Source organism: Streptococcus sp. HMSC10E12 (assembly GCF_001807855.1).
GTDB lineage: Bacteria > Bacillota > Bacilli > Lactobacillales > Streptococcaceae > Streptococcus > Streptococcus salivarius.
In genome coordinates this window covers 1-57,671 of sequence record NZ_KV791109.1, presented here as the reverse complement: position 1 = coordinate 57,671, position 57,671 = coordinate 1, and the positions used below count along the sequence as shown (strand labels likewise).

The following is a 57,671-nucleotide window of genomic DNA, read 5'->3' as shown; positions in this document are numbered from 1 at the left end:
TTAGTCAATGGGATGTGTTTAAGTCCCCAAAAGCCAGATTTCAGCAACACTTTGAACATACCAGCTACATTTCCTTCTGTATCTTGCCTAAACTTTTCATCTCTGATTTCCGTAAGACCTTTAAATTCATGAGAAATACTACTAGCAATAGATGAACGCATCGACTCTTTGATATTGTCTACGGTGTCAAATCGTCCTCTTATATTTGCATTGTGTCTATCGTCAAAAATGATTTTATTGATTTGACCTTTGCTGAAGTTTCTTAAGGCAATAGCTACAACATAAGGAAGTGCGATCCCCAATGTAACTAGTGGGTGTGTCAGAATATCAAAGACAATACCTTTTAGAGTGGTGATAAGTACGATATAAGCCAATGCACCTATCAATTTAAAGTAATTAACTGACATCGTAAATTTATTTTTTCGATTAGCTAATAACAAACCAATACATACATAAACTACTAGTAATACCAGGGCGACAATATGAATCGTCTTTGTTGAAACATTGAGAATATTGTTTGCTAATAACAGAACTGAAGTAGCTGTTATAAATATGATTTCAAGGAAATAAATACTTTCAGCACACCATTTCATCAGTAACATGAACATTAATTTATTATTTTTCAAAAAGACCCCTTCTTTCTATTTATATGGTCTTGATTTCATAAGTCCATAATTATATAAAATATCAGTCCTCATATAAGCAACAACTTCCTTCCTAGTTTGTTTTAAAGTACTTCTAAATTATAGGAAAACAAATATCTATTTGTAACCCAGTGACACCTCCTAAAAAAACACAACTCTTGTGAGCTGTGTTTTTAGGGAATGATGAATTTAGAATAGGGAAAAGGAATTTTAAGAAGTGGGTGCTATCTTAGTACTCTTTACTACGTTTAGAGAAACCAAGCATGCCAAGTGCAGTAGTCAAAATAACTGCACCTGCAGTAGCAATGGCTGATGTTGATTTTTCACCAGTGTTAGGAAGAACTTTGATAGCTTGTTGTTGGACAGGCACTTCTTCTACTGGAGTTACTGGGGTAGAAGTAGGTCCGCCAGACTCTCCTACTGGTGCTGCTGGTGGTGTATCGAATGAAACAAGATTTGATTTATAGGCATTACCAAAATCAATCTGATAGAAATCATTTTCTACAGTAGTACCTGCAGGGACTTGCAATGTAGCAGGGAGATTAACTGTTACATTATTATTTTTTAGAATGTAGTCTTGGTAATAATCTACTGGATTTTTGGCTACCCAGAGATAGAATTCACCAGTTGGGTTAAGACCAGATTCATTTAGGATCTTGTTGATGGCATCAGTACGCCCTTCATCTGAAAGTACGTGATACATATCAAAAAGGTCTTTGACATCTTTGTTCTTGCTATCGACAATAGTAATAGCATCTTCATCTACTGTGAAGGCACCATCTTGCACGTCATCAAGGAGTGCAAATTTAAGTGCTTGTTTAGATGCAGCCATTTCTTTGTATGGGCTATAGTCAGTCGTCAAATGGAAGGTTACTTTATCATCGTCAGTAGTCTTACCGTCGATGTCATTTCCTTTTGAATCTGTAACAGACATATGTGGTTTTGGAGCCGTTGGTGTTTTGTTAGTTACAGTATTAGAAAAGGTCTCATAACCGTTGCGACCAGATTTATAAGTATTATCATAGAAGCCGTTGTCATCAGAGGCTACAAACTTGATAGTAGGTGCTTCAAGAGTTTTACCTTCATATTTAGCTGTAAATGTGTAGGTCTTAGAAGCATCATCATAGTCAACGTTCCAACCTTTAGCCTCATTTTCAGCTTTGTTGGCTTCGATGTTAGGAACTTCTCCAAATTCAAGAGGATCACGTGTTGTCACAGTGTCGCCAACTTTTGCATTGGCAAAGATATTTCCATTATTCAAAACATAGGTGTGTTCATCATTTTTAGGAATCATCTTACCATTAACATTTTCACCGTCGCTGTTGAGGACAGTTTTAGTTACAGTTGGTTGATAATTCATACTGTAGTCATGGTAGCTTACAGATGGAATTTCTGGTTTAACAGGTTCATTAACCTTTTTAACTGTAGCTGATGGCACCACGTTTGGATTAGTGAATTCAAGACTCAACTGGCCATGCGTATTGATAATCCAGTTATCATCAATGTTAAGAATTGGGATAATACCAGTAGTCTCGCCTGGTTTCAAGACATAGGACTTGTTAAGTGCAATACTACGGTTGATATCTTCCGCAAAGCTTGAGTTACCATCGTGGTTTACTGAGTAAATTTCTTCGCCATCAGTATAAACGTGGTAGTTAAGATTTTGGTTAACACCAGTATTAGGACGGTTACTTGTATAAGCATAGTTCCACAAATCGAGACTATTAAGTGTTACGGTTGTCGAACCGTCTCCGTTAGCAACAGACGTGAAATTAACCTTACCATTAAGGGTACCTGTACCCAAAACGCCCAAGCTATCATTAGCTGAGTCATTCATATCGTGCGTGAATGAGAAGGTTCCGTCTGGATTAACACTACCATTTTGAACAGAGTTACCATAAGTCAACTGGTCAACATTTTGTGTTGTTACTCGTCCGTCAACATTAACGTTAGCATTATCCTTCATAGCAGCATAATCTTTGTTAAATTTGTCGATGGTTTCTTTGTTTGACGCAATCTGCTTATTAACCTGCTCAGTATAGGTGTTGTAATCACCTACATTATTACCATCTCCACTTGAGATTTCAGTAGCTTCAGCTTTAATAAGTCCATTACTGTCTTTAACGGCTTTATCTACTTGAGTTTCAAGTGTGTCGTGAGCTTTGTCAGCTGCATCATAGGCTGATTGGCGTCCAGATGCGTCCTGAGTAGCTTGTTTGATTGTAGCTACTTGTTCATTTTGGTCGGCCTTGATTTCAGCTTGCTTTGTTGCGAGATCTTCACTTGTAGTTGGTGTCCCTTTATCTTGCGTAGCATCTTGTGTTACTTTAACACCACTGTCTTTTGCAGTAGCAACCGCATCTGTGACAGCTGTGTTGTCTATAGTTACCTTTTCAGCTTCAGTAGATGTATTAGCCTTTTCAGCGTAAGCGTTATTATCATTACTACTTACTGGTTGTATAGTAGCTACTTCTGCTACTGTTTCAGTAGGTTGTGAATCAGTAGTGTTTGTTGCAGTCGCTGTGGTTGTTGGAGTAGAGACATCTGAAGTTGCAACAGCTGTAGCTTGTGACATAAGGCTGTCTGCGTTTGCTTGTGAGGTAGCCACTGGTTCTGAATTTACAGGAGCTTCAGTTACTTCATCTGCGGATGCTTGAGAAGTTCCTCCAACGATTGCTGCAGCACCGAGTGCAAGTACACCTACTGCTCCATAGACCTTATTTTTACGAATAGAGCCATGTCCTTTCGTGTTATTTGAGTCTTTAAACATTTAAAATAATCACCTTTCTTAGTTTAAGTACCATTTATCTTGTTTCACAGCTGTACGTTGAAGACCAAGTGCTGCCAAAATCAAGAATCCAAAGGTAACGAGTTTTGTTCCAGCTTCCCCTGTTTCAGGAAGTGTTACCATTTCTCCTGCCTCGGTCTTAACAGAGACAGTTCCATCCTCATTCACTGCTCCTCCTGCCTGTGAAGCTGGAACTGAGGCTACAGAACCATCGAAGTTTTGTACGACAAGATCACTATTGTTTGTTGAGACAACTTTATAACCAGTATTTGTGACGACTGGTTGACTAGGAGTCACATTAAGTACAACTTGTTTTGTTGAAGGAGAAACGTCCCCTGGTTTAGGTGCTTCTTGAACATTCGTGTCGCTAACTTTAGGAGTTTCTTCAGTTTTAGGAGACTCAACTACCTTGTTTGAAGATGCTGCTGAAGTTGAAGCTACTTCTGTACGATTGTCTGATTTATGTTCAGATGGCGTAGAGACACCAGTTCCATTGGTTCCGTCAAGAATATGAGGTGTATTTGTAGCAGTTTCAGACAGTTCTGGAGAAGTTGATGATTTCTCAGAAGATGTTGTTCCTTCGCTACTTGGCAAACTTACACCTGTTCCAGAAGTTCCATCAGATACTTTAGGTGTTTCTGAACTTGTTGAAGAAGATTCAGCTGAAGTTGATGAGCCACTAGGTGCTTCAGAACTTGAAGCGTTATTCCCTTCAGTTGGTGCTGGAGTTGGTGTGGCAACCGTTGACCCTTTATCATTAACAGTATTTGTTGAACTTTCACTGCTACTGCTAGTGTTATTTTCACTATTGTGGTTAGTATTAGCAGTATCCGTAACGTTAGGCTTAGTAGGGGTTTCAGTTACTGTGTGCTCTGAAGGGGTAGGTGTTTCTGATGCAGTTGAAGTTGTATCAGAAGTAGAGTTTCCTTCACTTCCTTCAGAGGTAGCTGTAGACGTTTCAGCAGTTGTACTTGCATTGTCAGAAGTCGTAGGTGTAGCCTCAGAAGTTTCTGATGTCTTCCCTTCGTCTTGACTTGGCGTAGTAACACTTGGTGTTGTAGGTGTAGCTACACCTGTACCAGTAGAACCGTCAGTTACTTTAGGTGCTTCAGCAGTTGGGACATCTGTGGTATTGGTACCGGGTGTCGCTGGTGTTGATGAAGCGGGAGGAAGAAGTGTATCGGAGTGTCCAGTCGCAACAGTAGCATTATCTGTTGGTCCAGTTGGTGCGGCAGTTTCGTCTGCTGATACCCCATTATTAACCAAACCTGTTGCTACAAGGGCTGTTAAAAAAGCTCCAGATTTTAGGATCATTGAACGTTTGTTTTTATCCATAAATAAGCAATTTCCTTTCTTAAAAAATTACAATCAGATAATAGCAAAAGTCATCCCTGACTCAAACCCAGTGACACCCTATGAAAACACAAAAAAAGAGCATACTGCTCTCTTGTAATATAATATGGATTGTATTGTTGCCTAATTAAAAGCTCGTCTACGCATTGAAATCCCAATTTCTTGCCAAGATACCTCCATATCATCAGAAGAAGTGTCTCCTAATAGGAAAACGGACTTATTATGGAATAGAGCATCAAATCCAATGTCTTCATAAAATAGTTCTTCATCATCATATTGAAAGCCAGAATCAATATCGAATTCATTGTTAAATATAGCACGGCAAATAAAGTACGCACCTAGACCATAGTAAGTAATAGCTTCATTGGAACCTTTAGGTGTAGCTTCAAATCGATAGTACTTCTCTACTTCAATGGAGTTTTGAGCATTGACTTTAATAGGCTTAAGATAACAGTACCCACGACTAGCGAGAGCTTCATCTAATTGCCGACGTAGAGGACTTTTTTTATGAGCGATGAGACCAGGAATGGCATCCGCCTTACTATCGAGAAAGTCATATGCATTCAGAAGAATCAAACCTTTTTTAAAAAAGTCTGGGCTAGTCTGTCTGTCCAACCACTCACCTAAAAATCGGTTAATACGAGGTGTATTCATAATTTTCTCCTTTCATAGATTTTTGAATCGTCTTTTCTTAAACTAAGATTAGTGTAGCACAGAGGAAATTACAAGAGCAAGCGCAGAGAGCCCTAAATTTTCAAAAGTAATTTAAAATGAACTATTTTTTTAGACGTTGCTTTATCAACCTCTAGGTTTACTTGATAAATTCCCTTGTCTTTAATACAGCCAATAGTGATCCAAAAGTTGAAGTTACAGGGAGGGGTTGCACCTGCTCTTCCTCTTTGATTTATTTCATGATAAACTTTTCCTCGTTTATGGCCCATCCAGCAGTTCTCATCACTTGAAGTTAGGCACTATTCTTGGGGCGAGGTGTTTATTTATATATTATTCTGCTGGCACTAAGTACGAAGTGACAGTGCTTTTGGTTTGCAAATTAATAAGCTTCCTCGCCTCATTCTCTTCTAACACTCCATCAAGTACGCTCGCACTATCCTTTAATATAAATTGCCAATTACGGGGTAAGGTCTCGTCCTGTCGTTTAAAACATTCCATATCCTACTTGAGTAATAATGTAGTCTGTTCCTACTGGTATTCAGAAACAAACATAGTTATTGTTCTTCTATTAACTGCTTTATGGAAATTTAATCCCCAAAAATAGCGATCAAGTTTAAAAACACCAAAAAAGCCAAAGCTTAAGCTTCAGCTTTTATAATCTCAAATCATCAGTCAATACGACATTGATAGGTTCTTCAGTATTTTTACGATACCTCTTCAAACATACTAGTGAAACAACTACCGAAAGTAGTATCAATAAGACTCCACAAACAACCATTGCAAAGACCTGTTCAGGACGAGTGCCATAGTTCTCAGTATAATTCAATAGTGATGCACTGGTTTCCATTTTTTGGATAACATTGGGAACAAAGTTCCAGGAAACAATTGTAAAGACTGCTAAAAAGAGTAACATTCCAAACGCCCAACTTAGAACGTATCGTTGCTGACGAGTCATAAAGTCACGCTGGTTGTATTCTTCAACACATAGTCCCTTATATTGTCCATCCTTGGTGAAGAAACGTGGCTCTTCACCATTTTTTATTCGTTGAATATCACTTAAAATTTCAGCACTTAAGTGTCTAGCCGGTAACTCTTGAGCTAATTTATGTTGTTCTTCAATATTTAACTCAGAAACATCATCAGTATATTTTAAAAGATATTCCTTAGTCTGTCCGTCAAATAATCTGACCAACTTCCTTAAAAGACGCTTTGTTTCTTTTTCCATGACTCCTCATCTCCAATCGTTCTTTAATCCTATTCTCTTATTATCACCAATTCTTTAATCCCTGTGCTATGGCACTATTATATCAAGGATTAAGAAGATATGCACTTACACAAGGACAAAAATTCCTATTAGAGTTAAATATATAAAGAAAAGCTCCATCTATTGATGAAGCTAAACAAGATATGTAAGAAGGATTGACTACGTTTAGTCATGTCCATGTTCAGCATGATCAGCCTCAGCTACTCCATGAACTGATGTTACTTCTATTTGAGTTGTTCCCATAACGTAATTCCCACAGAAATAGAGTTTTGCACCATCTGGGTTAGCAACCTCAAGGACAAACTGACGAACATTGTCCGCTTTAGCTTTAAATACTTGCGTTTTAGCATCAGAGTACTTATAACCTAGCATGAATTTCGCTACAAGCTCATACTGCATCTTAGTGCTAGTAAGCGTTAAGTGATTTTGATAATCTGGCTTAACATCGGTTACGTTCTGAACAGTCTCAACATAAGAACACATTTCTTTCAAAGCATTCTTTACAGTTTGCGTGTCAGCATCATCTGCAGGTGTTTGTGTTTCTAAGGTCGCAAGTGCCTCTTTACGCCATCTCTCATACTTATCTTCTTTTGGAATGTCTTCCGAGGATGAATCTTCAATCACCTGTTCGGTGCTAGGGGGTGTTACTTTTTTCTTCGGTTCATTTTTCTTCATTAAGGCAGAGACCAAAAACATGACTCCAAGAGCGAGGAAAATGACCACCAAAGTAATAATGTACTTAGAATCTTTTTTCATATGCCCAGTATAGCATCATTTATATAGGAGAAAAAGGGAGTGACACCCCCCTTTTTTGTTTCTCGGTCACTATCTAAATTGGAGACCTTTTTCATCTAACAATACTTTGATTTCTTTGAAATCATGATCAGGATCATGAACTGTCAAATTTAATTCTTTAGTTGTCCCTTCTCTCCACTCAATGATGGCTGCATCTATCTTTCTAAAAATAACCTTACCATTCTTATTATAAGCTACAATAGTCATAGGTACATAACTTAGATAATAATCGGTAGTATTCTCAAATGTACCAGAACAATTCAATTCGTCACTATTTTCGCTACTTTTACTGATTGTAAAGTTATTCCCTTTAAAAAATTTTTTAAGTGCTTGGATTATTTCATTTTTTTGCTTCACTTTTATTCCTATGTCTAGTATATCACGTAAGTTCCTAGTATCCTGGACAGGTATCTTCTTTCTTGAATGAATATCAAGTATCAATTCATATCTCTTTCTTCTGTACTCAACCCAACGATCAGAAGAGAAATGATTATTTTCCTTCGATGTTAGTTTTTTTGAATCCTCAAGAACATTTATATATTCAATAGCTAATTTCTTGAGTTTGTTATCCTTAAAAGTTCTTTCCTTGTATCTTCCAACTTCTGATAACTCAAATTGTGTGGCCTTTTCATAGTACGCCGTAGTGTCCTCGTAATTCGAATGGGCATCCTCCCACCGTTTGTCTAACCCTTTAGCTAACGAAATAATGAAGTCGTTATCATAGGTGATTGCCTTATTAACAGCCGAACTGCATAAGAACAATGAAATAACTATCAGAACTGCAAAAAGTATCTTCTTAGGCATAGCAATTCCCTCCTAATTCATTCCCATTACTATTATACCATTTAACAATTTCAACCCGAAAGAAACCTAGTGTATAATAATCATTCTTTATATCACCTATGATACTTCTCAAAAATCAAAGAGCCAGGAAAATCCTGGCTCTTTATTTGAATTATCACTTATATTTCTGTTTAATGTCACGCATCCATTTTTGAAGAACAGGACCTAAGTTCATATTAAGCATCAACTTATTGCCTGCAAAGATATTTGTTGCTTTATCAGGATCCAATGTTTTAGAGATGTCATCACGAAATGGAATCTCTTCTGGTTTGATAAGACTATACTCCTTAAGCGATTTGCTAAGTAAATCAGCATCAATCCCCCATTCGGACGCAAATACTTTAACTTCTTCGAATTGTTGTTTATCCTGCCAATCCTGAAAGGCTTCATCAAAATTACTAGTAGCCGGAATGTGACCAGTTACCAATTCCTCATCAACAAAGCGTTTCAAGGACTTAGCCATTTCATACTCCCCAAGGTTACTCAACTCTTGAATTTGCTCTTGAACTAAGACTAAATTATTATCATTGATAACAATATAACCACCTTCTGTAGTCGTCTTATTACCAATTAACTCTAGGAGGCTCTGAGCATCAATAACTTGAGAACCTTGAAGTTTAGTTCTTCCTTGTAATTCCCTAATGTCTTCCACTTCTGGTCCCTCTTCAACTCTAGGGAAAAGGTTTCGATAAGCACCTATATACTGAAGCCACTTATGCTCATCAAGGCCAAAACGCTTATTATCCCAAACAAATTCATAATATTGTCTAACAATATTTAACTGTTTAGCAGCTTCATTGAATGCTGCTTTAAATCGTTTTCTGCCGTCTTTATCGTCACGTAGGTCTATCCATCGTGTTGGGTCTGAAAGTTCTTGGATGAGATGAAGCATTCGCTTATTCAGTTCATCGACAGCCTCCTCATACTCTTTAACGATGACTTCAGTATTCTTACCACCGCTACCATAAAGTGCAAGAGCAGCCTTAACAAGTTCTTGTGTCATTCTTGGATATTGGAAATTAATAATCGTTCCGAATTCCTTTGAAGAACCAAAAACACGATTAGTTCTAGAATAAGCCTGAATCAAGCCTTGAAGTTCAAGACGTCTATCAACATAAAGGGTGTTAATACGTTTTGAGTCATAACCTGTTAGTAATTGGTCAGCAACAATAAGAATATCGATATTTTTAGGGTTTCTACCACTACCACCTCGTTTTGCACGGTCCGTTACATCTTCAAAGTAAGCAGCTTCTCCATGAGTCTTATTGCCAGGGGTAAAGGAAATACCAGTAAAGTTTGCATAGTCTTCAAACATTTCATTAACGACTTCTAGAGCAATATTATCTGGATCATTCTCGTTTCCAAAACTAAACGTCATAGCGACATTGGGTTTCGCTTCACCATCCTTGAATTTCTCAGCAATTTGTTTCTTGAATTCATGGTAATAGGCAATCACACGCTCTTTATAAGCAGCTGTGAGGATTGCATTAAACTCTCCGTTTTGAGACTGTTCCTGCCAACCATCTAGCACTTCTTCAACGACTCGTGGAATATGAGTCTCATCTTGGTAGATTAAGATACCTTCTTCAGAAGCCTTGGTTTCAACCTCCAAATCATCCCACTTATAGACCTCTCGTGCGATAGCTTTCTCACCTTTTTCTGGATGTTTCTCAGATAAGTACTTAATGAGTTGCTCCCGGAGGTCATCATAATTTCTAAACTCACCAGTATTGATGTAGTCAACATGGAAACCTAAGACATTACCGTCCGCAATTGCTTCATCGATAGTGTATTGATGCAGCAAGGGACCAAATAGCTTTTCAGTCGTATTAATGAGCTCGCTACGTTCATTGACTTTACCTTTAGCCTCATTTTCATCGAACAAGGGTGTCCCGGTAAAACCAAAGAACAAACCATTTTGAAAGAAATACTCTTTAATTTTAAACATCATATCACCCATAGTTGTCCGATGGGCTTCATCAATAATAAAGATTATCTTCTTCTCTTTTAGACTATCATCTTGTCCTTTAACAAGACTTTCAACAAGGTTATAGAGTTTAAAGGTTGTTGTAACGACAATACCACTCTTAGCAGACATCAATTGTCTTCTGAGTTGATAGGTACTTTTCGTATCATCCACATTTACCGATTCATAAACGGAATAAGCCTTAAAAGCTTCTGAAGTTTGGTCGTCAAGGTCACGTCTATCCAATAAGAAGACAACCTTATCATACTCCGTTCGAGTGGCTAAAACCTGAGCTGTCTTAAAACTTGTGATGGTCTTTCCTGAACCAGTAGTATGCCAGACAAAACCACCGTGCGGTATACTATCATTAACCGAGCCAAAAACAGCCTTTTCAATGGCTTGTAATGCGTGGACTTGATAAGGTCGCATCAACATATGACGGCGATTTTCTTCCAGTTTATCTTCATTTATGATTAAATAATCCCCAACCATTTGGTGTGCCATAGGAATCTTTAAGAAATGTTCAATAACTTCTTGATAATCTGTCAATATACGGTGACCTAGGAATTTACCATCTTTTTCGCTTTTTCGTACAAGTGACCAGTGGAACACAAAAGCAGGATTAAAATCGTTGAGTGTTTTAGGTGTCGCAAAATAACGTGTTTCAATCTCACTTGTCACAACCATCATTTGTGAAAAGGCCATGAAGTTATTAGTGTATTCACCTTCGCGGTAATAACGTTTGAATTGTCCAAAGGCTTCGTCTAATGTTTTATCCGTACGTTTTTGCTCAATATTAATTAATGGTAGTCCATTAATTAACAGCACAATATCAAATCGGTTATTATAGTCAGTCTGTACCTCACGCGCAATTTGATAATTAGAGTCTCCACCACGAACTTGAGCCTTTCTCAGAATCGTTAGTGTAATTTGTCGTCTAGTAACATCGGGGTGACTGTCCCGATAGATACCGTCGATTTTACCCGTTGACCCTTCCATTGAAAGGATCTTTGCGGCCTCATAACTATTTGATATCTGTTTGACTTTAGCCATAACTTGCTGGAACTCGGCATCTGTCAAGGCAACACCTTCTAAAATATCCGCATTGATACGATTTAACTCGTCACGCCAGTTATTAATAAGGTCTTGAACAGTGACTTTATGAAGATTACCATTTAGTTTATCAGGAGCTTGCCACTTATACTTCGTTAATTCTTTTACGAAATTTTCCTGAAATGCTTTTTCTGAAGCATTTTTGGGTGTATTACTCATACATGTCCTTTCTATATCAAACTGGAGCTGACGTTACACGAACAATTCATTCAAATAAGCTTTTTTCAAATCGTTTAGTTTGTCTAGTTTTTGTTGCTGGAGGGTAACAAGTTGATCTAGAGCTTCAAAAAATTTCCCTATCTTATTTTGTTCTTTCTTTAGTGGTGTGAATGAAATGGGGATTGATTCTAAATCCCCAAGATAAATCCCAGGTTGAGCTGATGTTGACTTTCTGTTATCAAGTTCTTTTTGAAACTCCTTAGTTTGTATTTTTGTATATAAAAACTGTGTAGAAACTGTCTTATTTGGTCTCAAAAAAGCAACACTTCTCTGGAATGTAATATTACTAGCATCTTCTAGTACAGCAGCTTCCCCGATGGAACCAACAATAGTTAAAAGAATATCACCACTATTTAAGACAAATTTCGAATGTATTTTCATATATTCTTCTAGGGAGATTCTTCTATCAGTCTCATCCCAAATTATATCTCCTCCTTTAATATTTTTTGCACTTAAAAGTAACGGCCCTTTATTAACGTCCTGGTGAGTTCCATGAGTTCCATCCTTTAATAAAGATAATAAGTCTGTTAACTTTTTCTGCTCCCACTCACCTTCAAAACCAGGAAAACGACGTTTCGGCACGCGCTCACCTTCAGCTGGAAACATTTCTGAGAGATAGGCTTTTTTCAGATCTATGAGTTTATCAAGTTTATGCTGATTCATAGTAATAAGGCTATCAAAATCAGCTAAAAAATTACCAATCAGTTCTTGCTCATTAACATTCGGACATGCGATTGATATATCAGAGACAATTTGTTTATTAAGTCCTCCACGGCTTCCATCTCCGGATGATATCAGACGAAGTTCATCATATCGTTTAGATAAATTCTGAAAGACAAATTCATAGTTTAGTGTTTTATCTGGTTCAATAGCGGCAATTGATTGATTAGTTGTTAACGGAATATTATTAACCGCAACCATTCCACGTGTCTTTCCTTGTCCAGCTAATGCAATGAGAATAGAATGTTTTTTCACCCAACGAGCACTAGAGTTACGAATTCCATCATTTGAAATCATATTATCAGTCTTATCAAGTCTTCTTCTATTGACTTCTCCTGACGACATCCAAGGTATCTCTTTAGGTTCCCAATAACTAGAAATAGAAGTGTTCGGTGTCCCGCCTGTTAGAATATTGGCATGTTCCCCTAGCTTTAATTGTTCCCACTCATCATCTAATTCAAACTCTTTAAACCGTCTTTTTGGCACATATTTACTATTCGTCATTATAGCACCACCAATTCCTTCATCATCGCTTCAAGTTCTTTTTCAAGTTTAGCAATCTCATCATCTAGAGTGTCTAAGGTCTCAGAGTAGCGTTTGCTCAATTCGTCTATCACTGCAATCTCAGCCTTAAGCGGTGACTCTACTAAGTCTTCCACTTTTTTAATAACTGAACCAAACCATTTCTTGTAAAGGAGTTGATCTACTTCTTCATCAGTCAATTGAAGAATGCGATCAGCCACTTGTTCTTTTAACTCTTGCTCTTTGGTCTTAATCTTTTTATTGACTGCTGATTTTTCTTTGGTCAAGTCATCGACTTTCTTGAGAAGGTCATACTCAAGAGACCCTTTTTCAGCCTTCTTCAAACTATCTTTAATCGACTTGCCTTCAAAACTGTCTTGAGCTTCACCCTCTTCATTCTTTTTAAGAGAATCAAAGAGAGCATTGTACTCATCACTATCTTCTACCTTAGCAATTTCTACAAGCTCACCCATTTCGCTTTCAATGTCAGCAATACGTGATTTGAAAGCCTCAATCTCAGCTAACTCTTTGGCATAAAACTCACTAGCAATAAGACTATTTGGAACGACAACCCCATTCCAACCGTCTTGAACTGGTTCTTTTTTCTTCCCTTTTTTGACCATATTAGGCTCACGTGTTCGACCAGCTTGATAGAATCCTAACTGTTCAATAAACTCTGAGTCATGTTCAAGGCTATTAGCCCAAATCTCAGCAATCATCTGATACCCGTCATAACTGTCAAATTGTTCAAAAGCTGATAGCTGATGTTTAATATCGGCTAACATGGATTCTTTAACCTGTCTAGAGCTACGTTCCTTACCGAGCTCATGCAACTGGGTCCAATAGGTATCCAGATAAGTTTCAACCGTTTCTTTTACTTGCGTCATTGTCTCTTGAACGACAGTGCTAGATAACACCTCATCTGAAAATGCATCAATCGTTTTGTTTAAAGCCAAATAGCCAGGACGTTTTTCAGTGAAGGCTTGTTCTAAAACATCTGGTACCAATTGCTTGAGAATCTTCAAGTTCTCAATATTCGCTTTTGGAATACCACCGTATAAGTGGGCATCAACATCGTGGGCAATCTCATTGTCTATAGCTGTTACATAACGAGGAATATTCATATTGAACTCATTTCTGATGAGTTCCTTTCGACTCGCTAAATGACTGTAGCCTTCTTCTTCTGTACGATTACTGTATGTATCTACAATCTTAGCAATATCTTTTTCTTGAAGGACATTTTGTTTCCCTACTTTGATAAAGTTATGCGAAGCATCAATAAAGAGAACAGGCTCATTTAAGTCACGATTCTTCTTCAAAATGATGATACATACTGGAATCCCTGTATTAGAGAATAGATTGCTTGGTAGACCAATAACGGTATCAATCTGATTCTTTTCAATGAGTTTCTGACGAATCTCACCTTCTGCTCCTCCACGGAAAAGTACTCCATGAGGTAATACAATAGCCATTGTACCAGTGGTTGATAGGTGGTAAAGCCCATGAAGAAGGAAAGCAAAGTCCCCTTTTGAATCTGGAGGTAATACACTGGCAATTTCAAAACGTGGGTCTGAAGCCTTTAAGCCAGCTCGGTTCCAGTTCTTAATCGAATAAGGTGGGTTCATAACCACCGCATCAAACTGTACGCCTTCATCTGGACGCTCTGGGTCTTCTGGCCAGTCTTGTGCAAGGGTATCACCGTTTTTAATGCTCATTTTCTCAGGACGTACACCATGAAGTAAGAGGTTCATACGTGTCAAGTTGTAAGTCGCTGTATTTTTTTCTTGTCCGTAGTAGCTAAGAACCTTCTGCTGCTCTTCAGATAGATGTTTTTTTACCGTCAAAAGGAGTGAGCCTGAGCCAACGGTCGGGTCATAGATAGAGGCTAGAGACTTATTTGTCGCAACTATCTGAGCCATGACTTCACTAACTTGATGAGGGGTATAGAATTCACCAGCCTTTTTCCCAGACTCCATAGCGAACTGCCCAATCAAGTACTCATAGGCATCCCCTAAAATATCACTTTTTTGGAGGGCAACCATGTCCAAGTCTTCAAAAAGACGAATAAGTGCCTGAATGTTCTTGCTTCGTGTATTCAAGTCACTACCAAGAGCTGTATCAGACAAATCCAAAGTTGAGCTTGAGAAAAGGCCATTAAAATCATCCGTCTCATCTGTTGACACAACACTACGTTCAAATTCGCCAAGACTCTCTGTAACCGTCTGAACTTCAAACTGCCCTGTATTCATGTCATTTAGCCATTTTTGATACAAGTACTTAGGTTTGACCACATATCCTAAGTTATCACTGATCATCTTCTCAAGATCTTTTTCGTATAACTCGTGTGCCTTTTGATATTCCTCAAACACATCCACATCAGTAGAAAGCCCTGATAATTCCGCAAAGGTTTTGAGTGTTTTATCACTTAGGAATTTATAGAACATGAGTCCTAACATGTAGTCTTTGTAACGGCTAGCGTCCATTGAACCACGGAGCTCGGTAGCTCCATTCCACAGACGTGACTTAATTTCTTCTGACGTAATCATTTGAGTCTTCCTTTACTATTTACCATTTCGTTTATAAATTGCTATCTCTGAAAATGATGTTACCTAGACTTGTGACACCATTTCCAAGATAATTTCCCTTTGATTATACCATGAAAGCAATGAAAACATAAGGAAGACCTTGACAAGCTTGGCCTTAGTAGATAGCTAACCACACTTCATGTTGTCACTTAGACACATTAATACATCATATCTGTATTTGAACCTAAAAAAGAAAATGCAGAAGAAACTCCTACATTTTTTATCTATATTAATATTTCTTGGCTATCCCATTCTATCATGCCTTATAAATTGACTCTGACACTTCGGTTTTGGTAAAATTAAATAAAGGTTGAGACTGAGTTTGAGTCGGTGACGACTCATTCAAAGGTTGCGGTTCATCCGTTTCAGGTAGAGGTGCTGCCTCCTGTTTTTCAGGTAAATCCCCGAATGAGTTCTCAGCCTTTTTTGTATGCTCCTGAAAAGACTCAGGAGTATTTTTATTTCGTTGAATTAGTCATTTTTTAGTTTTTAAATCGCAATTCCAGTCGTACTTCTTGACTGAAATAGATATATGTTAAATTCTATCCACGGCAAATTACTATTATAAACCATTACGAACTACATATATCTTTATTCGCTGGTCAAACATTAAAAGTATAGTGGAACATATAATTAATATAATACTACTGTTTTAGAAGCCATTATAGAAATGAGCTAATCCTTTAAATCAAATCTTAACTGACTTATTTCATCCTCTAGGTTCGAAATTGAGGATTCAATATTATCAGAAATCTCCACTTTTAATGTGTCCAGAGATTTTTCTAAGTTCTCAATTCTTGTGTTTAGTTGTTTAAATTTTATCTCCAATTGTTCCTCAGAACACAAGATATTTATAGCTTCTTTTATATTATCAGCCCTATAATCTTCCAAATAACTAATAATCCTAACTAATTGAGTACTATTTAAATATTTTTCAGGTAAAAAATCAACCTTGCTAAAATGTTGTTCATATTCAGTTAGATGTTCCTGTAGATTCGAACGAGTCTTATTTAGTTCCAGCCATTCTTCCTTAAATTGTTCATTTTCTTTTCGAAGAATTTCGGCTCGTTCTTCTGCAAAAACCTTATAGTACTGCTCTTTAGCCAATTCTTCTTCTTTGGCATATTCCTCTATTTCTGTTAAATTTTCCTGTCTCTTCTTTTTAAAAATTTTTTTATAGCTCAATCGAGAAAGTTCTTTAGGGGCTTCTCCAATGCTTTCAACAATAAAGTTATTGAGATATTTCGCATCAAAAGAGTCTAGTTTTTCTTGTCCCTGGTTTTCTAAAGTTTCAATTTTCTCATTTACCTCTGCATAATTCAAAACCATTGAGTCATAGTTTTCAATATCATATAGCAGATCTTTTAATCGTCCGAGGAGTATGTTATTTGATTCAGAAATTTCCATATAATCTAGCACCTCTTTAGACCGTCTTCTTGAAAAATGATTTTGATCTACTTTTTGATTTACTTTGAATATAAGTTTGCAAATCAATAATTCTATCATTGATTTGGTCCTTATCATCTTCTTTCAGATAACTGATAGTTATTGATAAGTTTTTTAACAATGTTTCATCAACTTTTTTAAGTAACTTTTTATCACTCATAAATTCTCTTATAGCGACTTTCAAATCCAATACAGTTGACTGACGTACATTGTTATCACATAATTCTAGAGTATAGGATGATAAGCAACTAATCAAATTGTTTACTTTTTTATCTCTTTCATCTTGTTTTCTTTTTGGAGTATAGACTATTACTCCAGCAATCCCCGCTGTTGCTATAGCACCAGCAGCTATACCACTAACAATCAGCTTAACGTCATTATTTTTCAGTTCATCTTCATCTACTTCTACAAATTTACCCCACTCAAAAACCCCTGTGTGTCCTGAACCAGGATTCCAAACAACATTTGCTTTTTCAAGGCGTGCTCTACCCTCTTCTATCAGTTTTTGGGCCTCAGGCGATATTACTAGATAACCGTAACTCATTCTCATACGCTACCTTTCATTTTTTGCCATAAATATATCACATCAGTTTTCGAAAAACAATTAGATTACGATAAAGAATTCCTAATAGATGTGTTATCAAGAGAAGATTATCAAAAAGCTATTATAGACTATATTGAATACTAAAACAATAAACTCATTCAGAATAAACAAAACAAAGGACTTAGTCCTGTACAATAAAGAACTAAATCCTTTGCTTAAATTATTTGTCTAACTTTTGGAGGTCAGTACAAAGCAGACTTTTTTATTTTTATTAAGTATACCATCGCTAATACAAAGATGATAGTGTCCATACACGCCACTAGTTAGAACCCAAATATAAATCTACTTTTTATTTGGTTTATTTATTTACAATGGAGTGAATACACTCAATTTTTAGAGTTCTCAACATCTCATCTGTTGTCTCAGAGATATTATAAACATCTTCTATACAAAGATAGAGACCTACTGGTTTCTTATACTGATTTCCATAGTTAAATAATTTCCTAAATATAATGGCTACGAGCTTAGTAATATAAGAATTTTCGTCACTTAATTTGTTAAGAAGCTTTAAAGTCAGGCTAGTTTGAACTTTATTATCTAGGAGGTTAAGCATGTCGTTGAGTGTATCAATGGATTTCTGAAATGCTAATACCTCTTTTTCCTCGTAAAATACTGGTAGCGGGATGTTACCTCCTAGATCAGTATTATGTCCTTTATAGTAAATTTCAAACTCGCTTAAGCAATGACTCGAAAATTTCAAACTAAAAAACCCAAAATTTTTCTCACCTAAGTCCACTAAAGTTTTCTCGACAAACTGATAATTTTCGTATTTCTGTGTGTTTAACTCATACTCCGTAACATAACCAGTTAAAAATGGGGCCCCAAACATCAATGCACAAATACTTCTATGTGTCGCATCTGAAAAGTAACAGTCAATCCCTAACTCTCTATTATAAAAATGGATAAACTTGGGAAGTCCAGCTCGTAAACCCTTCTCAGAATCGCTTTCATAAAAATTATATTGAAACTCCAATCCATTCTTTTTTAAAGAATCAATATTTTCCATTATACGGGTATATTTAACAATACGTTCTGAATTAGAGTTCAAAGGCGAATCGCTAGCGATTGAAGTAAAACAATCATATACACTTCTTCCCTCAATATCCCATCCAGCATCTAATCCCTTTAACTTAAATAAAGGGATTTTTTGTATTCCTTTCTTACACTTCTTCTCAATAAAGTTATAATAAAAATCTACCGCTTCAAATCGCCTTTCTTTCATCTTTTCGATATGCTGCTGACTAATCCCCTGACTAGTCAGAATATGATTTAACTCTTTAATAGTAACCACATTCTACCTCCAACTATCAATATTATTTTAAGTCCTAGAGTACAGCATATAATACCTCTAGAAGTTTTTTAATACATGATTAGTTCTTCTTATTATAACATCTACTCTTTTCTATATTACCAGAAAATAATATCAAAATCTTCTCATACAAGCATATTAATCTCCTTTTCTATTATTTGAATACAGCTTTTACGATTACAATAAATACGATTACTGCTACAAAGAAGCAAAACATAGTTTTGACTTTTCGTAGAATTTTTTCTTCATTTTTCATAATTAACCACCTCCTTTCGTCTCGGTCAATTATATTATGTCAGAAAAAATTATTTTTTATTGAAATTTTTTGAACCATAAAAATCAATATTTTTTCGGTTCGAAATATTAATAATTCAATAATATATTTTTATGTATTATTAGTAACTGTTAAGTACTCAGAAAAGGAGTCCCAAAGTGGGACTCCTTATTCCAATATATACATAACTATGTTTATGTAAAAATTACCATTTTAATTACTAACTACTATGTCTTCCTTTTTGTCTATTCTTTAGATGGTGCTCCACCTTTTTGTGTCTTAGGATCAATCACCATACCAACTTGTGGTTGGGTATCTCCTAAAATTATTGATGCTGGACTCAAGAAATCACCATACTGGAAGACTTTCGTTTTCCGACGTTCAAAGTGAATATGTGGTCCAGTAGCTGCACCCGTTTGTCCAACATAACCGATAAGTTGGCCTTTTTTGACCTTATCCCCTTTCTTAACAAGAGGAACATCACGCATATGTCCATAATAGATAATAGTGCCATCTGGAAGAGTGTGCATCACGTGGTTACCGTCGATATTCATCGCCTCTTCATTGACCTCTACTACTTCACCGTCTGTTACGGCATAAATTGGAGAGCCTTCTGGTGCTGCAAGGTCCATTCCTGTGTGTCCTGAACCAGCATTTGGTCCACCTGCATTAGCTGATGCACCGAAAAGTTGGGTAATGGTATAAGGAACATCAAGTGGCTGACCAGTATCAGTGCTGAGATTACTACTATCGCTGTTGCCACACGTATCTGCATCTACTTCCTCCTTGTCATCATCCTTATCCTTCTTGTCTTTCGGACGATAGACATAGACTTTTCCGTAGTCCATAGTAATACGGTCTCGATATTGGCCATAATTATTCTCAGCAATCCCGTCTGTCGATGGGGAACATTGGATAATATTTTCCTTATCCTCAACTAGCATGGTCTGTCCTTTATCTCCAGAGCTACTACCTTTCGTACCCCAGATAATGACATCTCCTTTTTCACGGTTTTGGACATCATCTTTAGACGACCAGGCACCCTCATACACTAACTCATAACCATTGTCTTTCAACCAATCGTGTTCTGAATCGGTATCTACTGGAGACCCAGATTCTTTAGCACCGCCGTCAACAAGGGCATAGTATAGAGCAGATGAATGGTCATAGCTATCTGGCCCAGTACGAGCATCACGAGAATACTTGACCTTCCCTAGCTTATCCTTATACCACTTGATAGCCTTATCAGTATCAATAGACTTCTTGTCTTTATCACTGTCTTTTTGGCTATCCTTGTTGCTAGAGTCACTTGATGAACTGCTTGAACTGCTATCGTTATCATCGTCTTCGTTGTCGCTATCTTCTTCATCGTCGTCACCGTCATCATCATCTGAACTTTGTGACGAGGAGTTATTGGAAGAAGCACCGCCACCACCAAACGCCTTTTGGAACTTGGCATCATCGTACTTATATTTACTTGCTTCGAAGACTTCCGCAAACTTCCTTGCATCCACCTTCTTCTGATCTGGTTTGACATAAGCCATATTACCTCGTTCGTAGGCATTCCATGACATAGCAGTTTCATCGATATTGGTTTGTTTCGCAAACTCCTGAAATGACCAGTTATGGCCAGATTCGTCATAGGCTGGGTTCCAGTCACCTTTTGAGATTGCATCGATAACGAAGGCAACCATCTTATCCGCATCTTCCCAGTCCGGACTATTTAGAGGTGCATATTTCGTGTAGGGGTCAAACTGGAAAATTCCACCACCCCCAAGCGTATTAGATGTCCCACCTGTCGTTGGAACAGCTCCCTTAGAAATGGAGTCATTGATACCACCGCCATAATGCCCTTGGGCACGTCCAATGATGTCATAGCTCCCTTCAGAGTTTGCCCAACCTACAGCCCCTGCAGCAGATTCCCCAGACAGTCCGGCATTCACAAAAGCCATAAATACTTTGTGGGCATTCTCATAGGCTTTTGTCCCCTTCGTGAAGGGATCAGAGTCGCCTGCAGATGCTGAGTCTGTTTTAGTAGAAGTCGATTGAGGCTTAGAGCCATCATCATCGCCTTCTTCATCATCATCTTCTTCATCGCCGTCTTTCTGGTAGGTTACACATTGAGAACTAATCTTTTTAGATTTATCACCTGAAGAACTGACTGTTCCCATGATACCAGCAATGATCGTAACTAAAATAATCGCAAGCGTTAAGACCGTTCCTATAATAACTGTTGTCTTAAATCCAAAAATCGTTAAAAGAACACGAGCAGCTTTATCACCTATTCGTTTCAAATATCTTAGTCACCCCCTTAATGAAGTAGTGCGGTTAGCCAGTACCAACCAAATACAAGTAATAGTCCTAGGGCAAGAAAGATACTTTGTTTAATGAATTTTCGATTTCGTTTTTGTTGTTGCTTTCGCATCCAAAATGAATCTTCATCTGAGTAATAGTCTTTGTGACGTTCCACTTGCAAGTTATAATAGTCTGTCACATCCTCCTTGACACTGGATAACCTTTCTTTCCCACGCGCAATGAGACCTTGTTTTTTCTCTTGTTCACGTGAGATACTATCCTCACCAAAACCGTCATAGTAGGTATCGTAAAACGCTGAATAATCTACTTGCTCTTCGAGGCTTTCCGGATAGACTTGGTCTTGATGACCATTTAGAGAATCTAGTTCTAGTTCACGTTGAATATACTGACCATCTCGTTTAAAACGATAAGATACCATATATTAAAACCTCCTTAAGCCAATAATTGGCATTTTTTGTGGAGCAATATAGAGTTTATCTGTTACAGTTACCTTAGAAAAAGGTACACCTTTAATTCTGAAAGTACGGTGTAACTCTTTAACAACGAGACCAGCTTTATAATCTTTTTCTGTCACTTCTTCCTTAAAGAGTTCTTCATAGGCTGATACCTGAATCAAGTCTAGGAGACGATAAGCAGATTGATAAGCATAATAGTTACTTCGATTAGCCAATCTCTTTTCAAAAAGAGGTGAATATTCCTTTGAGAAGAATGATACGATCTTAACAGCTCGTTTTCTATGGTTATATTCTAGTTTAGCCATAACCCATGAAAGCCCCCAAGTCACTAGCGTGATAAAGCCCCAGGTGTTCATCAAACAAATAGGAAGAAGACTAAACATAAGAATATGCTTTGCTTTCTTGATACGTTCACGTCTCTTACCAGTAAGTAGCTGATAAAGGGCTACAATCAAGGCACAAAACACATATGGTGTATAGGCAATAGCCATAAAATGAACACCATAGGCGAATAAAAGTGTCTGATAGAGCATAAGATAGCTATAGAAACCAACCAAACCAAGAACTAAACTAATAAGGAAGGAAACTATCCTAAAGAAACGTAGTGTCTTAATGTCATAAGCTATATTGTTAACCCATAGAGACATTTGCATTAGTGTGGTCATTATTTAATTTTCCTCCTCTGGTTCTTCTTCTGTTTCAAATATTCTCGACTCAAATCGAGCAGGTTCTTGGTAGATAATCATAGCTGAGTACTCATCCACTTGCTGACTTCCAAATAAGCCACATAAACTACTTAAAAGATGTGTTTTTCGCATCTGATAAGTAATATCAACAACACGACAGGTCTTTTTGTAAGCCAAGATCTCTAAGTAATCATTTACAATTCTTTCCAAATCATGCGGATTATCCTTTGTCAGAATTTTAGTTTGTAATTGGAATACCTCATCAGAATATGGTTGCTGTAGGTTCATTGTATTTTCCCCTTTCACCATTCCTATGGTAAGAATGCATAGCGAACATGTTCATCATACGGATACTTACCATAAGACCTATTATCTGCTAGTTGATGATTGAAGACTAAGTTCTTGACAGAAGCAATATTTAGGAAGAAATTACCATCTCTTAAATATTTAAGTGACGAAAGCTCACTCTCGGTCATTTCCCCTTGTAAAGCATCTGCCAGACGAGGGATAGTCAAATCACCTAATTGAGAAAAGACACGATACGTCATCATAGAGAAAATCGCACGTGTCGCTAAAACGTAGTCCACTGCGTCCGTAGAGTTTGCATTCAAGAGGATGTTATCTAACGAACTCATTTCCATAATAAATGCAGAATAGTTACTACTTACATTCTCAATCAAATCCTTTAGAAAGTTAAGAGACTCTGAATAACGATAATTGAAGAGCTTATGTGCTCCGTTAATGGTAATAATGCTATGAGGTCGCTGGCTCTTATCTCCCCCGATAATCCCTCTACGGAAATACTCAGATACCCTTCTTCCATTTGCTACAGCGTATGATGAAATGATAGATAACACTTGGTAAAGCTGAATATTAAGAAGTTCAGTATCTTGAATCCCAGAGAGGTCAAAGGTCACAACTTGTTCATTTGAGAAATCTTCAAACTGTGAGGTCGCATTTAAGAAGCGATAATCCCCCAATAGACCAGAGAAAGCATTAAAGAGACGGTCATAACTTGCAGCATCAATTTCATTCCCCTCTGCGATTTTGTCCTCTTTAAGCTTGTTTAAGCGTTCTACCCAATGAGATAGAGTCGGATAATCTTCTGGAATAACATTCGTAATCGTTAAGTCTTCTTGGTCCATAACTTCTGCATTACGGTTCCACAGACTACGGTCTTCATAAAAGTCGTTTAAAGCAGATGACAAATTATTGAGGTCAGAATTCTTTAACCCTGGATCAAGAATTTGAGCTAAAGCCCGTAATTTATTACGGTGGGCATAGAAAGATTGGACCTGGTCTGTTGTTTCTCCATCTGCAGAGGAAGCCGTCGCAATAATTTGCATGAGGTTAATATGATTTCGATTATTTGTCCCAGACATCTTGACATATCGACCACCTTGCATTTCCGTAAGTTCTTTTAATTTCCCAGTAAGGTCTATGTTAAAAATGGTATGCCCTTTAGCAAAATAGGTGTCAATCAAGTTACCTAACAGTTTCATTTTTCCGTTTCCTGCTCCGGCAATCAGCATTGAAGGGATTTTACGTTCCCTATCTTCATGCAAAAGGTCAAAGTTAACAACACCACCTGTACGAGTTTCCCCCAAGTAAACGCCATAGGTATCCATTAAGTTCGTATGGTTAAAAGGATAGCCAGCACCTAAATCCCAGACAGATGCGGCTTGCCCTTTTCGACGTAGTGGGGTATCTTCCAAACGAGACGCTGGAATAAAAGCTGTATGGTATTCGACGTCTTGCATGCCATCTGAAGAAGAGATAGAATACTGATTCAACTGTTGCTTAAGATCAGCTTCTCGTTCGACCAACTCATTCAAGGTGTTTGCAGCTAACAAAAACCGAGTGTGAATTTTTTTAGAAGGAACATTGTTACCTAGTTTTTCGCGATAGTCTAACAAAGAACTGATACGCATCTTATCATCGGCATCTTGTGCAGCCTTTGTATTTTGAGTGGCTAACATATTCGAAATAGCTTTTGAAGCTAGGTCGGACATTTCACTATTTGCAGCATGTTCTAAGGACATAAAACTGATAACATTATCAACGAGCATTAAATCACTCATCCAGAAGTCAGGTAAACCGTGTTCTGGATATCGGTCATATGGAACATGAGCAATCTTATAATAACCGTTAGCTTGTCTCCAATAGCGATCATCATGTTTGAAATCAGGAATATCACTTTGAATCCTACTAATAAGATTGAGGTCATAACCCTCTCGAATATATTTCTTGATTTTTCGTGAATTTAAATCCATGTAAACTCCTTCTAGTACTGATTAAGTGAAACATTAAGTGAATCATTAAAGTTGTAATATTGAGTCAATAACTCTTCTTTCTTTTCTACCGATACAACTTTTGGGGTAAAACCGTGGTTCGAGGCAATCGTTAGTGTGGTACGTGTATTGGAATCAATTTCAGCCAAAGTATCTCCAAACACCCAAATAAAGAACTCGATATTTTGTTGATTGATCGCAATAACTTGTTGGACGAGATATTTTGTTTTCAAAATATCTTCTCTTTGTCTAAGCTGATAAACAAGTCTCTCTTTACGTGAAATGGTATCAATGTCATCACCATCATTGATGATCAATTCTGGAGCGTTCTGTTCTTGTTTGACTTCATCTAGAAGACGTAGCAATTCGTTAGATTGACTTGAGACATCTGTTGGCAATTTTGTTGTCTGAATCATCATGTCAAAGGCAGTCCCAGACAGAAAAAGAGTGAATCCTACTTTAATTGCTGCCTGTTCCTCGTTAGACATCGCTTGAATATCTTGCCCAAACACCTCAAAAATCTGCACATATCCTGAATAGCCATTAGCTAACCGTATCGGTTGATTAGGATAGCCATATAGAATAGACTTCACATCAGTTATCGCAACAGTGTCTAAAAAGTCTTTACGCTTTTTCTTATTGAGCGGAACATACACGAACTCCTCTCCAGCACGTTCGCCAAGGTCGATACTTTCAAATTTTGTTTGTTTTTCTTTCTTTTTAGCTTGTTTACTTTTACGTGCCTCTTCTTTTTTTCGCTTTCTAAGTTCTTTTTTTGTTAAGACTGGTTCTTCAATTAAACCTGGCATATGATTTCCTCCATAAACATTATTCTCCACTATTCTATAAAACAACATAGGATGTTCGTAACCCAGTGACACCTCTTAACTACCGAATCTCATCGGCATGTTTTTGATTATTTACATCTATTTAGGGCTCTCTGTCCTTGTCTAGCTACTTCAAAATTGATACAATCAAATAAATACAATCGCAATAATCTTTCTAGGAGGGATTTTAGGATGCTACATATTTTACAAGATTTTTACTTTTCACTCTATATAAGCACTTGGACCTCATTTAAATGGTTACTTTATTCCGCACTCATCGGTATTGCCTGCTTACTAATCAACCTTCTTTTTTCTATGGTAAGCGATGCTGCAGAAATGATTTGGCTTAAATTTTCTTTGTCTCTAACTGGAATCTTTGCACTATTTTGTTTATTGATGACACTTCATGGTATTATCCATTCTGTAGGAATAATGATAGGGGCTGTCTCTGGTTTCTTTTTCCCAGTATTCGGTTTACTTATTGTCTGTGGTATTATTCTATTCATCATTGGTCTTTTCAATCCTCTGTTCCTCTTCTTTTTAGTTAAGAAATAAAAAAACAAGCCAATTTAAAGGTTTGTTTCAGAGATAAGATTATCAGTAATCTTGAAACGTTGCTTGAGATTAGTGAAACGGTTGATTTAGAGCGACGAATGAAAGAGCTGGAGACTGAGGTGGAGGTTGTTAGCCAGATGATTTCTAAGCTAGTCACATATAATGCCGTAATGCCACAAGACCAAGATGCTTATCAAGAAAAGTATCGAAACTTGGCTGATAGGTATGAGGCATTAATTGTTGAACTTAAATCGGTAGAAAAGCAACATCTTGATAAAGCTAAACGGAATAAAGAAATTCGTGAGTTTTTAGAAGCATTGAAAGTTCAAGAAGGTTTAGTAACAGAGTTTGATGATTTTCTTTGGGAAACAATGGTAGACAGAGCAATAATTAATCATGAAAAATCAGTCACTATTAGTTTGAAAAATAAAATGGTAGTGATTATTTAATAACTGTGCCGTAATTTTATTTGTTATGGCAATAAGTTATGAATATATGGTACAATTAGATTATAATGTCAACAGGGAGAAATTTATGCCATAAATAATGAAGAACAAGCGTAAGGCTTCACAAATAATAGGAAATTCAGATAAAGGAATAATGATTATAGTGTATAGAGGTACATAAAAAATTTAGGAGATAAAACATGGAAAATACAACTTTAAGGAGTGTGCTAAGCCAACTAGAAGGAAATGCCTGGCAGTGTAATTATATGGTAACAAATACTAGTCTTGATAAAACGACATCTGGTAGTGCACGTCTTATTTTTTATAATGATAATTTGTTGATTAAATGGGATAATGAATATAGATTAGAATATAAAGTTGGTGCAATTCCAGTATCTAGTTTTTCAAAATATCAAAATGTAGAGTATGATGGTAGAACGCTTACTATCATAACTTCGAAATGGGAAATGTATTTTACTTTTTAGTAGAAAACAAATCAATAACTTGGTCGTATCGTTGGGTATGACCTTTTTTTGAATATTATTCGAAGAAATTTGAAAATCTTCAGAATGAACACAAAGTCCTCAGAAGTTATACTTCTGGGGACTTTTCTTGCTTTGAGGGAGTATAATAAAAGAGCTACAAAACACCTTGTATTGCAGTGTGACTATAAAAAAAGACAAACATCGTTTTTGATGTTTATCTTCATTCTGAAACAAGCCAATTTAAAGGCTTGTTTTTTCGTTAACTATTTATTACAACTCTCCGTCTTCTCCAGCATCAAGTTTCTGGAAACGGCGATCACTATCTAAGCTATTTTTCTTTGGTAAGCTTTGAGTAGGAGAGATAATATTCGAGGTATCTCCCTTTGGAGTAACTCTTCCTGCTCCCCCAGTGTTATCAAGGATTTTATCTCTAACATTATCTCTAGCGCTTGTATAACCTTCTCCGAAACTACTAGAGAAATCTCTTTTAACTGCTTGACCTGCACTCCTGAATTCAGTTCCAACAACTTCTTTACCAGATTTAACAGTCTCTTTGACTCCTCTAGATACATTGCGTCCAGCAGTACTCATTGAATTACCAACAATCTCTCTATACTTGAGACCATGAGCTCTTCTATCGGCCATTGCATTCCAAGTACCAGCTACAGTACCGGCTGTAGCACCTGCAGCAGTCAGAGCACCTCGTCTGATACCATTAGCAGTTGACCCTACTGTACCTCCTGCACTCTTGAGACCTCTGATTCCAGTACCCACGCCATTTTTGAGATGATTAAATCCACTTTGATTGCGTCTTCCAGTGACTGGATTATACCCACCAATAGCGAAGTTTCTAGCACCACCACCCATTTTATTAGCAGCCATCGCACCAACAGCCATTGTAGCAACTCCAGCCTTAGTTCCACTTGAAAGGTTAGTATCAATACCTATCCAGCGTTCCAAAACTTTTGAACCTTGAGAAACCGCAAGATAAACACCAAGGTAAACCGCAATCGTCGCAATGGCATGTTGGAATGGATCTAGTCCATCATAGAAACTTCCACCTAGAGTTTTCTTAGCAGCATCAGATGCTCCAGAACCTAGATTGAGTTTCACTTCACTATAAGTAATTAAGAACCATTGAGCTACTTTAACGAATAGTAGTTGGAACCAGATGGCAGCAATTCCTGTCATAACTTCCTGCCAAACTTCCAAGATTCTCATACTATTTCCCACTGCTGCGTAAGAAACGAGGGGTGAAATAATCACTGTTATAAGCGTTTTGAAAATTACTCGTACCGTAGTTACTAGCAATCCGACAAGAAGAAGTAAAAGAATAATTTGCTGAGTTATCAGTGCTATCCAATCAACTTTATAGCGAGCATAAGTTGGTAAGAAAGCAGTATTATCAAAACCAAGGAAATAACCTGATTTTGAAGTGGTAACTCGTGCATAAGCAATCTTACCATCTGCATAACGAATGGTGTTGAGCGTGGATCTCATTACATCAGAGAAACCATTATAAGGTGAATTTGCCTGATCCTCCTTCAAGTCTTTTTGCTCTTTCCAACCAGTAAAGAACAATTTACTTGTTTGAAGAAGGGCTGTTACTGGGTTAGACATCGCAGCACTATTTTTAACCTGTTGCCACCAATCAACCGAACCGTCTTCTCGTATTCCTAACATCTTAGGTAGCGACGATACTCGTCCTTCACGTCCAGAATAATACTGCAACATGGCTTTATTGGTTGGGCCATAAGTTTCAGTAAAATTGGTGAACCAAATATTACCATCTGAAATGGTATTCCAGTTTTTATCCCCCGCTATAAAATGAGTATCTTCATTATATCCTAACTTATCTGTATCAAAATCCATTGCATACAGCATTTCGAGGTCAACCGTATTGCCCCTAAATGGCGTTACAGAAAGCGAAACACTCTGACCACTACCCATTATGTCATAATAGGCTAGTCCTACGGTATCCTTCGCTATAGCACTACCAAATTTTGAAGCGAACACCGGAAGTGCAGTTACAGAAAACGTAACCAAAATAATGTGATTGAAGAATTCTCGGTACCTGAAAGGTGCTCCTGCCATAGCCATTATAAGACGAATGAGAGTTACCAAAACAAACAATGAAATCCCAACGATTTGAAGCCACTTATAAACTTGACCAACAAAGCTATCGGATTGACTAATATAGTCAAACATCCCGAATAACTTAAACATGTTAAGGTAAGCTTTCTCAATCGCATAACTAAAACTATAGATACCTTTTGATAGCATCTCGGGAATAAAGCCAAAAGCTATAAAGACCCCAGTTGTTGGGTGGAGGTATTGGTCCCACTGTGCATAAAAGGATGCCAATAATAGCTCTTTATCTTTGTCACCTCCCCAACCTTTAGGACCAACTTCATTAGGCCAATCTTTCGATTGAGAGATCATATCTGATAGGGATGGCCAGACCTTCCCTTGTTCAATCTCAATTGTTGCTTCTGCACCCATAGGTTATCCCTCCTTGTTTTCAGCTGAAGTTTCAGTAGAAGGAGATGTTGGAGTTGCAAATGCTGTTGTTGTTGGTTCAGATGTAACCACCCAACCTTGAGTAGCTGATGGTTTTTTCTTAACATTGAAAGTAACTCGACGAACAGTCGTTTTTTGAGCCTCATCCGTTGTACCTACAACGTATGTAACCTCATAGGTATCTTTCTCATTCTTAACGAGTTCAACTTTCTCCAACATTGTGCTAGAAACAGTCGCTACCTCTGGGTTAGTAAATTTAGCGTCGTTATTATCCAAGTAAGCCTTAAGCTTATCCTTGTCTCCTGAATAATAGTATGACAAGAAATAACGAGCCATGACATCAATCTCATGTTCATGATCTTGTATCATTGTAAGACGCTCAACTTTATCTGTTGTGGCCACAAGTTCTTTCTTCACGCGCGTGAAATTGCTATTATAGACCATTAGCATCAACAATAAAAACATCGATAAGGTACAAGAGACAATAGCCAAAATCAATGGCAACTTACTTGGTGGTCCTACTTCTTCATCTTCATACACTCTGCCTGTTTTCTCCTTCCGTTTCTTGGCCCCTGCAACTGACTGTTTATGCTTATCCTTATTCGACATAAGACGATTTGGAAGTTCTCCTTCAATCGTTCCTGGTTTTGGATAAGGTGGCATATCAACAAGAGACAAGCCTAGACTTTCAGCATAACATGGAAGTAACCCCATTGGACCACTGAAAAAGTTAGAGATCCCTTCATATGTTGTCTTCTCAAACCGTTTATCACGGTGTGCTTCTTCGATGAGTGGGGTAACGAGTTCCTTATAATCTTTCGTAATAACAAAAGGGGTAATCTGAGGTTGTCCTTCAATACTAGGGACTCCCGTAGTTGGTCGTGTGACACGACCATTTTGTTCCATCGGTTGACTAGCAAGGGCAATTCCTTTTAAGGTAAATTCTGAATAACGCTTTTTGATTTCTCGAAAAAGTAATTCTGCTTGTTTAAAAGTTAGAAATGGTAGACTTTGAGCAATACTTTCCTTCTTATTACTAGGGAAATATTCAGTATCTAGGTCATCAATGATATCCGCTAACTCTTCATCCTTTTTAGGATTTGCTTTTCCTTTCCACTCAATATAAAGAAACAAGGCATCTGGAAACAATACCTTGCGATTCCCCTTTATGGTAAGTAATTCTTTTTCCATAAAGTATACCTCTTAAAGATTTATTTTGGTTGCCAAAGATAATCAACAAATGAAACAAGTGCTGAGCCAGCACATAGTGCGATTGCAATCCACATGAGTCGGTCAAGGGCCACCGTTCGTTTCTTATCACCCATCATCATCAAGATACATGCTCCTAAACCACTTAGTATTGCTATCCCCGGGAATAAGAGACGTAGCATATCTGAAAAGTTATTAATTGAATTATTAGCTTCATTAGCTGGGTTAACAGTCCCATTTCCTCCAGTTTGCTCCGCAAAAGCAAGGGATACAGAGTTTAACGTCAACAAAGCAGTCATTCCTAGTGTTGATGCCTTTGTCTTCACGTTGTTCAAAAATGTGTTTTCTTTCAAAACAGCCTCCTTAAAAATTTAATATCTGTAGTCTACAATATTCCATCTACGAGTCACAACCTAGTGACACCCCTTAAGAAGTAAGCAAATAGTTACCATACTCCTCTGGAGGTATCCGTTTGACACTAATATGCGTCTGACGCCTATCTTGAACTGTCTTTCTACCTGAGTTACCATACGCAAACGTTCCTGGTGCATGTCCAGATAAAGACACATCAACCATAAAGTAATCTTGTGGCTTTCGCCCAAGGAAATACAATTGCTCAAAGATTTCATCAGTTAACACTTCATCAATAGTTCTCTCTAAAGGCCTTGCTCCATCTTCTGGACTAACACCGACACTACTAAGATATTCATAGAAGTATTTTTTGCCATCGATAGTTTGGTCACCATCCTTAACATCCTCATAATTAATAAGGATATGATGCTCTTTAAACCAACTACTCTCATGTACAGCCATTTTTGAATAGACAATCTTATCAATGGTTTGTTTCGTCAAGATATTAGTCACCTCAATTTTCCAGCGGTTGATAAATTCAGGACGTTTAAAGATCTTGATTAACTCGTCTCTCATGTCCTTCATGAACTCTTTATAGTCAGTCTTGTTCATTTCTGTAAAGGTCTGACCAGAGGTGATATATTTATCTTTGATTCGCTTATGCCCCACGTTTGATGTTGCAATGATAAACGTATTCTTAAAATTGATTTTTCGTCCACGTCCGTCAGTTAAATGCCCGTCATCAAGCATTTGCAAATACAAAGCCCAGACATCTGGATGAGCCTTTTCTAACTCGTCCAATAGTACTAACGAGTAGGGATTCTTCTTAATTTTCTCCGTTAAGTCACCTTTTCGCTCGTCATTTCCTATAAGACGAACAACAGCATTATCAGTCATGTATTCTGACATATCCAGCCGAATCGTCGCTTCTTCACTGCCAAACAGTTGTTTGGCTGCTTGTTTCGCCAATTCAGTTTTACCTGTACCTGTTGTTCCAAGTAGAAGAAGAGTTCCTAGAGGTCTTCGTTTGTTCTGCCCACCCTGGATACCTTTATACATAAGGCGTGCTATAGTTCGAATCACATGGTCTTGCCCCTTAACAACAGCACGCATACCTTCTGCAAAATCCACTGGTGTTGATGACGTGCGTAGGAGACTTTCCATTGGAATACCTTTTTTACGGTGAATGACATTCGCAATATCTCTTAAGGTAATCTCTGATTTTCCATCGATATTTGCAGTCGCTGAAGCTTCATCAATAATATCAATAGCTTTATCTGGAAGCATTTTATCCGTAATATAACGAATAGATAATTCTACTGCTGCCTTAATGGCATCATTAGGAATTTCAATGTCAAGTTCTCGTTTGTACTTGGGTCGACGTTTTTTCAAGACCAATATCGATGCCTCTTTATCCAGTTCATCAACGTAAACTGGTTGTAGACGTCGTTCCATTGCAGGATCTCGTTCAATAATCATAAACTCATCAGCTGTGGTAGCTGATATAAGATAGATTTCCCCACGAGATAAGGCTGGTTTCAAGCTATTTGCCACGTCAAGAGCACTGCCCTCAACCCCAGTTCCCATAATGGTATGCACTTCATCAATAAAAAGAATAAACTCATCTTTATGAGCCATAAACTCTTTAATCAATCCGTCCATTTTGGCAATGATGTTCACCTCTTTACCAGTATGATCAAATTCTTTCCCTTGGATAGCAGATAATTCTAGTTGCTTAACCTGCTTACCTCGGAAACGTGTTGGGACGTGGGCTTTATTGTTAAGAATATCCGCACAAATTCCCTCTACAATAGCTGTTTTACCTACACCAGCTTCACCAATCAGAACAGGCGAGTTTTTCTCTAATCGATTTAGTGAGATAAAGACTTGTCTGATTTCATCTTGTCTACCCCAAGCCACAAAATCTTGACGCTTGGGTCTGATTTTCTCAGTAAGGTCTGTTGTGTATTTGTCAATATAAGGAGTCTTACTAAGATTATGGTTAGTCCTCTCCTTCATCTATTTATATTTCCTTCCTAAACGTTCTGCAGCCTTATCCATTAAGTAACGACGGTTTTTCGAGCCGTCATCTCTCAACTCTGGATAACAGTTCTTATCAATTGGATAATAACGTTTCTTTGTCCGACGGTGTGCATGAATAAATTCCCAGAACTTATTTCCACCAGACGAAGACGGAATCATCCAATAAATCGTTAAAGTCATTGTACAGATTAAATTGATTAGGAACTTCAACTCCTGCCCTCTAGGGAAAAATATATCCCTGAATTGTAGCGGAAAAACAAAACTCCCTACTATAATAAAGGCTTTCATTACCGGAACACCGTAGTACTTTACCTGCGTGTAAAGACCACGAGGCAGTCCCCAGTTCCCCTCTTGTTGTTGATTTTCTTCTTGATTCATCCAGTACCTCCTAGAAATCAATATCCATCATTGGTTGAATATTACTTTCAAAATAAAGGAAATAATGGAATTTCTCAGTCAAAAGCTCTACTTGATTCCTCTGAATACAAATAGATCCTTTCTCTCCAAAATCAATATCCAAAAGGTCCGTACATTCAATACGGCATTGGTTCAAGTGTTTCTTAACTACCTCAATGGATGTTTCAGAGTCATGATGAACATTACTTGAGACAAAACTACGAAAGTTCTTCCAACCAACTTCTTTATCAATGATTTGATGTAGGCGTTCTAAACCGTCTGCCCATTTCCCTCTAAAAATTTGAAGGGGTTCATTCATAGCGTTACCTCGCTGATATTTCATCAATAGGCAGTCCTGGTTAAGTAAATAGCGTTGTTCGTCAATTGTCATAATCGTTAATAAAGTCCTTTCTTTCCTTTTTATATTTATTCCCCAATATCTTGTTTTACTGAGCGCACTGGTGAATTAAACTTGTAAGTACCATTCTTAACTGCTTTGATATTCTTTTCAATCTGTTCAATGATTGTCTGAACATAAGCAGCATTTTCACGCGCTTTCGCTCCGTCCTTCTCTTTAGAGTCCATACTTTTCTCGATAGCTTCCATATCACTCTGCTTATCGGTTAAGTCGTTACCGACCAAGTATTCTGACTCACGTTTCAACTGCTCCAATGTCTTAGTATCTTCCTGAATACTGTCATCAAGTGTTTTTGCAGAAGCCAAGAGTTCTTTTCGTTGACCTTTTTGATATTTCAACTCCTCTTCAAAAATATTGAGGGCAAACTTCTCACGAGACAAATTCTTGACATATTTGTTTTTGAAGAGTTCATTTTGAGGAGTAACAAAGAAATCAACGTAGTTCTTATTCCCTTCCTTATCTTTTTGTTTATTCTGCTTAGAAACTGAAGCGTCATTAGAACTAGATGATAAGTAGTCACTGTATTCTTGAACGTCAATCTTGAGACTGTTTGAGTTCGGTGTCTTATTTGTCGCACGAATAACCATGAGCGTATAATCTGAGGGCACATTACGCATGACTAGATACACCTTATCTCCGGTTAACGGAATGACTTCTAAGGTCACTGCTTCAGGATTCTTAACACTACTTGGCAAGAAAACCTGCCAATCAAGATTTTCAGTATTAATCCCTTTTTTGATAGCACTAGTAGCATCTGATGTTGTCAATTCCATAACGACTAATCCATTTGACGAAGAGTAAGTCATAGAAGTTGCGGTGATACTTCCAAGGCCATTACCAAATGATTGTGTTGCCTGCAGCTGTGACTCTAGGTAAGTAACGCGGGTGGGAGAGAAATAAGCAGTTGTAGCTGTCCAGACCATTGTTCCCAGTAATGCATAACTAATGATCATCGTTCGTTTTAACCGATGTCGTCTCAAGTAAGAGAGAACGCTGTTGCTCTCCCAGAAGGACTTGATCCTATTTGCTGCTCTAATCGGAAGATACCGCCAACCTTCCAGCTCTTCGAGCCCCTGTGTATTTTCATAATCTTTAAATTCTACCATGAAGCCATGATAGGCTATTTTATATTGGTGTCGCAACCTAGTGACATAGGTTGACTTTTGAGATGAAATTACTCTTATTCTGGTTTCCTTGCCTTGAAATAACAGGTCCAATAGGCTATACTAAAAATGTGTTTAGGAGTACTCCTAAACACAGTCATTGTTTTTCCCTTCGGGGAATTTTATGGAGAGGTTGCTTTTCTCCTTCTTCTCCATATCTTCTTTTTCATAAAACGTCATTGTTTTTTGAAAATATTGTTGTTGTAACCATTGGGACTTCCTGTTGTCTCGATGGTTTTTTTCTATTCAAAATAAGTTCCGTTGACAACAAAAAAGAGGCAGCCCACAATGGACTACCTCTCTTCCCAAGAGAAATTTCTCTGGAGAAGAAAAACAATGACTATTTTTAGTTTAACAGCGAGGGGAGAAACCTCATAACACTAAAAACAGAAAGGATAGTTATGCTTTGGGGGAGGTCCCTGATTCATAACTAATAGAACTTAATAGATTATGTTAGATGCGAGAGGAGAAATCTCGTCTAACCTTACAACAACAATGGTTGGGTTAAGGAGAGGGGAGAAACCTCATTCCTTAACCTTGATATAAGTATATCATAATAGGTCTTGTATTCGAAGCTCAGAGGATACTTTATTTCACTTTTTTATATTTTTCAACCAGGTTTCGTAAATGCTGCCAACCAGATTAAGTGGAAAGCAAATTGCTTTATAAAAAACAATCTAAACAAAAAACACCATCCTAAAATGGTGTCTATACTACTATTAATGCCTACCAAATAATTTTTCTGCTTTATTGCGAGACATCTCAATAAGAGTTTGCGACAAGCATAAGTCGACAACAATCATAAAGTCAGAGTTCTGTCTTAACAACCCAGTTAATACTAAGAGTGCTAGAACTAAACCTACTAAGTTCAATTGTTCCTCAGAAACCATATCTCTTTGTTGGCATTCCTCGTGGCCTCCGATGAAAAATTGATTGATCATCTCAGATTCTATTTTAAGCTTGCGGTTTCATCTTTTCTAGTAAACTCATACACTCAATACGTGTCGACAATATACAGTTATATTATGCCATGGGGTTTTAACAATCCTAAACTTTCCTATCGTATCATTAATAGTTTTTTGAACATAATCAGAAATCTTATTAAAACATTCCGTAGCTAATGGATAACGTTCCAAAAATTACTCGAAAATACCTAAAACACCGTCATCAAAGTGACTATTTGTAACTTCTCGTTGAATGAAAAATTCTGGATGTGTTAAAATCGCGAACAGGTCAAGGACGTGGTAATCATCAATTATATTGGAAACACAATCTATAATTTGCTTTCCATGTCTTGAATTGCTATTTCAAGTTCTCTAATCTTGGAATTTTTTTCATCTATCCACCGGTACATATTATTGATATGCTCTTGATTTCTCATGTTACTCATTTTATATTGAAGTTCACTGATTTGCCGTTCAAGATTTGAAATCTGATCTCTCTTACGATTGATAGCTTCATACAATTTTCTTCGCCATTCCTGTTGTTTTCGCTCATTATACAAGCGTTTTCCGGACCAAAAGCTATCTTTAGCACTTTGAAATAGATTCCAAAGCTGGTGCTCATTTATCTTTCCAGCGGAGCCTATGTTTCTCCATTCACGATCAAGTTCTTTCATGCGCTCTGTAGTCTGCACAGAATAGTCACTGCTGCTGGCAATATTTGCAGCCTCTTGTACAATCTGTCCTTTTCGGCTAGCATTTTCTTGGAAAAGTCTGTCTTGTTCCTCATAATAAATACGTCTACGATTGAAGAAATCCTGTCGAATACTATTAAATTCATTCCAAAGACTATCATTATATTCCTTGCCAACACTTCCAATCTCTTTCCACCTATCCATTAATTCATGGAGTTTATCGCCAGTTCGTTTCCAATCTGTTGAAAACTGAGAAACGCTCCTTGCTTCTGAAATCAGTGCTTGTTTCATTTGTCTGTTTTTGTCACGTTGTTTATCTAAATCACTGAAGTATTTTGAACGACGATCATAAAATGTTTGTTGAGCAGATTTAAACTCAATCCATAGAATTTCATCATCTTTTCCAGCAGAACCTATGCCTTTCCATCTATCAAAAAGTTTTTTAAACTGTTGCCCTGTGGATTTCCAATCGGTTGATGCTGATAAAGTTCGAGCTTCCGAAATTATACTTTGCTTGGTAACTTTATTTTTTGAACGATTACTCTCTCGTCGTTCATAGAACGTTTTTTTAGCGGCCTGAAAATCTTCCCATAGTTGTTTTTCTTTTGGCGTTCCCCAATTGTAAACCTTTTTCCATTCATTAAATAACTGCTTAAATTTAGGTGCAGCGGTTTTCCAATCATTTGACAATGATAAACTCTTAGCCTGTGAACAAATCTTTTCTTTTTCTATTATGTCAGATTCCAAATCAGAGAGGGCATTGCTTCTTCGGCCACGACCATATTCTTGCTGACCACCTTCATGAATAGGATGTCTCCATGATAACATCTGATATATTCCATCTATTTCTATGGCAAGCCAATGACCGTGTCCATCAGAATTGCTTTCTGGAGATGTGGGTCTTCCCCTGTTGTCACGAGCACCGTATAAAACTTCTATCAGTTTTGCACCAGATGAATGGGTTCTTTCTCTAACTTTGGCATATTTATCTCCAAAATTCGGAATACTAGTCCACCCCATAATATCACTCCTTAAATCTATCAAAATACAGTGATTCCAGCTCCTGTTTACCCCTTTGAGCCATTGCTCAAACAAAACATTCTAGTATTGGCGTAATAATCTTCTTTCTACCTAAGCATTGTCTCATTACTTAATCTCTTTAAAGAATACATTACATGCTGACTAAGTATAAAAATCCTTATAACCTCAATTCACTAAAACATTTTCTTTATTATAACACTTCTGCCTATTTAAGCACAATTGTACACAAAATATAAACCGCCGTAGATAGAGCACTTACACTCTTAACTATGGCCTTATAAATCTTCCTCTGTTCCTTCTAAAAACTTAATAGTGATGTTAGTATGATTTTAAATAATCAATATAGGTCATATCATGTTCTATTTTCATTCTTTTTTAACATACTACTAGATTTAACTTCATTCACCAACACCTCCTATTTTTATGCATAAACAAAGTATAAATTTCTAATTATCTTTTTATATTTTCTTAAATGCTCGTAAAGCCTTATTCTATGTGCTTTCGAGTATTTTTACTGTAGGAAGATACTTCACGTTTCTTTGCATATTTCCTCATGTCTTAGCTGTCAGAAGTGGTAAATAAGTAGTAAATTCATTTGTACTACTAAGCAACAAGACGCTCCTGTTGCTTCTCTTTATTCAAGCGTTTCATTTCTGCCATTGCAGAATCGAATGTTGCATGTGCGTAATAGTTCAGCGTCATGGCTATATTAGCATGTCCCATAATGTACTGTAATGCCTTTGGATTCATTCCTGCATTTGCATAGTTGGTACAGAATGTATGTCGCAAACTATGTGGAGTGATGTGTGGCAATTTATCCTCGTTATACTTATTGTATTTCTTAACAAGACCTTTCATCATGCCGTTGTAATCACTTGCCACTTTTGGATAGTTCTTTCTATTAAGAAAGAGGAAATCACTATATCCATCAATCTCAACACGCTTATCATTCTTTCGATTCGCTAACACTCGCTTAAATGCTTGATAGGCTTCTTCAACCATAGGAACTTGACGTTCGCCACTTTTGGTCTTTGGTGTTTCAATGTAGTACCCAATTTCAGTATCTCTCAATAGCTGATGGTCTATATTGACAAGACGATTCTCAAAATCTAAATCTGGAAGTGTCAAACCACCAAACTCTGAAATACGAAGACCTGTTTTTAAGAGTATCAGAATTTCATCATAATTTTTGCTGTAGGTTTTATCAGCTTTTGCAAAGGCTAACAGTTTTTCTTCCTGTTCTTCTGTTAGTACGGTCTTAGGGACAGTATCATCATCAAGAACTGCTTTCAGTTGAAAGTCAAATGGATTCTTCCGAACACAATCATCTTGTATAGCAATATAGAATGAAGCCTTTAAAGAACGTTTGTAGTTATTGATGGTTTGATAAGCATAACCATTTTCACTCATTCTAATAGCCCATTCTTTAGCGTCTGATGGCTTAATACTGTCAATACTTCTTACACCTAACTTGTCTTTCTTCAAAATATCCATAAGATATTTGCGTCCAGTTTCAGTGTTTTTTCTAACCTTTGGTCTTTGAGCGTTCTGTTTTGCGTAAAGCTGGCAGAGTGTCATTTTCTTTCCTACAACATCAATACCATCATGAATGTCTTTCTGTAACTCTGCGATTTTCTCTCTAAGTGAGATACAATCACGCTTTCCTGCTGGTACTCGGTCTGTAGCCACAAGTTTCCACGAGTAAACAAATTGCGGTTCTCCAAATGAATCTATATATTTGTATAAGTATCTTCCGTCTTTTCGTTGGCTCTCTCCAGTCTTTAAGATTCGACCTTTATTGTCACGTCTTTTTTCTGACATGGCATTTGCTCCTTTCCTTTATGGAAAGAGCCTTGATACGACTTAATACTATTTTATCATATACAAGACCCTTTGGCGACGCTAGATTGCGTCCAATGTATCTATAATTTTTTCAAATTGTTTTCGTTTAATCTGAATACGATTGCCATTCATAATCAGCCAATTTGCATTTTTATTTTCCTCTGCCAAGCGTCGTAGCTTGTTTTCGCCAATACGAAAATATTTTGACGCTTCTTCAATGGTTAGGGTATAACGTTCCCAAATAGGAATGTCAGTCTGCTTCATAAAATCCTCCTTTCCAAATCACTTATTTGGATTTCATAAAAGTTGTTTTACCAGCAATCGAACAGCTTTAGCAAAGCTCACGGGAGTTCCACCCCTGCATGGTTCTCATGTAGCCATACTCATTGCCTGCGACGGTTTTATCACGCTCGGACTATTGACTGTATGGGAGTATCATTATCACGATAAGAATGTCGTTGCAGGCAATCCTGCTAAAGATTGCTTCTCGGATCACTAACATGAATCGCTCGCTATCTTTATAAGATAGGTCATGGCGGTTAGTTCCGTTGGCTCTTTTCTTATCGAAACGTATTCGATTACTTTTATTCAGTTTTCAAAGAACAATGGCTCGTTAGCCTATCAAAACACATTGAAAGCTCAATATGCTTTGGTGGAATAACAAACCTCCCTGTTCGGGAAGCGTGGAATGGTTTAGCACGCTTCCACGAAAGGAGAGAGGATATTACTTAATTTCAAATGACAAAATCTTTGTAATCAGTCTGGTTTCCATTCTTCCACGTAAGACTTCATCAACGACCATACTTTGATTGCCATATTCATCTTTCATAAGTCGTAGGGAACGCTTCGTTATGTACCCTCTGTAATGATGTAGAATCTGGTTAATCGCTTCGGTATCGCCATCTGTTGCCTTTACAATGAGAGGAAAGGGAATCATAGGATATTGTGTTTTCATTCTTCAAATTCCTCCATAAACTTTTTAATTAAGGCTAGTCCACTGGTTCTATGCCGATAGACAGTAGAACGGTTCAATTTCAACAGGTCTGCAATTTCTGAATCGCTCATGTCCATAAAGTAAAACAGCAGTAGAATTTCACGTTTCTTGTCTGGCAACTCACGTAATGCTTCACTCAACAAATCATTTTCAACGCCTACTGATAACCCATTGAGTGTAAAAATCTGAAAGTCAGTTGAATAGTTATCTGTTGTCGCAAACTGGCTAACAAGATAATCGCCAACATCCGAAAAGGACACCTCACGCTTTGCAATCCTTGAAAGATAAAGCATATAATTCTTTCGCTCGTCTTCCATAGCACGTTTACAGATATAGTCAAACTGATTTTCTATTGTGGTCTGAAAAGAAGATGGTTTCATGTTTCTCACCCCCTTTCTGTCTAGGAAAGGAAGTGAGCCTTGCTCGTTTATCTCCTTTCACTCTTAGTCCCAATGTGAAAGGGGGATTTGTTGCATTACTGATAAATAAACTTTGTAAAAAAGTTCTGAATAGCCAAAAAAGCATATAAACAGATTTATTTCTCTGTTTACATGCTTCTGTTATTCTATCTATATGATTTATAAAACCACATTGGTGGACGTACTTATCTATTGCAGATAGACGACTTTTTTTGACAAGAACCCAATGTAAGGAAATTTATTGTATATGATGTACTTCATGGCGACGTTGACCTCCAACAAACCGCCATTTGGAAGTAATATACAATATTTTAACAGCGTAAATAGCACTACCATATAACGGTTTTTTTTATTGGCGTTTAGTAGTGCTTTTTATTAAATATAAACCTATAAACCATATAACACGTTTTTCTATACCTGTTTTTAATTCAGTAGGAACAATAAAATGTATAGAGGTGGTCTACTATGCGTAAAAAAGAAGATAAATATGATTTTAGAGCCTTTGGTTTAGCCATTAAAGAAGCTCGATTGAAACGAGGTTTAACTCGTGAACAAGTGGGAGCATTGATTGAAATTGACCCACGGTACTTAACTAATATTGAAAATAAAGGGCAACACCCCAGCATACAAGTTCTTTATGACCTTGTATCGTTACTTCATGTTTCCGTTGATGAATTTTTCTTACCTGCTAATAACTTGGTAAAAAGCACCCGACGATTACAGATAGAGAAATACATGGATAGCTTTACAGACAAAGAACTATCCTTAATGGAATCTTTAGCCAGCGGTATCAACGAAGCAAGAAACATCGAAGACTAATTAAAAGAATCCATACATAACGGAAAGAGCCGATAAAATGAGATTGTATTAATCTCATTTTATCGGCTCTGCGTCTTTGCGTCTGGCTCTGTAATCACAGTTACTTTGAACTGCTTTATTTCAATTAAATTTTCTTGTCTGCATTTCGGACAATAGAGGGGGAATTTTTTTAATTCAGTATCTTCCCTTATCTTTAATCGTGTTTTATTTCCACATACAGGACACAATATCCACTTGTAGTTTATAATAACTATCTCCTCCTTTACACTTTAATTCAAATCTTTATTAAAAAATATTTCATCTTATTTAACAAGAAACCATATTTATATAACAACATAAAATACACTAAGTTATTTTATTGAACATATATCGTACTTTATCTATCCGACTATTTGGACGACGGGGCTGGCAAACAGGTTCACCGGTAGTAACATGGTACCCTTTTAACTCTGTTAAACAAACACTACGTCCATTTGTAAAGAAAGTTAAATCACTACGATATTCTTGAATACACCGAGCAGGGATTTCTCCACTAAGAATGACCTCATTATTTTTCAATTGAGTGTCTACGATGTTCGCACAATATTTAGGAGCATCGTTGTATGCTCGTGAAAGATATTCCTGTGGCGCATAAATTTTAAAACTAAGATATGGCTCTAACAATTCTGTTCCAGCTTTTTTTAAGACTTGTTCCAATACAATAGGAGCAAGCATCCGAAAATCTGCTGGGGTACTAACAGGGCTATAGTATAAGCCATACTTAAAACAGATTTTACAGTCCGTCACATTCCAACCATACAATCCTTGTTCACAGCCATAGCGTATCCCCTCCATAACTGCATTTTGAAACGATTGATTTAAGTATCCAAGAGAAACCGAGCTCTCATACTGTACTCCGCTCCCTAATGGAAGCTGTGCTACAGATAGACCAATGGAAGCCCAGAAAGGATTCGGTGGAACTTCGATGTGAATGGTATACTCTGCTTTTTTTAACGGTCTTTCCATATAAATGACTGTAGGCTCTTTTATTTCTATCTCCACATGATACTTTTCTTGCAGCAGAGCACAAGTCACTTCCATTTGTACTTTCCCTAAGAAAGAAAGTATGATTTCATGTGTCGCAGAATCCACATAATATCGCAGAAGCGGGTCACTGTCGGAGATTTCTAAAAGTGCATCAAGTAACATTTCCCTTTGTTGAGGTTTGCTCGGTTCAACAGTCGTTTGCAGCAGAGGGAGGGGATTTTCAATTCTCTCTCTCTGTGGCAATAGCTTTGTATCTCCAAGAACACTATTTAACTTCAAAAACTCATTCTGCAAAATAACAATTTCCCCGGAATAAGCCTTATCGATTTTACATAATTCACCATTTATTGAAGTATACATTTCTGTAATTTTTATTTTTTCCTTTTCCGATATTCTAACCGGATCTCGCAAATGCAGTACGCCACTATAAAGACGTATATATGCAAGACGCTGTCTTTTTTCCGAATACTCAATTTTGAAAACTTTTCCGCAAAGTTCAGACTGACCTCGATGTGTTGATGAATAAAATTTATTCGTAATCACTTCTATAAGGTTATCAATCCCTATATTGTTTTTTGCACTTCCGTGATAAACAGGGAACAGGGAACAATTATGAAATCTTATGCTTTCCTCTTGTTCGAGTTCTAATGCTTCCAATAATTTCCCAGACGTATATTTCTCCAAAAGGTAATCATTTCCTTCTATTACCATATCCCATTGTTCAGATTCGGTAAAGTTCATTACACGCATATTAGGATGCAGTTCTACCTTCTGTTTGATTACAATTTCCGCAGAAAGTTTCTCTTTAATATCCTGATAAACCGTTGATAAATCAATTCCATTTTGGTCAATCTTATTGATAAAAAAGATTGTGGGAATACCTATTTTCCTAAGTGCATGAAACAATATACGAGTTTGTGCTTGTACGCCATCTTTTGCAGAAATCAGTAGAATTGCCCCATCTAATACTGATAATGAACGATATACTTCTGCTAAAAAATCCATATGTCCTGGCGTGTCTATGATGTTCACCTTAGTATTTTTCCACTGAAAAGAGGTTATCGCCGTCTGAATTGTAATTCCTCTCTGACGTTCTAAAAGCGTATTATCCGTTTTCGTTGTACCTCTGTCCACGCTTCCTAATTCTGTAATCGCTCCACTGTTATATAATAAGCTTTCTGTTAAGGTAGTTTTTCCCGCATCAACATGAGCTAAAACTCCAATATTAATAATTTTCATGTGATTTTCCTCCATTCAAAAGCCCAAAAGGGCATAAAAATCCCAGTGATAAATACTCTTATCACTGGGATTTTTATGCATAACCATAGGCATACAAAGCATACAGATATTCTCCGGATACTTTAGAATCACATGATAAAGGTATTCTTAAACTGGGTACAAAAAACTAAGCCCTCCTAAAAAAGGACATCCAATTATTTGTTCCCACTATCAAATTGACAGTTTATTTAAGAATACCTTGCCGCATATTTATTAACTCCTTTTAAATAGATACTTAAATAATAGCACGTAAGAGCATATTTGTAAAGGAATCTCCAATTTTTTATCAAAGAGAGTACGTGATTACAAAATAGCTGTAATAATGTACCAATATTTGTTATTCTATAATCTTCCAATTACTCCCGTTCTTTTCAAGTACCAAATCAAATTGAGATACCTGCGTTGCTTTGGTCTGCTGGTCGATATACTCCACTGTCAGCGATACCGTGACTTGATTATCCTTACGATTGTGAATAGGATTTACCAGTTCTTGAAAGATGTACTCTTTTCCGATTGGTTTTAATATCCCGTCATTCACATAGTAGGAAAGTTCACTGGCTGTCGCTGTAGGATAGAGCTTGAAGAACGTCGTTAAAAACTCATTGATTTCATTGGTTGTAATGGAATCAACCGTCCCCTCACTTTCAATGGCTTTTGGTTTATAACTTGATTTCTTAGGTATGTTGGTAATGGTCGGATTCTTAACCAGTACCATATTTCCAGAACCATCTACATAGACACTCACTATATAAGCAGAGTGGACGGTCTTTGTATTTTCTCCCTCTGTAATGAGCTGGTCTACACTGTAGGTTACATTAAACTCATTGTCGCCAGTTGGCTCTACCGTCCATATCTGAAATCCTCTTACAGAAGACGATACAGGAATATCTTTGCGTACTGTATCAACATTGAGAGCTTGAAGTTCATCTGTCAGATAGCCTTTTAGACTTTCCATTCGATTATCAATGGACTTATCGGATTGCTCCCATGAATAGTAGACTTTCGCAAAGTTCTCTACAAAATTTTCTACATGATGAGTATCAACGTATTCCTTTTCTATGATAGTTGTTTCGTGAATAGTATGAGTATCTATAGCTGTAAAGTGCTTGAATATCGCAAAGCTGAAACTAAGCCCTAAAAGTACCCACAAGGCAATCACAACCTTTTTATGAGGATTGACCTTATAGTAGACACGAGGTTTCTTTTCCTTTGGTATCTGTTTTTCTTTATTCTGATTTTTTCTAAATTTCATCATTAAATCTTCCTTTCTCATTGTTTGATTCGTCCTGCTCCCACTAAATGCTGTTGCCAGTAGGGGCTTGTTAAGTCGGCATAACCGATTGGGTCGCCTGCATGAAACATACGGTTATTGCCAAGGTATATCCCAACATGAGTAATATAAGAGCCAGCGTTATAGGTAGAATGAAAGAAAACCAAATCGCCAGCTTGTGCTTCCGATAGTGGGATATGCTGGGTCACATCATATTGCTGTTGTGCGGTTCGTGGTAAGTTAATTCCAGCTTTTCCATACGTCCATTGTGTCAGTCCGCTACAATCAAAAGAAGTAGTCGGGGAAGCTCCACCGTAAACGTATCGCCAGCCCTCATATTTCAGTGCTTCGTCCATGATGGCTTGTACCGTATCATCATCAAACTCTGTTGTGACAAGATACTGCGTTACCAGTTGCACATAAAACATATTGCCATAGTTGTATCGCCAGCCCCCATTGATAGGTATGGCTATGGGATTGGGGTAAGACACTTTTTCGCCACCTGAATACTCTTTTGAGAAACTTTGAGCCAGTTCAAAGGTATATTTATTTCCACGATTAGCCACATACCCTAAGAAACCACCACCATAATTGTAGGACTGGATAACCGATTCTAAATCTACACTGAGCCTTTCGCTACTGGCTAATAATTCACTGAAATACTTCACACCTTGCTTAATGGATTCTTCTGTACTCAATGAATTAGGTGGAAGACCGAGGGATTCCGAGGACTGCATAACATCTTCCGCAGTACCGCCCGATTCCACCTGTATAATCGCAAGAAGTATGTTGACATATTCTTCAACGCCATATTCTTTGGCATATTTTTCTACCATAGGCTTATGAGCCAGCACTTCTGCGGAAACATTCACACCTCCATAATGAATATTGGAAATTCCGCTGTCCTGTTCATCTGAAAATAAAATGGCAACAAACAGAAGCAGTGAGAAGACCATCAAGAATAATCCAGAACCACCAATCACTAAAGTTTTCAACTTCATGGTTTCTTACCGACTTTCTTAATGGTGGCGGTTTTGATTGGTGGTCTACTTCTTGTATTTTGTAGTGGTACTCTTTGAACAGTAGACGGACGTTCTTTTGTGATTGGACGTTGTGAAGTTCTATCTGCTGTAGTGGTTGAAGTTGCTGGCTTTTGAACGGTTTTTTCTTGAACGGTATTGCCTTGGCGTTCCACTTTTGGACTTGAAAAATCGGACTTAACTGCTGGACGCTCTTGTTTGGCTTGTTGAGATTCCTTATATGAAGTCTGAATATTAGACTGTTTTGAGGTCTGTTCATCATGATATTGTTCTTGTCTTGTAGTCGGTCTTTCATGAACAGAAGAAGCAGGCTGTTTTTTCTGTTTGACCTGTTCCATTTCAGAGCGACGCTTCGCAATGGTTTTTCGCCTTTGTTCCTGCTGTTCCTTGCGTCCACTGGCTCTGTCCGCTTTGGTTTGAGAAATACTACTGGTTAAATCACGGACATTCTCTTTTACTTTGGATTTTCCTTGATATACTGCATATCTTGCATTGGTCGGCAAATCTTTAACCTGTTCTTTCAAACCACTAGCAGTGTCTACCATTCTGTCTTTGGTATCAGCTACTGTACCGATGGTTTGACCGATACGTTTTCCAAGTGTTGATTTTTCCTTTCCGTCTGGTCGGGAGTGATCTGCTTGTGTCCTTGCAGAACTCCCCGAACCCGACTGTCCTTTTTTACCTGTAACAATGGCAGACCCAGCCCCTAGAGTAGTCATGGAACGTCCAAGTTTCCGCTGTAGACGGTGCATGTGAGCGTGCATAAGCATACGAGGTTTTCTCATCACACGACTTCCCACACTTTGAGAATCGTTACTCTGTAGAGAAAACATACTCATTAAATCGCCCAGCTTGAAGTAGATTCCTGCAAAGGTCACAATCTGTAGAAAAGCAATCAAAAAGAACGGATAACCAGCCGATAAGGTATAGAGCATGGTTGAAATACTAAATGCTGTCGTAATAATCAATGTGATTCCAGCTCGTGTCAAAATGGTATTAAAGAGCTTTGTTATGGCTCGTTTTGACATACCATCAAATGATGGAATCATGCTTAAAATAAAGCTCACAGGCAGAAACATAGCATAGATGATAAAAAGTACCTGCGAGAAAATCATGATTCCTGTTAATAGGAATACAAATATGGAAATCCCAATATTGAAGACAAATAGGAAGAAGACTGTACCTAAACGGTTAATGGTCTTTGTAATGGTTAGATTGGTATTGCTTCTGTCTTCAATTTCTTCCGCAACAATTTTTTCTCTGTCTTCGCCATTGTTGGAATCTGGGCTGGTGGAGAGCAGGCTTTCCACACGGTCAATACCGATACTTTCAATGTCTGAACTGTTGTATTGAAGCAGTAGCCACGGTTGCTGAACCTGTATGGAAAACAGGCTATCTCTGATTAAGTCCACGCTGTCCTTGCCTTGACTATCGGAATGGGGCATGACAATCTTCGTGCCAAGTGATAAACTGGCATTACTGATGTCTGATGAAAAGTCATTGATTTTTTTAATGTAGTCGGGAGCGTAGGCAATAAAGGAAGCCGATAGGATAAACACCAGCACAAAATTCATAATGGCATGAATTGCCTTTGTGGTTTCTCTCTTTATCAGTCCCGTATAGGCAACATAAACCCCAAGAACCAAAATCAAGAGTAAGAGGAATCCAACATAGAAACCCTCTGTTGAAAATCCGTTTGCACTCACACCAGCTAAGGTCTGCATATTCTTACCAATGGAATCTGCTGTAGCGGAAATGAAGTCTAAGGAATAGGCTTCCTGTACTAAGTAACCTGTCGCATTGGAAACATACAAACTGATTGTCCAAATAAAATTGGTAATGGCATATAGTCCATACATGACCTGTTTTCCAATCCCGTCCGACCAGTTCCACGGAAGCCAGCCCCAGCTATTATCCACATAAAAATCCAGTTGATAGTTTTCAAGTGGGTATCGGCTGTATTCATTTGCCACATTGACCGTATCATCTACCAAGCCCGCAGCTTGAACCACCGTTCCCAGCATGGCTAAAAGAAAAATGGCAATCACAAGTGTGAAAGCCACTGTCATTGCCACTTTACCTAGACGTTTCAGCGTCCAGTTTGATTTTATTCTGTTTACTATTGATGGTTTCACATTTACACCTCTTTTCGCACAGGTGGTCTGGTATCAAAGGCATGGAGCAGTTCTTCAAATACAGGGTGGAACTGTATCACACCGACACGACCATATAAATCACTGATAAGGCATTGCCCGTTTTCCAAATCACGCAATCGCTTCTGATTGTTTTCGTCCTCTGGGTCTACACCAAAAAAGGCTAAGGTCTTTTTAATCTCGTTAAGGTCAGTGGAACGAAATGCAAATTTTAAGCCGAGGTTATTTTTCAGTTTTTCATCTAAGAGGTCGTCTGTATTTTGGGTCACGAAATATACCCCAGCGTTCATAGCACGACCAGCCCGAACCAGCTTCATAGATAGTGTTTTTCCTTGTGCTACCTGTAAAAAGCTCCATGCTTCGTCTAAATCTACAATCTTGAAAATGCTTCGGTCTGTATGGATAAAGTCTAAAGCAAAGGTACTAATGACAATCAGCATAGCAACGGATAAAAGCTCCATAGTGGTATATTCCTCAAAGGAAGTTTCCTTGTCGGGAAGTACCAAGTCCGCAACCTGTATAATGTTCAGTTGTTTTTCTAAGCTGATAGACTGCTCCACATAACCATTACTGAATAATAAATGTGCAAAGTCATAGTCTGTAAAACTTTCGATATGGTCGGCTATACTGGTACTTAGTGGCGTATTCTCAACCCGTAATTCCTCAATCACTTTCATCAACCCTCGTACTTCACTATTGGTTACTGCACGAATGGCTTTTCTAAGGATTGGGAAGCGTTCCCCATCACGAGAGGAAATCCCCGTAAGGAATGTCAGAATATCAATAGCCAGTGATTCAGAATCTTTGGGATTTTTCATAATCACATAAGGGTCAAGTAAGCCTTTGTTTTTCTCATCAGAAGTCAGAGTGACGATATTGATTTCATGGGAAATCTCTGGCAAGGTTTCTTTCCATCTGCCACGTTCTGCTTTTGGGTCTACAATCACTGCTTGTGCCCCATAAAGCACCGCATAATAGACGATAAGGTTATTCGCAAAGGATTTACCACCACCCAGCGAACCAACAAAAGCCGACGCTAACGCATTGGTTACTGAACCCTTAACCCCTTGACTGGCAAGAGCAGGTTTCAGATAGACATTGCGTCCAGTATCTAAGCTGTAGCCAACATAAATCCCCTCATTTTCCCCCAGCATTTGAGTAGCACCAAAACCTAAACCAGCGAGGAAATCAGAGGTCACGTATTGAATATAATCATTCATATAACGCTTGCTGGCAGGTAAAAATTCTTCATGTAAGCCGAGCATATCCCCAAATGGTCGTACCAGTTTTACGCTTAAATCGTCATAAAAATCTTTCACTTCATTACAACGACGTTTGAGTTCGTCAAGATCATTTGCTGATACCCTTACCACATAAGACAGCTTGTACATAGATTCCTTGCTTTGGTCTAAATTGGTTTCCAGCTCATTCACACTTTCCAGAGCTTCCGCCACATTGGAGCTGGTTTCATTATCACTTTGCCAAGCGTGGTTATCCAAGTCTTTCAGTTCTTTCTTTTTATTGCGGACAGTAGATAGGGCTTTACGATTCGCTACAATTTCCACATTCATTGACGTATCAATCGGGAATGTAAATTGCTGTTGCTGGTAGTAGAAGATTTCAGAGGACGGGAAGTCCAGTTCTCCGACAATGCTGTTAATGGTAAAGTAAGCTACATAGACGGTTTCATCTTCCTGCTGGATTTTCAAATATCGCTGTTTTTCTTCCACCAAACAGCGAGTAGGCTTAATCAAGTCATAGTATTTAATCAGCGTTTCATTATCCAGCTTTTTCTTTGATAGATGGTACTCATACTCTTCATAGGCAGTGCCTGTCTGTCCGTAAAGGTGTTCAATCAGATAGCCGAAGTCGTCCTTATCTAACCTGCGGATTTTGAAACGACGAGAGATTTTATTTTCTAAGAGCTTTTCCATCTTCTGAAAACGCAGGATTTCATCATTACTCATACTAACAAAATCGCCCATCAGCTTATGGTTCACATCATAGACAAAATCAGACAAAGCATTTTTTGCTTCAACGGTAAGACTTTTCATAGAAAACTCCTGATCGTTGAGAAGCAACTTAAAGCCGATAAAGAAACGGTAGTTCACTTGATTTTCGCCAATCATGGATATTAAAGCGTCTGTCTGTTGGTCGATTTTGTCATAGGCAACCGCTTTGAGCTTGCCAGTGACTTCATTTTTGGAACGCTCTTGTGCAGAACGTATGCTGGATTCTGTACTGATTTGTAAAGCATGAATTTTGCCATCACGATTTTGTGCGATAAGCTGTCTGAAAGAATCATGCACTTGTATTTTCTGTTCTGGACTTAGAAATGAGTAATTGTAAGGAACAAGCTCATAGTAAGCATAACATTCCCCGTCTTTATTCCAGACGAGATTGTTTTCAATGTATTTAATTGGATATGCCATAAAATTCACTCCTAACTGCTGTAATGGCTTCTTGTGGCTGGTTTCTGCCAAGCGTTACTTTTTTTCCTGCATAGGTCAGCTTTGGTCGCAGTGCATAAGCAATGACAGACTTCAAAAATCCATAAGGCTTTTTACCATCAAAAGTTTTTGTAGACATAAACCATGTGAAAGCCACAGGAATCCCAAAGTATTTGAGAAATGCTCCCTCTATCATGGAAAGAGGGGGCAAGTTGCCAAGTATCATCACTGCAAAGAGTGACACGACAAACCATGTCATTTGCGTAAAGGTTATGGGAAACGGAAGTCTAAAATCATTGATAGAATACAGTACCTTTTCCACAGACCAGATACTGGTATAGCTTCGTATTTTCTTCATGTAATCAATCCTTTCATAAAAAATAGGGGTAGCTGATTGAGCCACCCCGTAAAATAGAAAATCTGCCAGTAGTAATGTACCGACAGATTTAATAGACGATTTCAAAAATCCCATGATTGGTTGAGATAAACGTTCCTGAAAGGTCTAAATCCCGACCATAGGCTTGATAATCAATATAGTTTTGAAGACTAGCTGGTACTTCGCCTAAAGCACCCGTTTCTTCAATGTAGTAGCGTGCCACGTCATACATATCATCACAATCGGAATGAATGATAATATCCTCTTGATGTTCGCTTAGTTCTTCAATGCTTGAAAAATGAGTGAGCAGAGCAGATAGCTCCGATTGTAATTCTTCGGGTAATTCCGATACCATTTCCCATAGTCGATTGAGTTCGCCAATGGAAGTGTATTCGTCAACCGTAAAGGGTAACTCGTAGTCATGAATGGCGTATTCCTCATATTCATCATTCAAGCCGATTTTCTCTTTGACTTCCTCAAAGTCAATGGGAAAGGTAAACCACGCACCGACCAATTCGCCCTCATTGTATTTGCCTAAATTCGCAATATAGACTTGCATATCGTCCATATATTCACGTCCTTTCTTTGTAGAGATTCAAAAATCCCTACCGCACTTCGTTTGGTGTACCATTCCTTTGCGGAACATAAGAAAACCACTTATATTCCACAAAAGAACGGTTTTATTTAAGCACCAATAATGCGATTGAATAGCTCTAGTAAAATGTCTTTTACTCCAGCAGCGTTGAAGACTAAGCCAACCGCAATAATCGCAATAATTAAAAAGCCAATCAGTTTGCTAAACTCACGCTTGAAGCCAAGATACAAGCCAATCACAACGATTGCTAAAAGCACCAGTGATTGAGCGTTTGATAGAAACCAGTTATAAAGGTTTTGTCCAAAATTCATAAAAATGTTCTCCTCTCTATATTCAATGAATTTGTATTTGAGTTATTTTTTTGTTGTTATCACGTCCTGTTCTTTTACTGACTGTTGCTTCAAAATCTGCTTGTGTCGGTCTGTCAGTTTCGCATGGTCGAGAATGTCTTTTACAACCTGCGTCTGGTTGATTTCATCAAGTTTAATCGCAACCTTTAAGGTCGGGGCAACTTGATGAGATAGCCAGTTCAGCGTCCTTTGGAAGGAGTAAGGCTCTGGTTTTGTGGTTAGTTTTAATCGTTCACGATTGTTCCCAATAAACCAAGCCCATTCTTCATTCAGTTTCCAATCAGAACGAGGTTTGGAATCGTCTTTATCTACAAAACGGATATACCGATTGATAATTTTAAAGGCGGTATGCTCTGGATTGTCATAGACGAGTAAATCACGGACTGCATAATAGGCACGCTCATTTTTCAATCGAATCTCAAAACGGTTTTTTACTTCTGCGTCTTCAATGGGAATATCATTTTTCTTGTACTGCTCGTAGTCCTTTTCATAGATACAGAAATAAACTTCACTTTGTAATGAACCGATATAGAGGGTGTTTCCCATACATTCCTTTTCCTCTTTGCGTACCAGTTCGCCACTGCGATAGCTTTTAAAACTGCGGAAGACGGAGATACATTCTTCCTGTTGGCACTTTTCAGTGAGTACAGGGATATTCAAAATCCCTGTCTTATCGTTAATGGCAAGGTCAAGGCGTTTCATCACACCGCCAGCCACCAAAACGTCCATAAAGAACTCATACCAGCTTCTTTGTTGTGCCAGAAGATAGCTTTCAAATTGTCTGCACCCACGACCTTTCAATTCCACCAGAACTCCTTTGTCCAGTTCATGGGAGCAAAGGACGAATATGTCGCCTAAAGCATAATGCTCTGAATAAGAATAGAAACCATAGTCCTCATGAAGAAAATAGGACAGTTTCAGTTGTAAGATGTTTTCGACCACCTGCTGTACGTCTGTTGTCGGAAAGCGAATCCTTACATAATCAAACAGCATTTCAAGGGGAGCGTCGGGATTGAAGCGTTCCAGAGCTTCCCAAAGGGACTGCTGTAAATCCTCTGATGGCTTGACTTTTCCTGTTTCAATATCGCTTAGATACTGCCTTGTAATACCAGTCGCAACAGCTAAACGGTTTTGAGATAGTCCATAAGCCAAGCGTTTTTCTTTTAAATGCTGTAACCAAGTTTGTTCATTCAGTAAAAATCCCTCCAATCAAAAAGGCGTATGTCAACTTTTAAAGCCCATTTGACATACGCTGAAATTTTGTAAATCCCTTGTAACCAAAGGATTTTCTAATGTTTTTTTGACTGTTTCCTGTCGATTTGTACCCCCCTGTTAGATACGGGGGGTTAAGTGCTGGCGTGGCTATTGCCACACCAGCCAGCAAGATCAGTCCACACCTGCGACTTCCGCTTCGCACGTCGCCTGCGTGGACTGTCTGCTGTTGGATAACTTTTTAATTTCCTCCAAGAAATCATATCCTTTTGGTACAAGGGGAGTATAAAACTCTGATATGACACTTGTTCCTACATCAACATAGCCACGACCTTTGATTCGCTTTAAGAAGAAATCCTTTTGTACGTCACTGCCAAACATCATGCCATAGCCCATTTCAGACATACGACCTAAAGCCACTCTGAAATTAAACTGATCACGGATTCCGTCGCCTAAATATTTTGCGTCTGGACGTTGACAAGCCAGTATTAGAAAGAAGCCAGCTTGACGACCTAACATGACAATCTGTTTCAGCTTATTCATAACTGCGGTGTTTTCTTTTGTTCCCAGCATTTCCATGAAAGCGACGTATTCATCAAAGATTAAGAAGTGTGCCGGGAGACCTAAGTAAGCATAATTTTTGCCAGTCTTATAGTTCTTCATCTGCTTCATTTCCTCACTACGTTTCATCATTTCTTCATAGAATGTTTCAATGCAAGAAAGCAAGTCTTCTTTTCTATAGTAGACATTTGCCATCACAGAACCTAAGTCCGCAAGGTCAGCATTTTTCGGGTCAAGAATATACAGTTTTGAATCTGTATGAAGCAAGGCTTCAATCAGTGTCAGTATAAAGTAAGTTTTACCGCCACCTGTACCACCAGCAATCAACATATGAGGGAGCTTATCATATTCCCACCATACGTTTTTCATTAAGCGAAGTTTACCATCTTTAGCTTCTACTTCATCAATAGAAATACGACTGGCTATGGTGTCATAGAGCAAAGTATATTCCACATAGGAATCCTTTAACTCTTTATCCGTCAGCTCACAGTACAAGCCACTCTCTAATTTCTTTTCCAAGTGTAAGAGTTGGTCTTGATATTTTCCCAGCGTGATTTCCACCCGTATCTGTATCAAGCCATTTTTAAGTCGATAATACATTTTAGGGAAGTAGGTTATCTTTTCCTTTGTACGACCAGCACTATCTTTAAAGAAACCCTCTGTTTTGACCTGTTCAGATTCATACCACTTGTTTTCAAGTATCATCTTTGCCAGTTTTTGACGGTGGTAAAGTTGTTTAACCGTATCATAGCGAACCCGTTTGAATACAAACGCTACCAGCAAGCAGATAAGAATTGCGACACTGAAACTGATAATTAAATAGGGAATGTCAATCTTATCTGCTTGTGATAGGTTAAAATCCTGCCAGTTGATCTGCTGGATTGTCTTCACATGAAACAGTCCGACAACCAGCAGGAAAACAGGCAGGAGTGACGCTATCGTAAAATGAAAGACTAAATCTTTACCAGATGGGCGAATCCTTTTACCACGCTGTTTCATGCGAAAAAGTCTCCTTTCTACCTAGCGACTATTTGTCTTGTGTCGGTTCTTTCTTTGCTTGTGGTTGAGCTTTGAATGAACTAGAATCCTTTGTCAGCACAATATCGTCTGCCTTGATATACCAGTCAACATCTGCTCCTTGATAGGTGGCAGTAGCAACGGTGTCCGCAATGGGATTGATAAGTTCCACCCGTGCGTTATAATCAAACTCTTTCAAAGGCACGCTGGCAGGAATACTTACTTGAATCATGCGTCCTTGTCCTTTGGATTTTAAGTCATAGGTACGTTCCTTGATTTCATCTGAAACCGACCCGTCTTCATTTTGGATTCTCACTTCACGACGTAGAGCAGAGAATTTCAATACTCCAAAAGTCGTGTCTTTATCTAATACAATGCCATTTGCTAATCTCATCATTTTTCCTCTCTTTCTTTATTCTTTTATCATGTCGTCAGCATGTAAAAGGTAATTTGTAAAACCACGAGTGCCGATTTTGTAGCCCTCTGCGGTAATACGTGGATTGACTAACTTCACACGTTCCTCAAAGCCGAAATGTTTTTCGCCAGCTTCAGCAGGAAGCACCACCACAATATCATCTGCTCTTTGAACATCAGAATAGAGATTATAGCTTCTTGATAAGACAGTTAGCCGTCCGTTGATTCTTCGCTGAACGACTTTATCCTCGCCAGCAAATTCTAAATTGCCGAATGTTTTTTCCATGTTGGGAATCACAAATTTAAGTTCCATATTTTTACCTATCCTTTCTTTTTTATTGGCTGAATGAATGTTTGATGGTCTTAAAGAGTGGGGAACGACCTTTTGATTCTTGATTTTTTGTTTTCATAAGTTCACTTCCTTTCAAAATCGGGTAAAAAAATAGACACCTCATTTTTTGAAGTGTCTACCTATTAAATATTCAAATTTTATTGGAAGTATCTTTATATCTTCACTTTTCAAGGATAAATCGTCGTATCAAAGCTCATTCATAAGTAGTAAATTAGTAGTAAATTGAGTGGTTTTGACCTTGATAAAGTGTGATAAGTCCAGTTTTTATGCGGATAACTAGATTTTTATGCTATTTTTTATATAAAAATTATAGCAAAAAGGTAAAACCTAAAGAGAATATAGCGCCCAAATAATTCCATTCTCTCTTTAGGTTTTACCAATTAATACAGCATACTATACTAAATATTAAACAATTTATTTTCGAAATAAAACATTCTCATATATTATTCACTCAATTCTTCAAGGACAGCTTCTAAATTCTCTTCTGTCACTATTTCTCCCGGTTCTAATTTCTCTCCCGGCAAGACATAATCATGGATTTTACCATTTCGTCGAACAATACTGATTTTATCGCCCTTGATAAAACCTCTTTCTATCGCTTCCATTACTTCATCATATGTCATCATTTTTTTACCTCCTATTTTCTACAATATATCTATTCGTAAAAGATTTCAAAAAGTAACAAAAAAAGCACTTAAAGTTTTTAAACTTTAAGTGCCTATTTTTTTCTACTATCAATAAGCTTTAGCTTAGTTTTGCAAAGATTCCCAATGTAATGCTATATCAACAAGGAATGCATAGGCAACTAAATCCGCTACTGATTCCCCATTTATAAGTTGATTAACAAGTTCGGACGTTTCATCTGACTCTTCTAGAGTTGTCTCTTGTGCCTATGACAGCTGTTCTTTATTTTTTCAAGTAAAAACATAAATAGATTGATGTTTTATGCTTATATCCGATAGCTTCTTACGCTTTCCATTGCTTTATTTTGTATCATTCTTGTCCTTACTTATTAATTTTGCTCAAATCACTGTCACCAACAGACCGTCATTTGTACCTTGCTCTTGACCGAAGGCCAACTTTTATGCTATTATTTGCATAATGAGAGGATATCGTAGGACGTCTGGTAACAGAGCGTTCAAAGGAAGTTGCTTTAGTAACTTCGGGTGCGGTGCTACCTTCAGCTTCGGGCTGTAAAGAACCCTTACTGACATTGGTCCTCTCCTTTTTATTTGCTCTTAACCAAGGTTAGGAGCTTTTTATTTTATATCTTAGACATCTTTAGCCGCTTATCGGTTGAATATCATCAACCCACTTTCCCCTTTAAATATGTCATTGATTATCTGACATCTATATTTTGGTGCGAAAATAAATTGATACTCATAATTCCATGTAGTATGGCTAAATTATTATCTTATATCTTCTAGCAAGATAATCACAGACTTCTCTTCGTTTAGATAGAGTTGAACTACTCTTAGTTTTTTCAACAGATTTTGGACTTCTTTTGGGCGGCAATTCACTTCTAGTGAATTATAGTATTTTCACTGT

The 57,671-nt window shown here is 37.7% G+C and carries 52 protein-coding genes and 1 pseudogene (1 of these 53 running past the window's edge); 5 read left to right on the top strand and 48 right to left on the bottom strand.

All coding sequences use genetic code 11. The features are described from left to right. The 20 genes from HMPREF3112_RS09145 to HMPREF3112_RS09050 form a co-directional block, all read right to left on the bottom strand. Nucleotides 1–626 carry the 5' portion of a hypothetical protein gene (locus HMPREF3112_RS09145; protein ID WP_070439444.1) on the bottom strand. 28 nt of this gene lie to the left of the window's left edge, so only the first 626 of its 654 coding nucleotides appear in the window; its start codon is at nucleotides 624–626; its stop codon lies beyond the left edge, outside the window. A gap of 247 nt (nucleotides 627–873) precedes the next feature. Next, a complete protein-coding gene (locus HMPREF3112_RS09140) occupies nucleotides 874–3,414 on the bottom strand; it encodes an SspB-related isopeptide-forming adhesin (protein WP_070439441.1) in 2,541 nt (846 codons plus the stop codon). 18 nt (nucleotides 3,415–3,432) lie between these two features. Beyond that, nucleotides 3,433–4,767 (bottom strand): hypothetical protein, encoded by a 1,335-nt coding sequence (locus HMPREF3112_RS09135; protein ID WP_070439439.1) that lies wholly within the window; start codon nucleotides 4,765–4,767, stop codon nucleotides 3,433–3,435. Between the two features lie 141 nt (nucleotides 4,768–4,908). Then, nucleotides 4,909–5,439, bottom strand: a complete 531-nt coding sequence (locus HMPREF3112_RS09130; protein ID WP_070439436.1) for a hypothetical protein — start codon at nucleotides 5,437–5,439, stop codon at nucleotides 4,909–4,911. A 92-nt stretch (nucleotides 5,440–5,531) separates the two neighbouring features. Further along, a complete protein-coding gene (locus HMPREF3112_RS09125; RefSeq protein ID WP_070439433.1) occupies nucleotides 5,532–5,726 on the bottom strand; it encodes a hypothetical protein in 195 nt (64 codons plus the stop codon). A 383-nt stretch (nucleotides 5,727–6,109) separates the two neighbouring features. Next, the gene (locus HMPREF3112_RS09120; RefSeq protein ID WP_070439430.1) at nucleotides 6,110–6,682 is read right to left on the bottom strand and encodes a hypothetical protein; all 573 of its coding nucleotides are present in this window, start codon (nucleotides 6,680–6,682) and stop codon (nucleotides 6,110–6,112) included. A 204-nt stretch (nucleotides 6,683–6,886) separates the two neighbouring features. Next, nucleotides 6,887–7,477, bottom strand: coding sequence for a hypothetical protein (locus HMPREF3112_RS09115; protein ID WP_070439428.1), 591 nt, complete (start codon nucleotides 7,475–7,477; stop codon nucleotides 6,887–6,889). 69 nt (nucleotides 7,478–7,546) lie between these two features. Next, nucleotides 7,547–8,320 carry an FxLYD domain-containing protein gene (locus HMPREF3112_RS09110; RefSeq protein WP_070439425.1) on the bottom strand — a complete coding sequence of 258 codons (774 nt, stop codon included), beginning with the start codon at nucleotides 8,318–8,320 and terminating at the stop codon, nucleotides 7,547–7,549. A 154-nt stretch (nucleotides 8,321–8,474) separates the two neighbouring features. Further along, nucleotides 8,475–11,597 (bottom strand): type I restriction endonuclease subunit R, encoded by a 3,123-nt coding sequence (locus tag HMPREF3112_RS09105; protein WP_070439422.1) that lies wholly within the window; start codon nucleotides 11,595–11,597, stop codon nucleotides 8,475–8,477. A gap of 33 nt (nucleotides 11,598–11,630) precedes the next feature. Beyond that, nucleotides 11,631–12,881, bottom strand: a complete 1,251-nt coding sequence (locus tag HMPREF3112_RS11455) for a restriction endonuclease subunit S (RefSeq protein WP_070439419.1) — start codon at nucleotides 12,879–12,881, stop codon at nucleotides 11,631–11,633. Then, nucleotides 12,881–15,445, bottom strand: coding sequence for a type I restriction-modification system subunit M (locus tag HMPREF3112_RS09095; RefSeq protein ID WP_070439417.1), 2,565 nt, complete (start codon nucleotides 15,443–15,445; stop codon nucleotides 12,881–12,883). Before HMPREF3112_RS09095 ends, HMPREF3112_RS11455 begins: the two co-directional genes overlap by 1 nt. A gap of 714 nt (nucleotides 15,446–16,159) precedes the next feature. Then, nucleotides 16,160–16,891, bottom strand: a complete 732-nt coding sequence (locus HMPREF3112_RS09090; protein ID WP_070439415.1) for a hypothetical protein — start codon at nucleotides 16,889–16,891, stop codon at nucleotides 16,160–16,162. 16 nt (nucleotides 16,892–16,907) lie between these two features. Further along, nucleotides 16,908–17,474: a hypothetical protein gene (locus tag HMPREF3112_RS09085; RefSeq protein WP_083278174.1), complete on the bottom strand. Its 567-nt coding sequence runs from the start codon at nucleotides 17,472–17,474 to the stop codon at nucleotides 16,908–16,910. Between the two features lie 358 nt (nucleotides 17,475–17,832). After that, the gene (locus HMPREF3112_RS09080) at nucleotides 17,833–18,825 is read right to left on the bottom strand and encodes a hypothetical protein (RefSeq protein ID WP_070439409.1); all 993 of its coding nucleotides are present in this window, start codon (nucleotides 18,823–18,825) and stop codon (nucleotides 17,833–17,835) included. Between the two features lie 537 nt (nucleotides 18,826–19,362). Then, nucleotides 19,363–21,411 (bottom strand): phage tail tip lysozyme, encoded by a 2,049-nt coding sequence (locus tag HMPREF3112_RS09075; protein WP_176744477.1) that lies wholly within the window; start codon nucleotides 21,409–21,411, stop codon nucleotides 19,363–19,365. A gap of 17 nt (nucleotides 21,412–21,428) precedes the next feature. Then, nucleotides 21,429–21,851, bottom strand: a complete 423-nt coding sequence (locus HMPREF3112_RS09070; RefSeq protein ID WP_070439406.1) for a hypothetical protein — start codon at nucleotides 21,849–21,851, stop codon at nucleotides 21,429–21,431. A gap of 3 nt (nucleotides 21,852–21,854) precedes the next feature. Then, on the bottom strand, nucleotides 21,855–22,553 hold the full coding sequence (locus HMPREF3112_RS09065) for a hypothetical protein (RefSeq protein ID WP_070439403.1): 699 nt from the start codon (nucleotides 22,551–22,553) through the stop codon (nucleotides 21,855–21,857). A 3-nt stretch (nucleotides 22,554–22,556) separates the two neighbouring features. Further along, the gene (locus tag HMPREF3112_RS09060) at nucleotides 22,557–22,862 is read right to left on the bottom strand and encodes a hypothetical protein (protein ID WP_256262689.1); all 306 of its coding nucleotides are present in this window, start codon (nucleotides 22,860–22,862) and stop codon (nucleotides 22,557–22,559) included. A 23-nt stretch (nucleotides 22,863–22,885) separates the two neighbouring features. Next, nucleotides 22,886–24,847, bottom strand: coding sequence for a TraG/VirB4 family ATPase (locus tag HMPREF3112_RS09055; RefSeq protein WP_070439397.1), 1,962 nt, complete (start codon nucleotides 24,845–24,847; stop codon nucleotides 22,886–22,888). A gap of 11 nt (nucleotides 24,848–24,858) precedes the next feature. After that, the gene (locus HMPREF3112_RS09050) at nucleotides 24,859–25,674 is read right to left on the bottom strand and encodes a hypothetical protein (RefSeq protein WP_070439394.1); all 816 of its coding nucleotides are present in this window, start codon (nucleotides 25,672–25,674) and stop codon (nucleotides 24,859–24,861) included. Nucleotides 25,675–25,884: 210 nt separating this feature from the next. Between HMPREF3112_RS09050 and HMPREF3112_RS09045 the strand changes: the two genes are divergently transcribed. The 3 genes from HMPREF3112_RS09045 (at nucleotide 25,885) to HMPREF3112_RS09035 (ending at nucleotide 27,178) form a co-directional block, all read left to right on the top strand. Beyond that, entirely contained in the window at nucleotides 25,885–26,247 is a 363-nt protein-coding gene (locus tag HMPREF3112_RS09045; RefSeq protein ID WP_070439391.1) for a hypothetical protein, read from the top strand. Nucleotides 26,248–26,306: 59 nt separating this feature from the next. After that, nucleotides 26,307–26,696 carry a hypothetical protein gene (locus HMPREF3112_RS09040; RefSeq protein WP_176744476.1) on the top strand — a complete coding sequence of 130 codons (390 nt, stop codon included), beginning with the start codon at nucleotides 26,307–26,309 and terminating at the stop codon, nucleotides 26,694–26,696. A 197-nt stretch (nucleotides 26,697–26,893) separates the two neighbouring features. Further along, complete coding sequence (locus HMPREF3112_RS09035; protein WP_070439386.1) at nucleotides 26,894–27,178, top strand: hypothetical protein; 285 nt, start codon at nucleotides 26,894–26,896, stop codon at nucleotides 27,176–27,178. Between the two features lie 270 nt (nucleotides 27,179–27,448). On the opposite strand, the gene HMPREF3112_RS09030 is transcribed toward HMPREF3112_RS09035, so the two are convergent. From HMPREF3112_RS09030 to HMPREF3112_RS08980, 10 genes are all read right to left on the bottom strand, one after another. Beyond that, nucleotides 27,449–29,680, bottom strand: coding sequence for a DUF8208 domain-containing protein (locus HMPREF3112_RS09030; RefSeq protein ID WP_070439383.1), 2,232 nt, complete (start codon nucleotides 29,678–29,680; stop codon nucleotides 27,449–27,451). 3 nt (nucleotides 29,681–29,683) lie between these two features. After that, a complete protein-coding gene (locus HMPREF3112_RS09025; protein WP_070439380.1) occupies nucleotides 29,684–30,889 on the bottom strand; it encodes a hypothetical protein in 1,206 nt (401 codons plus the stop codon). Nucleotides 30,890–30,909: 20 nt separating this feature from the next. Then, nucleotides 30,910–31,260: a hypothetical protein gene (locus tag HMPREF3112_RS09020; protein ID WP_070439378.1), complete on the bottom strand. Its 351-nt coding sequence runs from the start codon at nucleotides 31,258–31,260 to the stop codon at nucleotides 30,910–30,912. Between the two features lie 73 nt (nucleotides 31,261–31,333). Then, nucleotides 31,334–33,277, bottom strand: coding sequence for an AAA family ATPase (locus HMPREF3112_RS09015; protein ID WP_070439377.1), 1,944 nt, complete (start codon nucleotides 33,275–33,277; stop codon nucleotides 31,334–31,336). After that, on the bottom strand, nucleotides 33,278–33,679 hold the full coding sequence (locus HMPREF3112_RS09010) for a hypothetical protein (protein ID WP_070439376.1): 402 nt from the start codon (nucleotides 33,677–33,679) through the stop codon (nucleotides 33,278–33,280). Between the two features lie 10 nt (nucleotides 33,680–33,689). Beyond that, nucleotides 33,690–34,088, bottom strand: coding sequence for a hypothetical protein (locus HMPREF3112_RS09005; protein WP_070439374.1), 399 nt, complete (start codon nucleotides 34,086–34,088; stop codon nucleotides 33,690–33,692). 35 nt (nucleotides 34,089–34,123) lie between these two features. After that, nucleotides 34,124–35,221, bottom strand: coding sequence for a hypothetical protein (locus HMPREF3112_RS09000; RefSeq protein ID WP_256262688.1), 1,098 nt, complete (start codon nucleotides 35,219–35,221; stop codon nucleotides 34,124–34,126). 1,330 nt (nucleotides 35,222–36,551) lie between these two features. Further along, a complete protein-coding gene (locus HMPREF3112_RS08990; RefSeq protein ID WP_070439367.1) occupies nucleotides 36,552–37,934 on the bottom strand; it encodes a DUF349 domain-containing protein in 1,383 nt (460 codons plus the stop codon). Nucleotides 37,935–38,558: 624 nt separating this feature from the next. Then, nucleotides 38,559–39,776, bottom strand: coding sequence for a tyrosine-type recombinase/integrase (locus HMPREF3112_RS08985; RefSeq protein ID WP_001291561.1), 1,218 nt, complete (start codon nucleotides 39,774–39,776; stop codon nucleotides 38,559–38,561). Between the two features lie 81 nt (nucleotides 39,777–39,857). Then, the gene (locus tag HMPREF3112_RS08980) at nucleotides 39,858–40,061 is read right to left on the bottom strand and encodes an excisionase (protein WP_000814511.1); all 204 of its coding nucleotides are present in this window, start codon (nucleotides 40,059–40,061) and stop codon (nucleotides 39,858–39,860) included. Here HMPREF3112_RS08980 and HMPREF3112_RS11795 point away from each other — a divergent pair. Beyond that, nucleotides 40,045–40,296, top strand: coding sequence for a hypothetical protein (locus tag HMPREF3112_RS11795; RefSeq protein ID WP_001845478.1), 252 nt, complete (start codon nucleotides 40,045–40,047; stop codon nucleotides 40,294–40,296). The genes HMPREF3112_RS08980 and HMPREF3112_RS11795 overlap by 17 nt on opposite strands. 225 nt (nucleotides 40,297–40,521) lie before the next feature. Here HMPREF3112_RS11795 and HMPREF3112_RS08975 read toward each other — a convergent pair whose 3' ends face one another. Next, nucleotides 40,522–40,752 carry a helix-turn-helix domain-containing protein gene (locus HMPREF3112_RS08975; protein WP_000857133.1) on the bottom strand — a complete coding sequence of 77 codons (231 nt, stop codon included), beginning with the start codon at nucleotides 40,750–40,752 and terminating at the stop codon, nucleotides 40,522–40,524. After that, nucleotides 40,749–41,171, bottom strand: coding sequence for a sigma-70 family RNA polymerase sigma factor (locus HMPREF3112_RS08970; protein WP_000804885.1), 423 nt, complete (start codon nucleotides 41,169–41,171; stop codon nucleotides 40,749–40,751). Before HMPREF3112_RS08970 ends, HMPREF3112_RS08975 begins: the two co-directional genes overlap by 4 nt. Before the next feature lie 504 nt (nucleotides 41,172–41,675). Here HMPREF3112_RS08970 and HMPREF3112_RS08965 point away from each other — a divergent pair. Beyond that, nucleotides 41,676–42,029, top strand: a complete 354-nt coding sequence (locus tag HMPREF3112_RS08965) for a helix-turn-helix transcriptional regulator (RefSeq protein ID WP_001227347.1) — start codon at nucleotides 41,676–41,678, stop codon at nucleotides 42,027–42,029. Nucleotides 42,030–42,088: 59 nt separating this feature from the next. Here the strand turns inward: HMPREF3112_RS08965 and HMPREF3112_RS11135 are convergent, their stop codons facing one another. From HMPREF3112_RS11135 to HMPREF3112_RS08900, 16 genes and pseudogenes are all read right to left on the bottom strand, one after another. After that, entirely contained in the window at nucleotides 42,089–42,256 is a 168-nt protein-coding gene (locus HMPREF3112_RS11135) for a cysteine-rich KTR domain-containing protein (protein WP_000336323.1), read from the bottom strand. Between the two features lie 118 nt (nucleotides 42,257–42,374). Continuing rightward, a complete protein-coding gene (gene tet(M), locus HMPREF3112_RS08960; protein ID WP_070439364.1) occupies nucleotides 42,375–44,294 on the bottom strand; it encodes a tetracycline resistance ribosomal protection protein Tet(M) in 1,920 nt (639 codons plus the stop codon). Between the two features lie 15 nt (nucleotides 44,295–44,309). Next, nucleotides 44,310–44,357, bottom strand: a pseudogene (locus HMPREF3112_RS11950) (hypothetical protein); the annotation flags it as partial. 313 nt (nucleotides 44,358–44,670) lie between these two features. Then, the gene (locus tag HMPREF3112_RS08955) at nucleotides 44,671–45,606 is read right to left on the bottom strand and encodes a conjugal transfer protein (RefSeq protein ID WP_001224320.1); all 936 of its coding nucleotides are present in this window, start codon (nucleotides 45,604–45,606) and stop codon (nucleotides 44,671–44,673) included. Then, nucleotides 45,603–46,604, bottom strand: coding sequence for a bifunctional lytic transglycosylase/C40 family peptidase (locus tag HMPREF3112_RS08950; RefSeq protein ID WP_000769868.1), 1,002 nt, complete (start codon nucleotides 46,602–46,604; stop codon nucleotides 45,603–45,605). Before HMPREF3112_RS08950 ends, HMPREF3112_RS08955 begins: the two co-directional genes overlap by 4 nt. Beyond that, nucleotides 46,601–48,778, bottom strand: a complete 2,178-nt coding sequence (locus HMPREF3112_RS08945) for a CD3337/EF1877 family mobilome membrane protein (RefSeq protein ID WP_000804748.1) — start codon at nucleotides 48,776–48,778, stop codon at nucleotides 46,601–46,603. Before HMPREF3112_RS08945 ends, HMPREF3112_RS08950 begins: the two co-directional genes overlap by 4 nt. A gap of 2 nt (nucleotides 48,779–48,780) precedes the next feature. Continuing rightward, nucleotides 48,781–51,228 (bottom strand): conjugal transfer ATPase TcpF, encoded by a 2,448-nt coding sequence (locus HMPREF3112_RS08940; protein ID WP_000331160.1) that lies wholly within the window; start codon nucleotides 51,226–51,228, stop codon nucleotides 48,781–48,783. Further along, nucleotides 51,212–51,604 carry a conjugal transfer protein gene (locus HMPREF3112_RS08935; protein WP_000723888.1) on the bottom strand — a complete coding sequence of 131 codons (393 nt, stop codon included), beginning with the start codon at nucleotides 51,602–51,604 and terminating at the stop codon, nucleotides 51,212–51,214. The genes HMPREF3112_RS08940 and HMPREF3112_RS08935 overlap by 17 nt, the downstream gene beginning before the upstream one ends. A gap of 88 nt (nucleotides 51,605–51,692) precedes the next feature. Continuing rightward, entirely contained in the window at nucleotides 51,693–52,190 is a 498-nt protein-coding gene (locus HMPREF3112_RS08930) for an antirestriction protein ArdA (RefSeq protein ID WP_000342539.1), read from the bottom strand. Between the two features lie 116 nt (nucleotides 52,191–52,306). Further along, complete coding sequence (locus HMPREF3112_RS08925; protein ID WP_001009056.1) at nucleotides 52,307–52,528, bottom strand: hypothetical protein; 222 nt, start codon at nucleotides 52,526–52,528, stop codon at nucleotides 52,307–52,309. A 42-nt stretch (nucleotides 52,529–52,570) separates the two neighbouring features. Continuing rightward, the gene (mobT, locus tag HMPREF3112_RS08920) at nucleotides 52,571–53,776 is read right to left on the bottom strand and encodes a MobT family relaxase (protein WP_000398284.1); all 1,206 of its coding nucleotides are present in this window, start codon (nucleotides 53,774–53,776) and stop codon (nucleotides 52,571–52,573) included. A 22-nt stretch (nucleotides 53,777–53,798) separates the two neighbouring features. Then, a complete protein-coding gene (locus tag HMPREF3112_RS11125; protein ID WP_000879507.1) occupies nucleotides 53,799–53,951 on the bottom strand; it encodes a hypothetical protein in 153 nt (50 codons plus the stop codon). Between the two features lie 2 nt (nucleotides 53,952–53,953). Then, the gene (locus tag HMPREF3112_RS08915) at nucleotides 53,954–55,339 is read right to left on the bottom strand and encodes an FtsK/SpoIIIE domain-containing protein (protein WP_000813488.1); all 1,386 of its coding nucleotides are present in this window, start codon (nucleotides 55,337–55,339) and stop codon (nucleotides 53,954–53,956) included. Nucleotides 55,340–55,367: 28 nt separating this feature from the next. Then, nucleotides 55,368–55,754 (bottom strand): YdcP family protein, encoded by a 387-nt coding sequence (locus tag HMPREF3112_RS08910; protein WP_070439361.1) that lies wholly within the window; start codon nucleotides 55,752–55,754, stop codon nucleotides 55,368–55,370. Between the two features lie 15 nt (nucleotides 55,755–55,769). Next, nucleotides 55,770–56,084: a YdcP family protein gene (locus tag HMPREF3112_RS08905; RefSeq protein ID WP_000420682.1), complete on the bottom strand. Its 315-nt coding sequence runs from the start codon at nucleotides 56,082–56,084 to the stop codon at nucleotides 55,770–55,772. A gap of 482 nt (nucleotides 56,085–56,566) precedes the next feature. Beyond that, nucleotides 56,567–56,749, bottom strand: a complete 183-nt coding sequence (locus HMPREF3112_RS08900) for a competence regulator inhibitor paratox (protein ID WP_070439358.1) — start codon at nucleotides 56,747–56,749, stop codon at nucleotides 56,567–56,569. Nucleotides 56,750–57,671: the final 922 nt, after the last annotated feature.

Bases quoted from the DNA above. Each gene is read 5' to 3' on its own strand.
- HMPREF3112_RS08930 (WP_000342539.1), bottom strand. From the start codon at position 52,190: ATGGACGATATGCAAGTCTATATTGCGAATTTAGGCAAATACAATGAG.
- HMPREF3112_RS09045 (WP_070439391.1), top strand. From the start codon at position 25,885: ATGCTACATATTTTACAAGATTTTTACTTTTCACTCTATATAAGCACT.
- HMPREF3112_RS09115 (WP_070439428.1), bottom strand. From the start codon at position 7,477: ATGAAAAAAGATTCTAAGTACATTATTACTTTGGTGGTCATTTTCCTC.
- HMPREF3112_RS09130 (WP_070439436.1), bottom strand. From the start codon at position 5,439: ATGAATACACCTCGTATTAACCGATTTTTAGGTGAGTGGTTGGACAGA.
- HMPREF3112_RS09065 (WP_070439403.1), bottom strand. From the start codon at position 22,553: ATGACCACACTAATGCAAATGTCTCTATGGGTTAACAATATAGCTTAT.
- HMPREF3112_RS08985 (WP_001291561.1), bottom strand. From the start codon at position 39,776: ATGTCAGAAAAAAGACGTGACAATAAAGGTCGAATCTTAAAGACTGGA.
- HMPREF3112_RS09060 (WP_256262689.1), bottom strand. From the start codon at position 22,862: ATGAACCTACAGCAACCATATTCTGATGAGGTATTCCAATTACAAACT.
- HMPREF3112_RS08925 (WP_001009056.1), bottom strand. From the start codon at position 52,528: ATGAATTTTGGACAAAACCTTTATAACTGGTTTCTATCAAACGCTCAA.
- HMPREF3112_RS08900 (WP_070439358.1), bottom strand. From the start codon at position 56,749: ATGATGACATATGATGAAGTAATGGAAGCGATAGAAAGAGGTTTTATC.
- HMPREF3112_RS09095 (WP_070439417.1), bottom strand. From the start codon at position 15,445: ATGATTACGTCAGAAGAAATTAAGTCACGTCTGTGGAATGGAGCTACC.
- HMPREF3112_RS09010 (WP_070439376.1), bottom strand. From the start codon at position 33,679: ATGAATCAAGAAGAAAATCAACAACAAGAGGGGAACTGGGGACTGCCT.
- HMPREF3112_RS08980 (WP_000814511.1), bottom strand. From the start codon at position 40,061: ATGAAGCAGACTGACATTCCTATTTGGGAACGTTATACCCTAACCATT.
- HMPREF3112_RS08905 (WP_000420682.1), bottom strand. From the start codon at position 56,084: ATGGAACTTAAATTTGTGATTCCCAACATGGAAAAAACATTCGGCAAT.
- HMPREF3112_RS09030 (WP_070439383.1), bottom strand. From the start codon at position 29,680: ATGGGTGCAGAAGCAACAATTGAGATTGAACAAGGGAAGGTCTGGCCA.
- HMPREF3112_RS08970 (WP_000804885.1), bottom strand. From the start codon at position 41,171: ATGAAACCATCTTCTTTTCAGACCACAATAGAAAATCAGTTTGACTAT.
- HMPREF3112_RS08965 (WP_001227347.1), top strand. From the start codon at position 41,676: ATGCGTAAAAAAGAAGATAAATATGATTTTAGAGCCTTTGGTTTAGCC.
- HMPREF3112_RS09035 (WP_070439386.1), top strand. From the start codon at position 26,894: ATGGAAAATACAACTTTAAGGAGTGTGCTAAGCCAACTAGAAGGAAAT.
- HMPREF3112_RS08955 (WP_001224320.1), bottom strand. From the start codon at position 45,606: ATGAGAAAGGAAGATTTAATGATGAAATTTAGAAAAAATCAGAATAAA.
- HMPREF3112_RS08975 (WP_000857133.1), bottom strand. From the start codon at position 40,752: ATGAAAACACAATATCCTATGATTCCCTTTCCTCTCATTGTAAAGGCA.
- HMPREF3112_RS11455 (WP_070439419.1), bottom strand. From the start codon at position 12,881: ATGACGAATAGTAAATATGTGCCAAAAAGACGGTTTAAAGAGTTTGAA.
- HMPREF3112_RS09005 (WP_070439374.1), bottom strand. From the start codon at position 34,088: ATGACAATTGACGAACAACGCTATTTACTTAACCAGGACTGCCTATTG.
- HMPREF3112_RS08990 (WP_070439367.1), bottom strand. From the start codon at position 37,934: ATGGGGTGGACTAGTATTCCGAATTTTGGAGATAAATATGCCAAAGTT.
- HMPREF3112_RS09015 (WP_070439377.1), bottom strand. From the start codon at position 33,277: ATGAAGGAGAGGACTAACCATAATCTTAGTAAGACTCCTTATATTGAC.
- HMPREF3112_RS08915 (WP_000813488.1), bottom strand. From the start codon at position 55,339: ATGAAACAGCGTGGTAAAAGGATTCGCCCATCTGGTAAAGATTTAGTC.
- HMPREF3112_RS08910 (WP_070439361.1), bottom strand. From the start codon at position 55,754: ATGATGAGATTAGCAAATGGCATTGTATTAGATAAAGACACGACTTTT.
- HMPREF3112_RS09090 (WP_070439415.1), bottom strand. From the start codon at position 16,891: ATGGAAATTTCTGAATCAAATAACATACTCCTCGGACGATTAAAAGAT.
- HMPREF3112_RS09025 (WP_070439380.1), bottom strand. From the start codon at position 30,889: ATGGAAAAAGAATTACTTACCATAAAGGGGAATCGCAAGGTATTGTTT.
- HMPREF3112_RS08950 (WP_000769868.1), bottom strand. From the start codon at position 46,604: ATGAAGTTGAAAACTTTAGTGATTGGTGGTTCTGGATTATTCTTGATG.
- HMPREF3112_RS08940 (WP_000331160.1), bottom strand. From the start codon at position 51,228: ATGGCATATCCAATTAAATACATTGAAAACAATCTCGTCTGGAATAAA.
- HMPREF3112_RS09000 (WP_256262688.1), bottom strand. From the start codon at position 35,221: ATGGTAGAATTTAAAGATTATGAAAATACACAGGGGCTCGAAGAGCTG.
- HMPREF3112_RS09105 (WP_070439422.1), bottom strand. From the start codon at position 11,597: ATGAGTAATACACCCAAAAATGCTTCAGAAAAAGCATTTCAGGAAAAT.
- HMPREF3112_RS09070 (WP_070439406.1), bottom strand. From the start codon at position 21,851: ATGGTATCTTATCGTTTTAAACGAGATGGTCAGTATATTCAACGTGAA.
- HMPREF3112_RS09140 (WP_070439441.1), bottom strand. From the start codon at position 3,414: ATGTTTAAAGACTCAAATAACACGAAAGGACATGGCTCTATTCGTAAA.
- HMPREF3112_RS09110 (WP_070439425.1), bottom strand. From the start codon at position 8,320: ATGCCTAAGAAGATACTTTTTGCAGTTCTGATAGTTATTTCATTGTTC.
- HMPREF3112_RS09120 (WP_070439430.1), bottom strand. From the start codon at position 6,682: ATGGAAAAAGAAACAAAGCGTCTTTTAAGGAAGTTGGTCAGATTATTT.
- HMPREF3112_RS08935 (WP_000723888.1), bottom strand. From the start codon at position 51,604: ATGAAGAAAATACGAAGCTATACCAGTATCTGGTCTGTGGAAAAGGTA.
- HMPREF3112_RS09085 (WP_083278174.1), bottom strand. From the start codon at position 17,474: ATGAGTTACGGTTATCTAGTAATATCGCCTGAGGCCCAAAAACTGATA.
- HMPREF3112_RS09125 (WP_070439433.1), bottom strand. From the start codon at position 5,726: ATGGGCCATAAACGAGGAAAAGTTTATCATGAAATAAATCAAAGAGGA.
- HMPREF3112_RS11795 (WP_001845478.1), top strand. From the start codon at position 40,045: ATGTCAGTCTGCTTCATAAAATCCTCCTTTCCAAATCACTTATTTGGA.
- HMPREF3112_RS09135 (WP_070439439.1), bottom strand. From the start codon at position 4,767: ATGGATAAAAACAAACGTTCAATGATCCTAAAATCTGGAGCTTTTTTA.
- HMPREF3112_RS09055 (WP_070439397.1), bottom strand. From the start codon at position 24,847: ATGGATTTAAATTCACGAAAAATCAAGAAATATATTCGAGAGGGTTAT.
- HMPREF3112_RS09050 (WP_070439394.1), bottom strand. From the start codon at position 25,674: ATGCCAGGTTTAATTGAAGAACCAGTCTTAACAAAAAAAGAACTTAGA.